At 53.5% G+C, this 55,236-nt stretch carries 40 protein-coding genes, 1 rRNA gene and 1 riboswitch; of the genes, 32 read left to right on the forward strand and 9 right to left on the reverse strand.

Annotated features, from left to right (window positions below; genetic code table 11):
• Positions 1-209: 209 nt before the first annotated feature.
• From ACTHPM_RS18395 to ACTHPM_RS18405, 3 genes are all read right to left on the reverse strand, one after another.
• A complete protein-coding gene (locus ACTHPM_RS18395) occupies positions 210-575 on the reverse strand; it encodes a DUF488 domain-containing protein (RefSeq protein ID WP_440396309.1) in 366 nt (121 codons plus the stop codon).
• A gap of 90 nt (positions 576-665) precedes the next feature.
• A complete protein-coding gene (locus ACTHPM_RS18400; protein ID WP_440396307.1) occupies positions 666-1,667 on the reverse strand; it encodes a ketoacyl-ACP synthase III in 1,002 nt (333 codons plus the stop codon).
• Between the two features lie 336 nt (positions 1,668-2,003).
• On the reverse strand, positions 2,004-3,092 hold the full coding sequence (locus tag ACTHPM_RS18405) for a low temperature requirement protein A (protein WP_440396306.1): 1,089 nt from the start codon (positions 3,090-3,092) through the stop codon (positions 2,004-2,006).
• Between the two features lie 256 nt (positions 3,093-3,348).
• On the opposite strand from ACTHPM_RS18405, the gene ACTHPM_RS18410 reads away from it, so the two are divergent.
• The 8 genes from ACTHPM_RS18410 to ACTHPM_RS18445 all read left to right on the forward strand — a co-directional run bounded on the left by ACTHPM_RS18410 (position 3,349) and on the right by ACTHPM_RS18445 (position 15,540).
• The gene (locus tag ACTHPM_RS18410; RefSeq protein ID WP_440396304.1) at positions 3,349-3,987 is read left to right on the forward strand and encodes a YhbD family protein; all 639 of its coding nucleotides are present in this window, start codon (positions 3,349-3,351) and stop codon (positions 3,985-3,987) included.
• A gap of 5 nt (positions 3,988-3,992) precedes the next feature.
• The gene (locus ACTHPM_RS18415) at positions 3,993-4,712 is read left to right on the forward strand and encodes a polymer-forming cytoskeletal protein (protein ID WP_440396303.1); all 720 of its coding nucleotides are present in this window, start codon (positions 3,993-3,995) and stop codon (positions 4,710-4,712) included.
• A gap of 34 nt (positions 4,713-4,746) precedes the next feature.
• Positions 4,747-5,490 carry a hypothetical protein gene (locus ACTHPM_RS18420; protein WP_440396302.1) on the forward strand — a complete coding sequence of 248 codons (744 nt, stop codon included), beginning with the start codon at positions 4,747-4,749 and terminating at the stop codon, positions 5,488-5,490.
• A gap of 86 nt (positions 5,491-5,576) precedes the next feature.
• Positions 5,577-5,732 carry a hypothetical protein gene (locus ACTHPM_RS18425; RefSeq protein ID WP_440396301.1) on the forward strand — a complete coding sequence of 52 codons (156 nt, stop codon included), beginning with the start codon at positions 5,577-5,579 and terminating at the stop codon, positions 5,730-5,732.
• Between the two features lie 41 nt (positions 5,733-5,773).
• Positions 5,774-6,487, forward strand: a complete 714-nt coding sequence (locus ACTHPM_RS18430) for a 4'-phosphopantetheinyl transferase family protein (protein WP_440396300.1) — start codon at positions 5,774-5,776, stop codon at positions 6,485-6,487.
• 185 nt (positions 6,488-6,672) lie between these two features.
• Positions 6,673-6,768, forward strand: a riboswitch (cyclic di-GMP riboswitch).
• Between the two features lie 103 nt (positions 6,769-6,871).
• Positions 6,872-13,723, forward strand: coding sequence for an amino acid adenylation domain-containing protein (locus tag ACTHPM_RS18435; RefSeq protein WP_440396299.1), 6,852 nt, complete (start codon positions 6,872-6,874; stop codon positions 13,721-13,723).
• A gap of 106 nt (positions 13,724-13,829) precedes the next feature.
• On the forward strand, positions 13,830-14,174 hold the full coding sequence (locus tag ACTHPM_RS18440) for a hypothetical protein (RefSeq protein WP_440396297.1): 345 nt from the start codon (positions 13,830-13,832) through the stop codon (positions 14,172-14,174).
• A gap of 91 nt (positions 14,175-14,265) precedes the next feature.
• Positions 14,266-15,540 carry a methyl-accepting chemotaxis protein gene (locus ACTHPM_RS18445; RefSeq protein ID WP_440421624.1) on the forward strand — a complete coding sequence of 425 codons (1,275 nt, stop codon included), beginning with the start codon at positions 14,266-14,268 and terminating at the stop codon, positions 15,538-15,540.
• Positions 15,541-15,715: 175 nt separating this feature from the next.
• On the opposite strand, the gene ACTHPM_RS18450 is transcribed toward ACTHPM_RS18445, so the two are convergent.
• Positions 15,716-17,149: a VanW family protein gene (locus ACTHPM_RS18450; protein WP_440396295.1), complete on the reverse strand. Its 1,434-nt coding sequence runs from the start codon at positions 17,147-17,149 to the stop codon at positions 15,716-15,718.
• Between the two features lie 210 nt (positions 17,150-17,359).
• On the opposite strand from ACTHPM_RS18450, the gene ftsE reads away from it, so the two are divergent.
• The 5 genes from ftsE (at position 17,360) to ACTHPM_RS18475 (ending at position 23,278) form a co-directional block, all read left to right on the forward strand.
• On the forward strand, positions 17,360-18,046 hold the full coding sequence (gene ftsE / locus ACTHPM_RS18455; RefSeq protein ID WP_440396294.1) for a cell division ATP-binding protein FtsE: 687 nt from the start codon (positions 17,360-17,362) through the stop codon (positions 18,044-18,046).
• A complete protein-coding gene (gene ftsX, locus ACTHPM_RS18460; RefSeq protein WP_440396293.1) occupies positions 18,036-18,950 on the forward strand; it encodes a permease-like cell division protein FtsX in 915 nt (304 codons plus the stop codon). Before ftsE ends, ftsX begins: the two co-directional genes overlap by 11 nt.
• A gap of 78 nt (positions 18,951-19,028) precedes the next feature.
• A complete protein-coding gene (locus tag ACTHPM_RS18465; RefSeq protein ID WP_440396292.1) occupies positions 19,029-20,306 on the forward strand; it encodes a murein hydrolase activator EnvC family protein in 1,278 nt (425 codons plus the stop codon).
• Positions 20,307-20,441: 135 nt separating this feature from the next.
• On the forward strand, positions 20,442-21,863 hold the full coding sequence (locus tag ACTHPM_RS18470; RefSeq protein WP_440396802.1) for a S41 family peptidase: 1,422 nt from the start codon (positions 20,442-20,444) through the stop codon (positions 21,861-21,863).
• A 98-nt stretch (positions 21,864-21,961) separates the two neighbouring features.
• A complete protein-coding gene (locus tag ACTHPM_RS18475; protein WP_440396291.1) occupies positions 21,962-23,278 on the forward strand; it encodes a PDZ domain-containing protein in 1,317 nt (438 codons plus the stop codon).
• A 221-nt stretch (positions 23,279-23,499) separates the two neighbouring features.
• On the opposite strand, the gene ACTHPM_RS18480 is transcribed toward ACTHPM_RS18475, so the two are convergent.
• Both ACTHPM_RS18480 and ACTHPM_RS18485 read right to left on the reverse strand, forming a co-directional pair.
• The gene (locus ACTHPM_RS18480) at positions 23,500-24,312 is read right to left on the reverse strand and encodes a flagellar motor protein MotB (RefSeq protein ID WP_440396290.1); all 813 of its coding nucleotides are present in this window, start codon (positions 24,310-24,312) and stop codon (positions 23,500-23,502) included.
• Positions 24,296-25,090: a flagellar motor protein gene (locus ACTHPM_RS18485; protein WP_440396289.1), complete on the reverse strand. Its 795-nt coding sequence runs from the start codon at positions 25,088-25,090 to the stop codon at positions 24,296-24,298. Before ACTHPM_RS18485 ends, ACTHPM_RS18480 begins: the two co-directional genes overlap by 17 nt.
• Before the next feature lie 174 nt (positions 25,091-25,264).
• On the opposite strand from ACTHPM_RS18485, the gene uvrB reads away from it, so the two are divergent.
• The 5 genes from uvrB (at position 25,265) to ACTHPM_RS18510 (ending at position 34,232) form a co-directional block, all read left to right on the forward strand.
• Entirely contained in the window at positions 25,265-27,256 is a 1,992-nt protein-coding gene (uvrB, locus tag ACTHPM_RS18490; protein ID WP_440396288.1) for an excinuclease ABC subunit UvrB, read from the forward strand.
• A 203-nt stretch (positions 27,257-27,459) separates the two neighbouring features.
• Positions 27,460-30,321, forward strand: a complete 2,862-nt coding sequence (gene uvrA, locus ACTHPM_RS18495) for an excinuclease ABC subunit UvrA (protein WP_440396287.1) — start codon at positions 27,460-27,462, stop codon at positions 30,319-30,321.
• Between the two features lie 295 nt (positions 30,322-30,616).
• Positions 30,617-30,826, forward strand: coding sequence for a hypothetical protein (locus ACTHPM_RS18500; protein WP_440396286.1), 210 nt, complete (start codon positions 30,617-30,619; stop codon positions 30,824-30,826).
• Between the two features lie 320 nt (positions 30,827-31,146).
• On the forward strand, positions 31,147-32,292 hold the full coding sequence (locus ACTHPM_RS18505; protein WP_440396285.1) for a S1C family serine protease: 1,146 nt from the start codon (positions 31,147-31,149) through the stop codon (positions 32,290-32,292).
• A gap of 23 nt (positions 32,293-32,315) precedes the next feature.
• Positions 32,316-34,232 (forward strand): copper amine oxidase N-terminal domain-containing protein, encoded by a 1,917-nt coding sequence (locus tag ACTHPM_RS18510; protein ID WP_440396284.1) that lies wholly within the window; start codon positions 32,316-32,318, stop codon positions 34,230-34,232.
• A gap of 93 nt (positions 34,233-34,325) precedes the next feature.
• Here ACTHPM_RS18510 and ACTHPM_RS18515 read toward each other — a convergent pair whose 3' ends face one another.
• Positions 34,326-35,510, reverse strand: a complete 1,185-nt coding sequence (locus tag ACTHPM_RS18515) for an MFS transporter (protein ID WP_440396283.1) — start codon at positions 35,508-35,510, stop codon at positions 34,326-34,328.
• Between the two features lie 70 nt (positions 35,511-35,580).
• Positions 35,581-35,859, reverse strand: a complete 279-nt coding sequence (locus ACTHPM_RS18520) for an ArsR/SmtB family transcription factor (RefSeq protein WP_440396281.1) — start codon at positions 35,857-35,859, stop codon at positions 35,581-35,583.
• 262 nt (positions 35,860-36,121) lie between these two features.
• Here ACTHPM_RS18520 and ACTHPM_RS18525 point away from each other — a divergent pair, with 262 nt between their 5' ends.
• The 13 genes from ACTHPM_RS18525 to ACTHPM_RS18585 all read left to right on the forward strand — a co-directional run bounded on the left by ACTHPM_RS18525 (position 36,122) and on the right by ACTHPM_RS18585 (position 53,330).
• On the forward strand, positions 36,122-38,635 hold the full coding sequence (locus tag ACTHPM_RS18525) for a DUF3656 domain-containing U32 family peptidase (RefSeq protein WP_440396280.1): 2,514 nt from the start codon (positions 36,122-36,124) through the stop codon (positions 38,633-38,635).
• 316 nt (positions 38,636-38,951) lie between these two features.
• Positions 38,952-39,695 carry a sugar phosphate nucleotidyltransferase gene (locus ACTHPM_RS18530; RefSeq protein WP_440396279.1) on the forward strand — a complete coding sequence of 248 codons (744 nt, stop codon included), beginning with the start codon at positions 38,952-38,954 and terminating at the stop codon, positions 39,693-39,695.
• Positions 39,696-39,716: 21 nt separating this feature from the next.
• Positions 39,717-40,265: a dTDP-4-dehydrorhamnose 3,5-epimerase gene (gene rfbC / locus ACTHPM_RS18535; protein WP_440396278.1), complete on the forward strand. Its 549-nt coding sequence runs from the start codon at positions 39,717-39,719 to the stop codon at positions 40,263-40,265.
• 15 nt (positions 40,266-40,280) lie between these two features.
• The gene (rfbB, locus tag ACTHPM_RS18540) at positions 40,281-41,300 is read left to right on the forward strand and encodes a dTDP-glucose 4,6-dehydratase (protein ID WP_440396277.1); all 1,020 of its coding nucleotides are present in this window, start codon (positions 40,281-40,283) and stop codon (positions 41,298-41,300) included.
• Positions 41,301-42,158 carry a dTDP-4-dehydrorhamnose reductase gene (gene rfbD, locus ACTHPM_RS18545; RefSeq protein ID WP_440396276.1) on the forward strand — a complete coding sequence of 286 codons (858 nt, stop codon included), beginning with the start codon at positions 41,301-41,303 and terminating at the stop codon, positions 42,156-42,158.
• 230 nt (positions 42,159-42,388) lie between these two features.
• A complete protein-coding gene (locus tag ACTHPM_RS18550) occupies positions 42,389-43,279 on the forward strand; it encodes a phosphatidylinositol-specific phospholipase C/glycerophosphodiester phosphodiesterase family protein (protein ID WP_440396275.1) in 891 nt (296 codons plus the stop codon).
• A 167-nt stretch (positions 43,280-43,446) separates the two neighbouring features.
• A complete protein-coding gene (locus ACTHPM_RS18555; protein ID WP_440396801.1) occupies positions 43,447-44,124 on the forward strand; it encodes a heptaprenylglyceryl phosphate synthase in 678 nt (225 codons plus the stop codon).
• A gap of 43 nt (positions 44,125-44,167) precedes the next feature.
• The gene (pcrA, locus tag ACTHPM_RS18560) at positions 44,168-46,498 is read left to right on the forward strand and encodes a DNA helicase PcrA (protein ID WP_440396274.1); all 2,331 of its coding nucleotides are present in this window, start codon (positions 44,168-44,170) and stop codon (positions 46,496-46,498) included.
• 139 nt (positions 46,499-46,637) lie between these two features.
• Complete coding sequence (gene ligA, locus ACTHPM_RS18565) at positions 46,638-48,656, forward strand: NAD-dependent DNA ligase LigA (RefSeq protein WP_440396273.1); 2,019 nt, start codon at positions 46,638-46,640, stop codon at positions 48,654-48,656.
• A gap of 182 nt (positions 48,657-48,838) precedes the next feature.
• Positions 48,839-49,546 carry a response regulator transcription factor gene (locus ACTHPM_RS18570; RefSeq protein ID WP_440396272.1) on the forward strand — a complete coding sequence of 236 codons (708 nt, stop codon included), beginning with the start codon at positions 48,839-48,841 and terminating at the stop codon, positions 49,544-49,546.
• A gap of 23 nt (positions 49,547-49,569) precedes the next feature.
• Positions 49,570-50,682 carry a sensor histidine kinase gene (locus tag ACTHPM_RS18575; RefSeq protein WP_440396271.1) on the forward strand — a complete coding sequence of 371 codons (1,113 nt, stop codon included), beginning with the start codon at positions 49,570-49,572 and terminating at the stop codon, positions 50,680-50,682.
• 174 nt (positions 50,683-50,856) lie between these two features.
• Positions 50,857-51,465, forward strand: a complete 609-nt coding sequence (locus ACTHPM_RS18580) for a hypothetical protein (RefSeq protein WP_440396270.1) — start codon at positions 50,857-50,859, stop codon at positions 51,463-51,465.
• Positions 51,462-53,330 carry a transglycosylase domain-containing protein gene (locus ACTHPM_RS18585; RefSeq protein WP_440396269.1) on the forward strand — a complete coding sequence of 623 codons (1,869 nt, stop codon included), beginning with the start codon at positions 51,462-51,464 and terminating at the stop codon, positions 53,328-53,330. The genes ACTHPM_RS18580 and ACTHPM_RS18585 overlap by 4 nt, the downstream gene beginning before the upstream one ends.
• A gap of 19 nt (positions 53,331-53,349) precedes the next feature.
• On the opposite strand, the gene ACTHPM_RS18590 is transcribed toward ACTHPM_RS18585, so the two are convergent.
• Positions 53,350-54,597 carry a molybdopterin-dependent oxidoreductase gene (locus ACTHPM_RS18590; RefSeq protein WP_440396268.1) on the reverse strand — a complete coding sequence of 416 codons (1,248 nt, stop codon included), beginning with the start codon at positions 54,595-54,597 and terminating at the stop codon, positions 53,350-53,352.
• 564 nt (positions 54,598-55,161) lie between these two features.
• On the opposite strand from ACTHPM_RS18590, the gene ACTHPM_RS18595 reads away from it, so the two are divergent.
• Positions 55,162-55,236, forward strand: a 16S ribosomal RNA gene (locus tag ACTHPM_RS18595); the annotation flags it as partial.

The following is a 55,236-nucleotide window of genomic DNA, read 5'->3' on the forward strand; positions in this document are numbered from 1 at the left end:
CTCGAGCCAAATGTATGCGAAAAACCGAGTATATAACGCCTTGCGGGCGGCACCCGAGGCAAATGTATGCGAAAAACCGAATACATGAGGCTGCACGGGCAGACCTCGAGCCAAATGTATGCGAAATTTCGCATACATCGCGCGACCCGGACGCCCCTGGGTGTCCGAAAAATCGCGTACACCATACGACGCGGGCGACTCAAGGATGCTTAGGGTTTCTCCTCCTGTTCCTCCAAATAGGCTTTAAGGACAATCGCATGGTTATGCTGCCGATCTTTGGCGGCGTACAGCAGCGTCACCTTTCCTGAAGCGGAGCTGCTTCGGATCTTCTCCAGCAAAGGTTGAACTTCAGCGCCGGATAACTCGCTCTCGTAACGGGCTTTGAAGGCTTCAAAGCGTTCCGGCCGGTGGCCGAACCAGATGCGCAGCTCGGGGCTGGGAGCGACCTCTTTCATCCATGAAGTCAGCCGGGCTTTCTCCTTGGTCAGTCCGCGGGGCCAGATCCGGTCGATCAATATACGTTCGCCGTCCTCATCAGCTGCAGGGTCATATACCCTCTTTAACTGAATGGTCATCCCGTAACCCTTCCTTTCAGGCGCCTGACTGCGGCGGTCTTTTCTCTAGTATAACCCCGAAAGGCTCCCCTAGAAAAAGCAGGACTCCGCTTAAGATAAATCCGGAACTCCCCATTTCACGATTAGGCCCGCATGAGTCAGGCCACCACCAAATCCGTACAGCAGCAGGGTGTCTCCATGCTTTAATCGGCCCTCCCGAACCCCGAGCCCAAGCGACAGGGGAATGGAGGCGGATGAAGTATTCCCCATATACTCGACGCTGTACAGCGTATCATCCAGCGCAAAGCCCGTCTTTTCGCAGATGGATTCAATCATCCGCAGGTTGACGCTATGAGGGACGAACCAGTCGATATTCTCCGTCGTCATGCCGGCGCGGGATAACAGCTCTTCGATACCTGAAGTGACGGTGCGAACCGCCCATTTATACACTTCCCGTCCGTTTTGAACCATTTTTCCATGGCCTTGAAGCGGCTGCCCTTTGAGCGTCTTCGACAACCCGGAGCGATACAGGTGCGCGCCGCTGCTGCCATCGGTACCTTGGATCGATGCAATAAAGCCCGGATCGTTCTCCTCGTATTCCACCAGCACCGCTCCCGCTCCGTCCCCGAACAGAATGCAGGTCGTCCGGTCCGTGTAGTCGGTTACTTTGGACAGCGTTTCGCCGCCGACCACGAGAATTTTGCGGTGCACTCCCGAGCTGATCAGGCCATTGGCGATATGCAGACCGTAGGCGAACCCGGCGCATGTGGCGTTCAAATCAAACGCTCCCGTGCTGCGGATAGCGAAATGCTCTTGAATGAGGCAGGCAACGCTCGGAAAAGCATAATCCGAGGTAGTAGTGGCTACGATGATCAGATCGACATCCTCCAGATTGGCGTGATACGTATCCACGAGGTTCTCGATTGCCCGGATGCACAGATCTGAAGTGAATTCGCCATCGCCGCTGATCCGGCGTTCTCTCATCCCGGTCCGCTGCACGATCCATTCATCGCTGGTTTCGACGAGCTTTTCCAAATCGGTATTCGTTAATCTTTGCTCGGGCACGTACGTCCCGATCGCCGTGATTTTCGCACGGGAAGCTGGAATGTTCATTTCTAAATCGCTCCTTATCATGGATTCTGCATTCATGGTCATTCGATTCAAAGTATAATTAATATCAAGTATTAGTACTTGGTACTAATTATATGCAAATGAAACAGACTTGCAACCCCCAAAAAAGGGACTCCCCAACTTTTGTTGGAAAGTCCCCTGTCTTGCGAGAGTATCTGATAGAACCAACACTCACCGTCGACGACACGCACCCCAGATGTACGCCATGCCTTTGCGAATGATGGGAAACAAAACGCTGTGGAACAAGGCAAAAAAGGCGTGAGTGAGCATAAAATTGCCGGATGAATGTTTGACGTTTCGATACGATGTGGGCAAACCTCAGGTCGTCAGCTTCGCATAGCTGATAAAGAACACCATCATTTCTCCCACGATCACGTAATTTGGTACCTGATAGAGCAGGTCAAATGCTGCACAGCATGCCAGGATTCCTAGCAGTATCGCCAAATGATAGGGTCTTAACCGCAGATGCGGATGTCTATAAAAGTGAAAGACCAGCGTGGTGGAAAAGAAGTAAAGAAGCACGGATCCGAACACGAACATCAGCATAAAGAAATACTGGAGCTGCTGCTGATAGAGCAGTTGAATAGAAGCGGCGATCATGCTCATCGATAAATAAATGAATAGGTGGCCGTAAATAATGGTTTGTCCGGCGGTATGCCTGTCCTTATTCACTTTGGATTCGATATTATCGAAGTACTGCCACCAAATGGCGATGATCAGCAGGCTTGTGAACGCCACGAACAGAACCGATGACAGATTCCAGTGATTAAACTGCAGCACGGCGAGTATGCTGACGACGGATTCACCTAAAAGGATGAGCGTAAATAGGGCAAAGCGCTCGAATAAGTGAAAGGTGTTGATCGGCGTTCTTACAAGATGGCGGCGTCCGATCAGGGGGAGGATAATATCGACGGCAATCCCCAAATACAAAATGGCATACCGAATCCACGAGTCGAAAAATAGTGATCCGGATGATACCAATATGCCGAATACAAAGTGTTTTCCCAAATAGGCTGCAGTCGTTTGTTGATGACCGGATTTCGTTCGATGCATCAGCAAATACTGTACGGCCGTCAATGCTCTTGAACCGATATATCCCACAAAGAAGGGGACGTAGTACCGGTCAAAGTCCGTGGATAAGCTCGCCGTCATGATTATGACGAATAAAAGCTGAAGAATGATCAGCACCCGATGCAGAAAAACGTCTTGGCCGAACCGGTTCACGAAGAGCGTTTGTCCGACCCATGCCCACCAGACGGGAATAAAAATCAGAATGAATTTCAACAAATAGGCGAGCGGAATAATCCCATCCTCGACATGTGTTAATACATGCGTTGCTTTTGAGACGGCTGCCACCAATATCAGATCGTAAAATAGCTCCAGCCAGGTGACTTTTTTCTCGACCATACGCTTTGAAATCTCCTCCTTTAATTGGACGCATACAGAGATAGGCACAACATACGGCTCTGCCTCATCTTGCGTGATCATTTAATTATATCTAATTTGACCTCATGGTCTATAAGTTCGAAGAACTATGGTGAGGCTGCAAGGGAAACGGAAGCGTGTTCCGTATGGCCTCATCATACTTGAGGGGCAAAATGGTTTTACACTTATTTACAACGTAACAATGTTATGTTACATTGGTTTGCGAGGAGGCGATGTCATGAACGAAGACGATCTGATTTCGAAAAAGGAACTGCTGGAGCTGACAGGCATCTCCTATGGGCAGCTGTACCGCTGGAAACGCAAAAATCTGATTCCCGAAGAATGGTTTGTCCGCAGGTCTTCCTATACAGGCCAGGAAACCTTTTTTCCCAAGGATAAAATATTGCAGCGCATCGAACGCATCAAGAATATGAAGGATGATTTGTCGCTGGATGAGCTGGCGGACGTATTCTCACCAAGCTCCCTGATCGAGTCCCTTTCCCCATCCGACCTCATCAAACGTAACATTGTTACGGAACTTGCGATGAAACTGTTCGAGGAAAAAATGGGAGCCCAAGAGGCATTGTCCTTTAATGGCATCCTGGCGGTGTATGTACTGCAAAAACTCCTGCAGAGCGGAGAAATCACGCAGGAGGAAGGAAAAATGCTGATCGCCGTTATGCGCGAGCACTACGGGAAGATGGAAGGCAAAGCCGGCGAGCTGGTGCTGGTCCGCAAAATGGGCATTCCTTTGCTATTTTTGGCTGAATCGGCAGAACAGATGTATTTTGACAAGGATGTAAAATGGATCTTCCGGCTGTCCCTGGCCGCATCCATGGAGGAACTGAAACTGAAGCTGAACGAAACGGAGGCCTGAGCAGAATGGAAAACAGATCGGATCTGACCCTTTCCGGCATTGGCAAGGCGCAAGGCGGGGCTTATTCCAATATCAGACTGGACGGCATGACCAAAATTAACGGCAATACAGAGTGCATCTCGCTGGGCAGCAACGGAACCCTCACCATTGAAGGCGGGCTGCAAAGCGAGGAGGTTTCCGTGAACGGAACGGCAACGGTGGGAGGAGAACTGTCCGTTAACCGGATGGTTCTCGACGGCATGGTCACGGTTAAGGCACATGCGGCCTGCCATGAGCTGCTGACCGTGAATGGACGCTTGTCGATCGGCGGGCGACTGGAAGGGGAGAAGGTCGAGATCAGCGGCAGCCTGAAAACGAGGGACGACGTTCAGTGCGAGGTATTGTCGGTCCATGGTGGCGTTAACATCGACGGTCTGCTGAATGCGGGATTGATCGACATCAAGATGAACATGGCGTGCAAGGCGCAGGAAATCGGAGGGGAGCGTATAACGGTCAGAAGACTCAAGAAGCACAGCGTTCTGGAGCAGTTCGTTCCCGTGCTGTCCGCCAAGCTGCAGGCTCACACCATCGAAGGCGACGAGCTGGATTTGGAACATACCGAAGCGGAGATCGTGCGCGGCAATGACGTCAGAATCGGTGCGGGCTGCAAAATCGGGCGCGTGGAATACAAAAACAGCCTGAAACGGGACGGCGACGCGGTCATCGGATCGGCTCATCAACGATAAAATTGATCATGTCTTCAAAGGAGGAATCAAGCATATGATGAGGAACGGGAATTCCAGCGGCAGCCGCGGCGACATCAGAATCACGGGTAGCGGCAGCTCGAACGGCGGAGCCTTTCATCAAGTCAAAATCATGGGCGATGCCGTGATCAACGGAAGCACGGATTGTGAAACGTTCAAATGCCTGGGGAATGCCGAGGTGAAGGGCTCGCTTCATGCGGACAGTACTTCCTGCAATGGTACGCTTAAGGTAGCAGGCACCATGAGCGGCGGCAGTATGAAGGTGCAAGGAGAGGTCCGGGTGGCTGGCGAGCTTACCGCAGGAACGCTTTCCGTCAATGGCGAGCTTGCCGTGGGCAGCCGCATGTCGGCGGATAAGGTCAAAGTCACGGGCCAGCTGGACGTGAACGCAGATTGCCAGATGGAAGAAATGCTGGTCAGAGGGACGGTCGAGGTCAACGGTATGCTAAACGCCGGGCAGGCGGATCTCAAGCTGTATGGACCCAGCCGTCTGCGGGAACTCGTAGGGAGCCGGATCGAGGTCAGGAAGGGGATCGGGCTTCCCTTGATCGGCAAGTTCATGCCCCTCACGGAGGGGACGCTTACAGCGGAAATCATCGAAGGGGATACGATCGTCCTGGAACATACCACTGCGGCCGTCGTCCGAGGCAGAAGCGTCATCATAGGACCTGGCTGCAATATCGGGCTTGTGGAGTATAAGGATGAATTCAAGCAGGACAGCGAAGCTTCGGTGTCACAATTGGTGCAGACAGGTTTGTAGATAGCCGTCCATAAAATGCAGAGCCGTATCAACCGATATACTTTGGGGTAATGCTGAATAAATAGCGCGCAAGGAGGCTGATATTCATGAAAGTCATCATTACGCAGGAAGAAGCGGTGGAAAAGGGAATCTGGCCGGACGTGATGAAGATGTTCGGCGTGGATCAAGAGGATGAGGTATGGCCTAGCGAAGAATATATTTTGACCGAGGCACAGGCCCGGCAGCTGAATTTGCTCCCTTGAGCCAAGTCTTGCTGATTCAATAGAACAAGAGGGTGAAGGACATGGCGGTAATCTATGCTGTACATCTTGAACAAATGCTTCATCCGGAATGGCTTGATAAGGCTGCTGCGCATTTACCGCAGGAGGTCCGCTTGAAGGCGGCAAGGTACAGGGCGGAGCAGGATGCAAGACGCGAGATCGTCTCGGCCGTGCTGAAACGGGTTGTTGCCTGCGAGAGAACCGGTATTGCTGTTGATCAGGTTCAATTTACGAAGAATGACTATGGCAAGCCATCCCTGAAAGGTTATCCGGATTTTCACTTTAACATATCGCATTCAGCGGATTGGGTCGTCTGTGCAGTCAGCACGGAGGGCCCTATTGGCGTCGACATCGAGCAGATCGGCGAAGCGGAGGACGAGGTAGCCCGGCTGTGCTTTACGCACACTGAGCTTGAACGATGGCGGCATTGTCCTGCCGACCTTCGGGACGGTTTTTTTTATGAATTGTGGACGCTCAAGGAAAGTTACGTGAAGGCGATCGGTATGGGACTGTCCGTTCCGTTGTCATCGATTGGAACGGAAAAATATGGAGATGGTTATTACATATCCTGTAATAAAAAGGTCGACACCTGTCGATATATGAAAAGTATGTCGATTGATGACGAATACGCATGTTCAGTCTGTGTACCTGCAGAAGATGGAGAAATCTTATTCCAGAATGCCACCATGAATGAGATTTTTATCTCTTTTATGGAATTAGTAGGAAAACATCTGTGAAAATTCACACAATGTTCATAGTTCTATTTCCCTTTTAGGTATTTTATTTTTAGGGATATAGTCACTTTTATTTCCTATTCATGGGATAAATTTACCTGTACTTGGACGCAAACATGGTATATATTAGTAATAAAATTGGATATGGTTTACAGGGGGTCTGCCCAGACCCATACACCATAACCAACCGAGAAAAGTGGTAAACCTCCTCGAAAGAGAGGGACACAAAGCTAAAGGGGCTTACAGTGATCGGTACCGATCGCGAATGCCAGCCAGCTGCCGAATGACGTATTCGTTATTAAACGAACTCTACTGACGGCTAGTAGAGTTTTTTTGTTGTGTTAGCCTTTAGTTCAGCAACTATGAAAAAGCAAAGGAAAGATGAAGATGTCGCTTTTAACAACGGGGAAATCCAGTATAGCGGAATGGAAACCGGTGATTGAACAATTGGAAGAACGCACGATCCTTCGCATTCAATCCGCCGTATCGCCTCGCACGCTGCAAAAACACGTTTATACATGGCCGCAGGATGTTAAACAGATGATTCAGAAGGCGCAAGCATCGGGACGATTTAATCCGGAGGCCTTGCTTGGTACGGCCTGGAGCATGCTGCTGATGAAATATTTAAGAAGAGAAGAAATTGCTTTTGCCGTGCTCGCTTCTGCGGAGAAGGCTTACCCGCTTGTCATGGCGGCGGAGGGAGAAACACCGCTTCAGCAGCTGATGCAGCAGGCGGGGTCTGCGATGGAGACGAATAGCCTGAAATCTGTAAGCTTGCGTGAGCTTACGGATATATGCGGACTGGAAGGCGCGCTGCCTCTGTTCAATACGGCCATCCTGACAAGCTGCGGCTTGACTCCTGCTGAACTCCAGGGCAAGTTCGACGTTGTTGTCTCGTATCAAGGCGATGGTGACAGCGGACTTGAGATTTGGTATGCGGAACATATGTTTACGACAGACTCCATCCGCCGGATGGGAATGCATCTGCAGAATATGATAAGCGAATGTGTGTCTGTACCGGGTGCGATGCTGGGCGAGATCAGCATGCTGTCAGAGGAGGAAGTGCAGCAGCTGTCGGCCTGGAACCGCACGGAGCAGCCGGTCGACCTGAACTGCACGATTCATGAAATGTTCGAGGCGCAGACGCGGAAGACACCGGATCAGACCGCTATCGTTTATCAAGACGAGGCTTTGACTTACCGGGAACTCAATGAGAAGGCGGACAAGCTGGCCCGGATTCTGGTACAGAAGGGTGCCGCTCCCCAAACTATTGTTGGCATCATTGCGACGCCTTCCCTCGAGATGATCGTGGGCACGCTGGCCATTTTGAAAACAGGGGCCGCTTATTTGCCGATTGACCCGGCTTATCCGGCTGATCGGATTCTTTATATGCTGGAGGACAGCGGCACACGGATCCTGGTAACGGAGCCGAAAGTGCAGCTGGGCGGGAAGATACATTTCCAAGGCGAGATGATTTGCGCCGCTGAAGCGCTGAATGGTAAGGAGACCGTAGGCGACACGGATGCCACCGGGACACATGCGCCTGAAGCGGCAACGTCCAATGATCTTGCCTATATCATCTATACCTCCGGATCGACCGGACGGCCGAAAGGCGTTATGGTCGAGCATCGCTCGCTCGTGAATCTGTGCGCGTGGCATAACAGGGAATTTGGCGTGACCGGCAAGGACCGGGCCACCAAATATGCGGGCTTCGGCTTCGATGCCTCGGTGTGGGAAATCTTCCCTTACCTCGTAGCTGGCGCTTCCATCTACGTCATCCCCGAAGACATCCGTCTGGACTCCGGGCAGCTTCATGCGTACTTCAAAGATAACGCCATCACGATAAGCTTTCTGCCGACGCAGTTTTGCGAGCATTTCATGACGCTCGACCAGCCTTCGCTGCGGGTACTGCTTGCGGGAGGGGACAAGCTGAAATCGTTCAGCAAGCAGGATTACGACTTGTATAACTGTTACGGTCCGACGGAGAATACCGTGGTAACGACCGCCTACCGTGTCACGGCGCTGGAGGAGAATATCCCGATCGGACATCCCGTCGATAACACGCAAGTTTATATAACGGATGCTTATGGCCATTCGCAGCCGATCGGCATTCCCGGAGAATTATGCGTCGCAGGCCAGAGCCTCGCGCGCGGCTACTTGAATCAGCCCGAGCTGACGAATGAAAAGTTCATTGTCAGCGAGCTGGCTGGCGGCGGACGTATGTACCGTACGGGCGATTTGGCCCGGTGGACGGAGGACGGAACCATCGAGTTCCTCGGACGGATCGACCATCAGGTGAAAATCCGGGGATTCCGGATCGAGATCGGCGAGATTGAACATCGCCTTCTGCAGCATCCGCAAGTATCCGAGACGATCGTCATCGACCTGGACGACGCCTCGGGTCAGAAATATCTGTGTGCTTATGTCGTAGCGGACGGTGCATTCACTTATGCGGACATGAGTGCGCTTTTGTCCGAACATTTGCCGGAGTACATGGTGCCGGCCAAGCTGGTGCAGCTGACGGAGCTGCCGCTGACGGCCAACGGCAAAGTGGACCGGAAGGCGCTGCCCGCCCCTGTAACGACGGTGGATGAGGAGCAGTTCGAGGCTCCGGCCGGGGAGTGGGAAGAGGGGATTGCTTCGCTGTGGGGCGAGGTGCTTGGACTCGGCCGCATCAGTGCATGCGAATCCTTCTTTATGGCAGGCGGAGACTCGCTGAAGGTCGTGATTTTGCAAACGAAGCTGGAACGGCGCTTCGGCGTATCCGTGCCGGTGAGCCTTTTGTTCGGGCGTCCGACGGTGCGCGAGCAGGCCGAGTGGCTTGAAGCAGCCGTTCATAACCGGATCGCAGAAGGCGAAGGAGCGGTGACCCTTCAAGCCTCCTCTGCCAAGCCGATCGTAAAAGGCCCCGTTCAGGAACGTTACCCGGTAGCTTCCGCCCAGCGGAGACTGTATTTCATCGAGCAGATGGACCAGGTGGGTACGGCATACAACGCGCCGTTTGCCTTCCGGATCGAAGGTCCGGTCGACCGGCTTCCTCTGGAGCAGGCGTTCCGTTCCATGATCTCAAGACATGACGCATTCCGCACCTCCTTCCATTGGGAGGACGACGAGATCGTGCAGCGGATTCAGGAAGAGGTCCAATTCAACCTGAATGCGTTGGAATCCGCCGAGAACAGCCTGCAAGAGCTGCTGCACTCCTTGATTACGCCGTTCGACCTCGCCCAGGCGCCGCTGGTTAGAGCCTGGCTTATCCGCTGCGGATCGGACGAGAGCTCCGTGCTGCTGGTGGACTTCCACCATATTGCCGTCGACGGCGTATCGGCTAACGTATTCTTCGATGAAGTGGCACGCCTGTATCGCGGAGAGAGCCTGGAAGAGCTGCCGATCTCATTTGCCGATTTTGCCTTGTGGCAGTCTGAAACGACAGGAGCAGACGGCGGCGAGGAGCAGCGGGCGTATTGGGAGACAACCTTATCGGGCGAGCTGCCGATTTTGCAGCTGCCGACGGATTTCGAGCGCCCGGCCAAGCAAAGCTTCCGCGGGGAAACGGTAACGATTCGCCTGGACGCTGACGCGGCGGGTAAACTCAAGGCATTCGCGCTTTCTACGGGAACGACGCCATTTATGGTGCTGTTCGCCGGTTATCATGCGCTGCTGGCGCGCTACACGAACCAGGAAGATATGATCACGGGGGTTCCGCTAGCCGGAAGAATGCATGAAGAGATCCAGTCTCTCATCGGCATGTTCGTGAACACGATGCCCGTACGATGCTACCCGGAGAAGCGCAAGCCGTTTGCCCAGCTGCTGCAGGAGGTCAAGAGCGCGCTGCTGGATACGTTCGAGCACCAGGATTATGAGCTGGAGGAGCTTGTCCGCTCGCTGAATATTCCGCGGGATCCGAGCCGCAACCTGCTGTTCGATACCCTGTTCGTCATGCAAAATACAGGCAAGCTCGAGCTTCGGCTCAAAGAGGCGAACGCTTCCCTTCACGACTATATCCATCCGATTTCCAAATACGATTTGATGGTGGATGTGACCGAGGAAGAGGAGAGTTTCCGTATCGACTTGCAGTATTGCACGGACTTGTTTGAACGGCAAACGATCGAAGCGTTCGGCAGCCGTCTGATGCGGATGCTCACGGATGCGATCGAACATCCGGACAAGACGCTGTGCGAGCTGGATATGCTGAGTGCCGAAGAAGAAGAGTTCGTCGTGCGCCTTCTCAATGACACGGAGTCTCCATACCGGGACCACATGACAATTCATGGACTGTTCGAGGAGCAGGTTCAGCGTACGCCGGACAAGGCAGCTCTTGTCTTTGACGACCGGGCAATGTCCTACCGCGAGCTGAATGAACGCGCCAACCGGCTTGCCTATACGCTGCGGACCAAAGGCGTGAAGCCGGATCAGGTGGTCGGGCTGATGGTGGACCGCTCGTTTGAGATGATTATCGGACTGTTGGCGATTCTGAAGGCGGGGGGCGCGTATGTGCCGATCGATCCCGAATACCCTGAGGACCGCATCATTTACATGATGGCCAACAGCAACACCGAGCTGCTGTTAACGCAGGCCCACTTGGCAGGCAAGGTCGATTTTGCAGGGGAAACGCTGCTGGTCGACGGCGAAGAAGCCTACAGCAACCATACGGAGAATCTGCCGGCCGTCAACGGACCTTCGGACCTGCTCTACGTCATTTATACGTCGGGCACGACAGGCAAACCGAAGGGCGTCATGATCGAGCACCGGAACATCGTGAACCTGCTTCATTATGAATGCGAGGCTACGAACGTGGATTACAGCAAAAACGTGCTTCAATTCACCACAATCAGCTTCGACGTCTGCTCACAGGAGATCTGGTCGACGCTGGCGGCAGGCGGCACGCTGCATCTGATTACAGCCGATCTGCGCATGAGCGTGGGTGACCTGCTGACGCATATCGAGAAGAACGATATTCAAATCCTGTTCATGCCGGTGTCTTTTCTGAAGTTCATCTTGAACGAAAAAGAATATGCGGACCGCTTCCCGTCCACCGTTAAGCATGTCATCACGGCGGGTGAGCAGCTGATCGTGCCGGAGAAATTCCGCGCGCATCTTACACGGCACGGCGTGCATTTGCATAACCATTACGGTCCTTCGGAGACGCATGTCGTCACGACGCATACGATCGACCCGTCCGGGTATATTCCGGAGCTGCCGCCAATCGGCAAGCCGATTGCGAACACGCAAATTTATATCGTGAACGATCATTTGCAGCCGCAGCCGGTCGGGATTGCGGGCGAACTGTATATTGCCGGCGACAACGTGGGCCGGGGATATTACAACAACGAAGAGATGACAAGGGAGCGTTACGTGCCGAATCCGTTCAACAAGGGTGAGCGCATGTACAAGACCGGCGACTTGGCGAGATGGGCCAAAGACGGAACGATCGAGTTTCTGGGCCGACTGGACCACCAGGTCAAGATCCGCGGATTCCGCATCGAGCTGGGCGAGGTGGAGAACAGCCTGCTGAACCATGCGTCGGTGTCGGAGGCGATCGTCGTGGCCAAAGAGGACGGCAAAGGCGGTCACTATCTGTGCGCTTATTTCACGGCTGCTTCGGATCTTGCGAACAGCGAGCTCAGGGAGCATATCGGCAAGCAGCTGCCGGACTATATGATTCCGTCCTATTTCATGCAGCTGCCTGAAATGCCGCTGACGCCAAACGGCAAAATCGACCGCAAAGCGCTGCCGGAGCCGGATGCATCGCAAGGCCGGAGCAAGGATTACGTGGGTCCCCGAACAGAGCTGGAGCAGATCGTCGCGGATGTATGGCAGTCCGTGCTGCTGGTGGAACGGATCGGCATTCACGACAACTTCTTCGAGCTTGGCGGACATTCGCTCAAAGCCACCGTTGTGGTGGCAAGGCTTCAGAAGCAGTTTGAAATCGGCATGAACGATATTTTTGAATATCAGACGGTTGCGGCGCTGGCAGGCAAAATCAAGCCGAAAACCAATCATCTTCATACCCGGCTGGAGCAGGTCAAGCAGCTGTATGCCGGATTGAAGGACCTCGATTTCTCGGAGGAAGAGGCAGGCTATGAAGACCGCAACCGGAGGTATGACTCCTTGGATACCGAACGGGTCAATGGCTATTCCGATATCCTGCTGACGGGTGCAACAGGCTATCTGGGTGCGCATCTGCTCTATGAAGCGGTGAACGGCAAAGGATGGAACGTCCATGCGATCGTCCGCGGCGGATCGGATCAGGAGGCTCAAGAGCGCCTGAAGGCTAAATGCGCCTATTACTTCGGCCCGGATTGGTTTGATCGGGTCGGCCAAAGCATACATGTTCATGCGGGCGACATAACCAAGGAGCGTCTGGGATTAACGGAAGAACGGTACGATGAACTGGGTAAGCTTACGGATGCGGTGTTCCACGCTGCGGCTAACGTGAAGCATTACGGCAGCTACGCGGACTTTGAATTGCAGAACGTCAAGGCGACGGCGAATCTTCTTGATTTTGCGGCCCAGGGAAAACCGAAGCATATGCATCATATTTCGACGCTCGGCGTCGCTACCGGAGTTATTGACGGAGGACCGCATACGTTCTTTACGGAATACGATCTGGACTTGGGACAGCAGTTTGAGAATTATTACGCCAAGACCAAGTTCGAAGCTGAACGGCTCGTGCTGGAGGCGCGGGAACGGGGAATCGTCACGAACATTTACCGCCTCGGCAATATCGTTTTCCATTCCGCAACGGGAAGATTCCAGGAGAACATCGCCGATAATGCGTTCTATACGACGCTGAAGTCGTTCATGGAGCTTGGCACGGTATCCGGAGAGAACAATGAGATCGACTTTACTTATGTGGACCAGTCCAGCCAAGCGATCCTGATGCTTGCCGACTGCCAGGCGCTACAGAACGAGGTGTTCCATATCGCCAACCCGCATGAGGAAAATGTCGGTGCCGTGCTGCAGCAAAACCCGCTGGGCCGGTCAGTGGAGCTGCTTCCTTTCGACGGATTCATCGATTACCTTCATGCCCATTACGACGACGAGCAGTCCAAGCATGTCATCGAGCAGATCATGCTGCATTACGGCTGGATGGAAGAAACGATCTTTACCACCTTCTTCAAAATCAGCTCCGACAAAACGGTGCGAATTTTGTCGAAATTTGGTTTTGAGTGGTCTTCACTGAACTTATCAATGATCAAAAACATGTTTGAACACTGTAAAAAAGAAGGATTTATGTAGTTCGACATAATTCTACAAAATTCGGTAAATTCTTCTTTACAAATCTAGCATTTTTGCTTATCCTTTCATTAAACCAATATTTTCATAACAGATGGGGGAAGATCAAATGTACACAATTAATTACGACCCTGCTCAAAACCGTGTCAATGTTAAAGTATTCGAAATTACCAAGGACGACGTAGACAACTACATCGCAGACTTCAACAAAGCTCTTGAGAGTGTAAAACCAGGCTTTATCGGCATGACCGATTTGAGCGAAGGCAAATTGTTCACGATGGACGTTGCCGAAAGACTGAGCCACCTCGGCCAGCTGTCTGTGGATCATGGATTGTCCAAATGGGCCTACTACACGGGTTCCGCCGTATCCAAACTGCAAATGAAGCGCATGTTCGGCGACGTGGTTGATTCCTTTGAGAAGCTGGAAGACGCAGAAGCGTTCCTGAAAAACTAATAAAAAAATTTAATGCACCCGGTGTCTTATGGCACCGGGTGCAATTAGATAGGTGGAGTGGAGAAGCACCATGAAAGACAAACATCCCAGCATGCAAAATTCATTTCAGAAGATGGGCCTGCAAGGGGCGGGGTTGTTTTCAGGAGCCGTACTGGTCATTAACGTTATCTGTTTTTTGCTTGGGCTTCCCGGCTTCGTTGGACTCATCATCAGCCTGGTATTGACGGTCCCGGTCAGTTATGGCATAGCAGCCTGGCTGCTGCGCTCGGCCGGTGTACGCTCTGATTCCGCAGCAGCGGCATCCTACACCGAAGCGGAGCTGCAAGGTCTGAAGGTGTACAGCGATGGAAACGGCAAGAACAGCCTTCCGCAGGGGATGGCTCAATATCAGGACTTATCGGATCAGGTGAGCGGCAAAATTTCGCAAATCGCGGACACGATCGAGCAGGTAAAAGGCAGCGCCGAAATGGGCTTCTATGTATCGGATATGATCAAGGAAGCAACGCTTGGCGTAACCGCCGATTCCAATGAGCAAACCGAGATGATCCGGATCAGCTCGAATACGGTAGGCGATGTCGTCGGGGCGATCCGGCATATCTCCGGAAGCGCAGACGAGGCGGCCGTGGCTGCAAACGAATCTTCCCTCAAGGCTATGAAAGGCCAGGAATCGATTCTGCAGGCCATTGGACAGATGGATGAGGCTAATACGACGGTTCATTCCCTGGTGGACATCATGAACCGCCTGGACGAAAGCTCGCGCAAGGTCGTCTCGTTCGTCTCCATTATCCGGGAGATATCCGAACAGACCCATCTGCTTGCCTTGAATGCGGCGATCGAAGCCGCCAGGTTCGGCGATGAAGGCCGTGGATTCTCGGTCATTGCCAGCGAAGTGCGCAGTCTGGCGGAGCAATCCTCACAATCGGCCAAGCAGGTTACACAGGTCGTCACCGAAATTTTGAAAGAAACGGTACAAGCGGTGAACTCAACGAAGATCGTTGCGGGACAAGTGAACGAGGGACTGCGAGTCGTGAATGAAGCGGGTGAATCCTTCGAGTTCATCAAGCTTTCGATCGGTGAGGTCGCGGGCCAAATGCAGGAGGTATCCTCATCGGTTGAAGAGATCGCTGCTGGTGCCGAGCAGCTGGCCGCTGCCATGCAAAAAACGGAGCAGATTGCCGTGAAGACCACGTCTGAGATGAATAGCGTCACGCAGGCTGTGGAAGAACATCATGCAATCATGCAGCAGATATCCAGCGCGACCGAATCGTTAAACGGGCTTTCGGAGGAGCTGGACCTTATTCTTCAAGAGTATCGAGGCATCGTGGGTCATGAAGAAGAGGCAGTGCCGGCTCCTCTAACCAACTAACGGACACCGGGGGCAGTATGCTAAAGATTCACCGTGCTGTGCTGTCCTCTTCTTTCCATTTTAGGTCGATGCCGAAAAGGCGACTTTGTTCCGCTGAGCGCGGAAAGCAAGGTCGCCATTTTTGATATATGGATCATGCGGAGCAGCTTCAGGCCCGTATATGCAGCCCGTTGAATTAAAAATTCGGACCGCTGACCCCGTCCTCGACGATCTGATCCTTGGTGCCTGAAGAATCGCCGCTGCCCGGTTCAACCGAATGGACGGCGATGAGACGGTTTTGGGGACGGTAGGTGTCGCGGGAAATCCGCTTGCGTTCCACCACGTTTCCGTTGACCTTTTTCACCTGATAGGTTTCGACGATATAACCCGGCTTGCCCTCCTGGAGCACTTCCTGCGCACCCACCGGAACGTCCTTGTTATTGACGAATTTGTCCGTCACAGGCAGCGTCTCGACGGTGCGCGATTCGACGGAATACTCGGTATTCTTCGGAAGCGTGCCGAAAAACTTGACCGTCAGCGTATTGTCGTCGACGTAAGAACGAATAACCAGGGACTTGCCGGTCGTGTTTTTGAAACGGAAATTGATAGAGCCCTCGGCAAAGGTCGCGTCCTGTCCCTTTGGCAGATAGCTGACAGGCAGGGAATGATTGCGCCGTTCGACAATCTGCAGACCGGTACGCAGGGCAGCGTTATATACGGTGCTGGAAACTTGGCAGATGCCCCCGCCGATTCCCGGAACGAGCTTGCCGTTCAGAATGACGGGAGCTTCGCGGAAGCCGTACTTCGCTTCGGCCGTGGCGATGACCTTTCCGTAATCGAAAATATCTCCCGGCTTCAGCACCATGCCGTCGACCGCTTTGGCAGCCGAGCTCACATTGTATGCGCGTCCCGCGGCGCTGGTGCCGAGACTGGTGCTGAACTCGATGATTTTACGGTCGACCCCTTCCTCCCTCAGTGATCCTACGGTGACTTTGGGATTCAGCGTATATAAAGGAAGCTTAATTTTGAATGCTGCACCTGCGGCCTCCGAATCCGGGAAGCTTTTTGGAATGGCGGCGGTCAGGGTGCGTGTAAATGTCTCCCAGTCGATGCGAAGCGCGGAGCTCTCCGGCGTATAGACGACTTCATCTGTCTTCGTAATCCGGCGCGAAGCATTCACAGGTTGGCCAAACTGCTTCTCCTCCCAACGAGGGCTGAATCGCTGCTTGATCAGGGAACTGTTCCAGTGCGGCTGAATCGGCCAATCACGGACAAACTGCCGGCGCGCCTCGAATCGATCGTTCCAGCTGCCTTCGTAAAGGGAGGCTACCGCAGTGCGGAAGGCATCGGCTTCAAACGTTATCCCGGCGCTGCGAAGCGGCATCGTGACATCCGGCACATTATCGGCTTCCATGGTCAGGATGAGCGGCTTCTTGTGAAGCTGATCCAGCTTGGCATCCAGCTCTTTCAGCACGTCATCCTTCTTTTTCCCGCCCACATCCCAGCCGCCCACTTGCACATGCTCAGGGATCGTATTCGAACTGATATACAGATGGATCCATCCGGCGGTGACGGAACCGATCAGCACGAAACTGGCAATGATGATCAGCATTAAATGAACTTTTTTCATGGCTCCCACCTTTTTTCGCTTCGTATAGAACGTGATTGAGTCTATTTTTCATATATATGTAAAACTTTTGGGAAAATTTCGGGTACTCAAAAGGTAACAAATTTGTTACAATGATAAACATCGTGATGATTTCTAAAGTTTTTTAAAGGAATTAGCTGGAACGTGTCGAAATTATAATGGCTAATTATGTAATTAGGAAGTGATAATGAAGTGATTGAAATGCAGGATGTATGGAAGACCTACCCGAATGGAACCCATGCGCTTCAAGGGGTATCCGTCAAAATTGACCGCAACGAATTCGTATATGTCGTCGGCCCGTCCGGCGCAGGTAAATCGACATTCATGAAGCTCATTTATCGGGAAGAAGTGCCTACGAAAGGCCAGATTTCGGTAAACGGGTTTAATATAGGCAAGCTGAAGCAGCGCAAAATTCCTTACGTCAGACGCAACATCGGCGTTATTTTTCAGGATTTTCGACTATTGCCGAGGCTTACTGCTTATGAAAACGTGGCATTCGCCATGGAAGTCATCGAAGCGCCGAAACGCCAGATGAAAAAACGCGTCATGGAAGTGCTGGACCTGGTCGGGCTGAAGTCCAAAGCGGGCCGCCAGCCGGCACAGCTCTCAGGCGGTGAGCAGCAGCGCATCGCCATTGCCCGCGCCATTGTGAACAACCCCTCGGTTATTATAGCGGACGAGCCTACCGGCAACCTCGACCCCGAAACCTCCTGGGGCATCATGCAGCTGCTCGATGAAATCAATTTCCGCGGCACCACCATTGTGATGGCTACTCATAACAAGGATATCGTGAACACGATGCGCAAGCGCGTCATCGCGATCGAACAAGGCAATATCGTGCGCGACCAGCTGAGAGGAGAGTACGGATATGACTTTTAACACCTTCTTGCGGCATTTGCGGGAAGGGGCGAAGAACGTATTCCGCAACGGCTGGATGTCAGTCGCGTCGATTGTATCCATTATCGTATCTCTATTCATTTTGGGCGTATTTATTCTGCTTGTACTGAACGTAAACGCCGTCGCCGACAAAGCGGACAAGCAGGTGCAGATCCGGACGTACCTGAACCTGAACGTGGATCAGAAGCTCCGCGAGACGGTGCAGAAGGAAATTGCCGCCATGCCCGAGGTCAGCAAGATCGATTTCATATCGAAGGAAAAGGGACTTGACGATTTCCGCGAAAGCATGGGTGATGAGGGCAAGGACCTGCTCGAAGGCTTCGACAAGGACAACAATCCGCTGCCGGATGCGTTCAAGATCGAGGTATATGAGCCGACCACCGTTCCTTTCGTGGCCAAGAAGATCGAGGCACTGAATACGAGCCACACCGATCAGCAGCCGATCATGAAGGTGAAATACGGCAAAGGCACGATTGAGACACTGTTTAAAGTGACGCGCGCGGTGCGCAACATCGGCTTTATTTTCGTGGCGGGACTTGGTCTGATGTCGATGTTCCTGATCTCGAATACCATTCGGGTCACGATTCTGGCCCGCCGCAGGGAAATCGGCATCATGAAGCTGGTCGGCGCGACGAACGCCTTTATCCGCTGGCCGTTTTTCGTGGAGGGCACGCTAATCGGGCTGATCGGGTCGGTGGTTACCGTGCTGGTTCTGTTCTTCGGCTACGACCGTCTTGTATCATCGGTGGGCTCGGATATATCGCTGCAAATGTCGCTGCTGCCTGTAAGCGAAATGTGGCAGTGGGGCGTGCTTTTGTTAATACTCGGCGTACTCATCGGGATGTGGGGAACGACCCTTTCCATCCGCAAATTTTTGAAGGTATAGACCAATCACGCAAGTTGCTGCAATGTCGGGATGACTCCATACGGGAAATTATTTGAAAAGAAGGATGGGGAGCGCAAGTTGAAAAAGATAGCCACTGTCATGGCCGTCATTTTGTTGGCGGCAGCCGTATTCCAGCCCTCGGAGGGCTATGCGAAGAAAAGAACCGTCGATCAAATCGAACACGAGATGAGAGTTCTGCAGCAGCAGGCGCAGGCCGCCAAGGCTCAGAAGGAAAAGGCGGAATCGCAGAAGCAGGAAGCGGAGCATTATAAAAACAAAACGACGCAAAATTTACAATATGTGCTGGGTCAAATCGAGCAGGTCAGCAACAAAATGACCCGCATCTCGGTTCAAATCGATGACACGCAGGATAAGCTCCATGAGACAGCTACTGAGCTGGATGCGGCCGAAGACCGGATTCAGTCCAGGGAAAAAATGCTGGAATCCCGCGTCAGATTGATGTATACGGACGGCAGCGTTTCTTACCTGGAAGTGCTCATGTCCTCGACCAGCTTCTCGGATTTCCTGGAGCGGGCCGATTCGCTGAAGAATTTCGTCGACCAGGACAAGGATCTTCTGGAGCAGCACAAGAAGGATAAGGCACTCGTGCTGGACAAGAAGAAAGAGCTTGAAGGGCAGTATGCCAAAGCCAAGGACCTGTATGCCGAAATGGAGAACCAGAAGGCGATCCTGAACGAAAACGAGAAGCAAAAGCAAATCCTCATTGCCAAGTATGATGAGCAAATCGAGGAATCGGACGATATCAGCGAAGAGCAGAACGAAATGCTCGTAAGCCTGGTCAGCAAGCGATCCGCCCTCCAGCAGGAGAAGAACAAGCTGAAGGCGGAGGCCGCAGCCAAGCGCGCGGCGGCTGCCAAAGCGGCAGCGGCGAAACGCGCGGCTGCAGCAGCGAAACGCGCAAGCACTTCCGTGGCCAGCTCCGGCGGGTTCACTGGAAGTGGCGGCCCTCTGTTAATGCCGGTCAGCGGGGCCCGCATTTCATCGGGATTCGGCCGAAGAGTTCACCCGGTTACGGGCGAAGTCGGCAAAATGCATAAGGGCGTCGACCTGGCCGTTCCGGAAGGAACGCCGATCCACGCCGCAGATGAAGGAACGGTAACCCTGGCCGAATGGTGGAGCGGCTACGGCAACTGTGTTATTATCGATCATGGAGGCGGCATGTGGACGCTTTACGGCCACATCCGCAACGGTGGAATCAAGGTCAAGGTTGGCGATCATGTCAGCCGCGGCCAGCTGATCGCGGAATCCGGAGCGACAGGACAGGTTACAGGTCCCCATCTGCATTTCGAAGTACGTGAGAACGGTACCGCCGTCAATCCGATGCCTTATTTGTAGGCATATAAATATTCCGTACAAGCTGGACATATACTAGAGTGGTTGGAACGGGTCTTATGGAGAGCTTGACCGGAGAATAAAAGGCGGTGATCACACTTGAAGAAACGTACGGTCGTATTTTTGGTCCTTCTGGCCATGCTGGGCGGAAGCGTACTGACACTGGCTTTGACAGGATCGAGCTTCGCCACTCAGGCTACTTCAGGGCAAGGCGTGCTTGCAAGCATAACTGGTGGACTGAAGCAGGACGAAGCTAAAAAAATAGGCGCAGCCCTGGATCTCATCCAGTCGAATTATTATCAGGATGTGGACCGCGGCAAATTGGTGGATGGTGCGATCAACGGGATGATGCAGTCCCTCGACGATCCGTATTCCTCCTACATGGGCAAGAAAACGGCGGAAGAGTTCGAGGAAACCATTGAGGGCTCCTTCAGCGGCATCGGCGCCGAGGTGTCATCCGAGGATGGCAACGTCGTCGTCGTATCCCCGATCAAAGGCTCGCCTGCGGAAAAGGCAGGGATCCGGGCCAAGGACGTCATCCTGACTGTGAACGGTGAATCACTGCATGGACTGGAGCTGAATGATGCGGTAGCGAAAATTCGCGGTCCCAAAGGCAGCGAAGCCAAGCTGACCATCAAACGCAGCGGCTCGGCCGCTCCGATCGAATATACCATCGTCCGGGCGGATGTCGATGTTGAGACGGTGAAGGCTCACATGGAACCGGGCAAAATCGGTGTTATCGAGATTACCCAGTTCTCTCTGAATACGGGCGAACGCTTCAAACAGGAGCTGTCCAAGCTCGAAGGCGAAGGCATGCAGGGTCTGGTCATCGACGTTCGAAACAATCCTGGCGGCGTATTGTCCGTCGTGATTGATATCGCCGAGCAATTTGTGCCGAAAGGCAAGACGATTGTTCAGGTCGAAGACAAGGACAAGAAGCGCGATCAAAGCCTGTCCAAGGGCAGCGGCAAGTCCTATCCGGTCACCCTGCTGATGAACAAAGGCAGCGCCAGTGCCTCGGAAATTTTGGCTGGAGCGCTTCAGCAATCTGCGGGCGCGAAGCTGATGGGCGAAAACTCCTTTGGCAAAGGCACCGTGCAAACGAGCTTTACCAAACAGCTCGGTGACGGCAGCCTGCTGAAGATTACGATCGCCAAATGGCTGACGCCAAACGGAAGCTGGATCCACAAGAAAGGCATCAAGCCGGATATCGCGGTCGCTCAGCCGGACTATTTCTCGGTAGCGCCGATCAATAAAGAGGCAACGCTGAAATACAACATGAACAACGCGGATATCAAGAGCGCGCAAGTCATGCTGGATGCGCTCGGATACAAGCCGGGACGTAAAGACGGCTTCTTCGACCAGAAGACGGTAACGGCAGTGAAATCGTTCCAGAAAGAGAAGAAGCTGAGCGAAAGCGGCTCGGTGGACGCGAAAACGGCAGAAGCGCTGGAATCAGCCCTGATCGAGCATATCCGCGATCCGAAAAACGATAACCAGCTCAAAGCGGGGATCAAAGAAGTTCAGAAGGAAATCGCGGCAACTGCGGCGAATCATTAAAGAAGGCTCTTCAGCCTTCTTTTTTCTTTGGGTCGCAAACAGCCGCGATTAGGGTTGTTAAACATAGGTTTCATCAAGGAAGGAGAGTGGCATAGACTTTGGAAGTGGTTTGGGAACTGCTGTGGAATTGGACGGATGCTCTCGTGCAGCTGCTGCTGCAGCCGTTTTACTATATTTCGATTCTATTCATGATGCTTGTATATCGCAGGCAGGTGCTGCTCGAAAGGAAGCTGTTCCATGTCCGGCTTCACAGCTGGGGAATGCAGACCTGGCGCACGTTCATCGGCGGCCTGCTTGCAGGGATCAGCGTGTCTGTCGTCATCGCTTTTCTTGGCATTTCGCTCTCGCAGCAGGCTGTCTGGTGCATCTGGATCGTCGCTATCATCCTTTTGCTATTTCGCGTGCGGTATTTATGCTTCGCCTATTCAATCGGCATTCTGGGTGTCATTCAGTTCGTTCTTGGCTTCTTCCCGGATTGGAATCCGGGGGGCTGGACCGGAACGGCAGCCGATACCATTCGGGGACTGGATATTCCTGCACTGCTGGCGCTTGTCGCCGTCCTGCATTTGGCGGAGGCGCTGCTGGTTAAGCTGCAGGGCGCGGGATTTGCCAATCCGGTCTTCATGGAGAGCAAACGCGGCAAGCTGGTCGGCGGCTATCAGATGCAGGCATTCTGGCCGATACCGCTTTTCCTGTTGATTCCGGCCTACACCACGGGAGCTCAGCTACCGTGGACGCCTTTGCTTGGAGGGGATGGCTGGAGTGGCGGGTTCAGTATGGCGGCCCTGCCGGTCGTCATTGGGTTCAGCGAAATGACCCAGAGCATGCTGCCGCAGCTCAAGGCGAACAAAACCTTTAAACGTCTGCTCGTTTACAGCATCGTCCTGCTCGCACTCAGTCTGCTGGCGTCGTGGTGGAAGCCGCTCATGATCGTCGCGGCGCTGGTCAGCTTCCTGGTGCATGAGGGCTTGCTGTGGTACAGCCGCCTGGAGGAGCAGCAGAATAGCCCGATGTTCGTGCATCCGCCGCAGGGACTTAAGGTGCTGGCCGTTATTCCGGGCAGCCCGGCCGAAAGCCTGGGTATCCAGGCGGGTGAATCGATCGTGAAAATCAATGGCATTTCGATCCGTACAAAGGAACAAATGCATGCCGCCTTGCGTAAAAACTCCGCGTTCTGTAAGCTGGAGGTTCGCAATCTGCAGGGGGAGAGCAAGTTTCTGCAGCGTGCCATTTACGCCGGAGATCATCATCAGCTCGGAGCGATTCTTTCGCCGGACCCCGATGCGGGAGTGGCGCTCGTCATGAAGCCCGTCAGCGTGTTTCAGCTGATCGCGATGAAGGTGCAGTCCCGAACGAAAACGGGCGAAGCGAGTGTTGAGAAAGCGCATGACCGTAATGATGCGGCTGAAATGTAAAACGAAGCCTGGATCCCCATTCGTGGATCCAGGCTTTTTCGAGGCCCAGGATTACAAAATCAGGTGGGGATATCGGTTGGGTGAAGATGGGTTTCACATCGGATCTGATTTCCCTACGATGATTGGAAGCAAATAAAAAAGGCAGGAAGCTTATCGGCTTCCTGCCTTTATAGGATGAGCGGATCTATGAGAGCATGAATACATCGTCTGTTGTTCCGCCACTATTCTTTCAGCTGGCGCAGCACGATAATTTCCACGCGCCGGTTTTTCTGCCGGCCTGCATCCGTGGTATTGTCTGAGGCAGGACGGGTGTCCGCATAGCCTGCGTACTGGAAATCCTCCGAGTTCAGATGCTTGCGGTCCAGAAAATACCGGAGGACCGAGAGGGCGCGGGCACCTGACAGCTCCCAGTTATCCTTATACTTGGAGGCATACACGATCGGGAGATTATCTGTGTGGCCTTCGATGCTGATCGTGGTGTGAAGCTCTTTGAACAGGCTGGCGAGCTTGTCCATGACAGGCACGGAACCGGATTTCAGATCAGCCTTGCCGGCATCGAACAGGAATTTGTCGCTGAGCGTAATGGAGATGCCCTTCGGCTGATCGGCCACGAAAATTTGGTCCTCCAGCTTGTTGTCCTTAACGTAGCTCGAGATAACCTTCATCAGGTTCTGCAGCTCCTGTTCCTGCTTGCGGAAGGCAAGCTCGCGGTCAGAGAGCTTGCCTTCGCCTTGCTGAGGCTGCTGCTGAGGCTTGGCCGATGTATCCGGGTTCCTATGATTGTACTTGTCCGCCGTGCCCGTTAAGCCGGAACCCTGAGTCAAAATGGAGTCGCCGCTTTTAAAGGTCAGCTGGAGCGACTGGGTTATCTCTTTATACTTTTGCGTATCCAGACGGCTCATGGCGAACATCATGACGAAGAAGATCAAGAGCAGCGTGATGAGGTCGGCATAGGTGATGAGCCACCGGTCTCTGCCGTTATCGCCGCCGTCTCCCCGGTTCCGTCTCCTTGGCCGGTTAGTCCGCTGTCTCATCGAATCCCTCCTTCATCGCAGGGACATGATAACGTTCCACGGGCGTGAAGGATATGAGCTTTTTGCGGACCAGATTCGGATGCTCGCCGTTTTGCACGGCCAGGATGCCCTCGAGCAGAAGCTCCATATTCTGAATTTCATCGGCGCTGCGCGACTTAATCTTGGACGCAATGGGTAAAAAGATAATATTGGCGCTGGCAACGCCGTACAGCGTGGCCGTAAATGCAACCGCAATCGAGGGTCCAAGCTCGGTGGGTTCGGACAGGCTGCCAAGCACGTGGATCAGTCCCATGACGGTACCGATAATCCCCATGGTAGGGGCATATCCGCCGGCGGATTCGAATATTTTGGCGTAGCTTTCGTGCTTCTGCTCCACCGCATCGATCTCGAGCTCCATGATCTGCTTTAGCAGCGTGTCATCCGTTCCGTCCACGACCATTTGTATGCCTTCGCGCAAAAATGAGTTCGGGTGGTCCTGAACGAGACGCTCCAGAGACAACACGCCGTTACGGCGGGCGGAAGTCGCCATGTTGACCAGATCCTCGATCAGCTGGTCGGTATTGTCGCTCTGCTTGGTAAAGGCGAAGCGCAGCGCCTTGGGAATCGTTTTGAGCCTTGCCAGCGGGAAGCTGACGACGACGGCAGCGATGGTGCCTCCGAACACGATGAGCGCCGCCGCTCCTTGCATAAGTCCGTTAATTCGACCTCCTTCCCATAAAAAGCCTCCTATCAGCGCGGCTAGGCCGGCCAGTATGCCTATAATGGTTGTCATTTCCATGTTGTCGGTACCACTCCTATCCATGAGTTTGTGTTTGCATAGAGCAAACGATCAGAGTATAATAGACGGGAACAAGCATTCCTATTTCAACAAGGATTTCCTATTGATATTATCGGGAAATCTCGACATATAGTTTAGAATATCTATTTTAGATGATAAGGGTGATGTTGGGCAATGAGTGATATTGTCGTCAGTACCAATCCGTTCGAGCTTTTATCGGAATATACGCCACAGGGCGACCAGCCCAAAGCGATCACGGAGCTGGTAGAAGGACTCGAGCAAGGCAAGAAACACCAGACTTTGCTTGGGGCAACGGGTACGGGAAAGACGTTTACCATTGCGCAGACGATTGCCAAGGTAAACCGTCCGACGCTGGTAATTGCCCACAACAAGACGCTGGCAGCCCAGCTGGCGAGCGAATTCAAGGAGTTTTTTCCTAACAATTCGGTGGACTATTTTGTCAGTTACTATGATTATTATCAGCCGGAAGCCTATATCCCTTCGTCTGATACTTATATTGAGAAGGATTCCAGCATTAACGAGGAAATCGACAAGCTGCGGCACTCCGCGACCAGCTCGCTGTTTGAACGCCGTGACGTGATCATCGTGGCCAGCGTGTCCTGCATCTACGGCCTCGGTTCGCCGATGGAGTATTCAAGCTTGCTGCTGTCGCTGCGGGTTGGCATGGAGAAGCCGCGCAACCAGATTCTGTCGCGGCTTGTGGACATTCAATATCAGCGCAATGACATTAACTTCGTGCGGGGGACGTTCCGCGTTCGCGGCGACGTGATTGAGATCTTTCCCGCCTCGAAGGGCGAGTCGGCCGTACGTGTGGAGCTTTTCGGGGATGAGATCGAGCGGATTACCGAAATCGATGTGCTGACAGGCGAGCTGATCGGCGAACGCGACCATATTGCGATTTTCCCGGCTTCTCACTTCGTGACCAAGGAAGAAACGATGCGGGTAGCTCTTGTGAATATTGAGAGGGAACTGGAAGAGCGGCTTGAATATTTGCGTTCCGAAGGCAAACTCCTCGAGGCGCAGCGCCTGGAACAACGCACGCGCTATGATATCGAAATGATGAAGGAAGTCGGCTTCTGCTCCGGCATCGAGAACTATTCCGGACCGCTGACGTTCCGGGAACCGGGATCCACGCCGTATACGCTCATGGATTATTTCCCTGACGATATGCTGATTGTGGTGGACGAATCCCACGTGACGCTGCCGCAGATCCGTGCGATGTACAACGGTGACCGCGCGCGCAAGACGGTGCTCGTCGACCACGGCTTCCGCTTGCCGTCCGCTTTGGATAACCGGCCTCTCAAGTTTGAGGAATTCGAAGACAAGGTCAACCAGATCGTATATGTATCGGCTACGCCGGGGCCTTACGAAATGGAGCACTGCGACACGATGGTCGAGCAGATCATCCGTCCGACGGGACTGCTTGATCCGGTAATCGAGGTACGGCCGACCGAAGGGCAGATCGATGACCTGATTGGCGAAATTCGTGATCGGATCGATCGGGATGAGCGGGTGCTGGTCACCACCTTGACCAAGAAGATGGCCGAGGACCTAACGGATTATCTGAAGGAGATCGGCATCAAGGTCCGGTATCTGCATTCGGACATTAAGACGCTGGAGCGCATGGCTATTCTGCGCGATCTGCGTCTGGGTGTATTCCATGTGCTCATCGGGATTAACCTGCTCCGGGAAGGCTTGGACCTGCCGGAGGTATCCCTTGTAGCCATACTGGACGCCGACAAGGAAGGCTTCTTGCGTTCCGAGCGCTCGCTGATCCAGACCATTGGACGGGCGGCGCGGAACTCCGAGGGCTTCGTACTCATGTACGGCGACAAGATTACCGACTCGATGGACAGCGCCATCAAAGAAACGGCCCGCCGCCGTACCCTGCAGATCGCCTATAACGAGAAGCACGGCATTACGCCGCAGACGATCCGCAAGAAGGTGCGCGATGTCATTGAGGCGACCAAAGTGGCGGAGACGAAGGCGGATTACCTGACAGGAGCCGCCGGCAAGCTGTCGAAGAAGGAGCGCCAGTCTGTAATTCAGCGCCTGGAGGCAGAAATGAAGGAAGCGGCGAAGAATCTCCAGTTCGAACGCGCCGCCGAGCTTCGGGATGCGCTGCTGGAACTGAAGGCCGAATAAGGATGAAGACATATCGAAGGGAACGGCCAGTTATCGGGTCGTTCTCTTTGTGGATATAAAGTGGCTTTAGAATTTTTGTATTTTCGGATAAGCTTAGCCTCAGTGAATGAGGAGCTTACCGAACCCCAATTAGATTTCATAAAGCTCGCGAACAAAATCAATTTTTGAAATGCGCTTTATGAACTGAAGGAGATGAACGAGCTTTGGCGAGTGAAAACATCGTAATCAAAGGTGCAAGGGCTCATAACCTGAAAAATATCGATATTACCATCCCGCGGGACAAGTTTGTCGTGCTAACCGGGCTCAGCGGATCGGGCAAATCCTCGTTGGCGTTTGATACGATTTACGCCGAAGGCCAGCGCCGCTACGTCGAGTCGCTGTCCGCGTATGCGCGTCAATTTTTGGGTCAGATGGAGAAGCCGGATGTCGACTCAATCGACGGATTGTCACCGGCGATTTCGATCGACCAGAAAACAACCAGCCGCAACCCGCGTTCGACGGTGGGAACCGTGACGGAGATCTACGATTACTTGAGACTGCTGTTCGCACGGATCGGGCATCCGCATTGTCCGGAGCACGGCATTGAGATTACGTCCCAGACGGTAGAACAAATGGTGGACCGGATCATGTCCTATCCGGAGAAGACGAGACTGCAGCTGCTCGCGCCCCTGATCTCGGGACGCAAAGGGGAGCATAAATCCCTTTTTGCCGACGTGGCCAAACAGGGTTTCGTACGCGTTCGCGTCAATGGCGAGCTGCGCGATCTGTCCGAGAGCATTGAGCTGGAGAAGAATAAGAAGCATACGATCGAGGTTGTCGTTGACCGGATCGTCATCAAGGAAGGCGTGGAAGCGCGCCTTGCCGATTCGATCGAAACGGCGCTCAAGCTATCTGGCGGCCAGCTGCTGGTAGACCTGATGGGCGAGGAGGAGCTGCGTTTCAGTTCCAACTTTGCCTGCCCGATCTGCGGCTTCAGCATGGAAGAGCTGTCTCCGCGGATGTTCTCGTTCAACAGCCCGTTCGGCGCTTGTACGCGGTGCGACGGGCTCGGCGTAAAGATGATCGTCGATCCGGATCTGCTTATACCGGATACCGAGAAGTCTATCGAAGAAGGGGCATTTCTCGCATGGACGGGCAGCACGTCCAACTATTATCCGCAATTCTTAAGCTCGGTATGCGAGCATTACCATATACCCCAGGACGTTCCGGTCAGCCAGCTGAAGAAGGAAGATATGGACAAGCTGCTGTATGGAACGGGCAATCAGAAGGTGCGCTTCCGCTACGAGAATGATTTTGGTCAGCGGAAAGAGGCATTCGTGGTATTCGAGGGCGTCATTCCGAATTTGGAGCGCCGCTACCGCGAGACCGCTTCGGAGGGAATCCGCGAGTTTATTGAAAACTTCATGAGCGCCAAGCCGTGCGAAGTCTGCAAAGGCCACCGTTTGAAGAAGGAAGTGCTCGCCGTCACGGTGAATGACAGCAACATTGCCGATGTAACGAGCTTGTCTATTGGCGAAGCGATGAAGAAGTTCGATACCCTTGAACTGAGCGAGAAAGAGCGCTCCATTGCGAATCTGATCCTGAAGGAAATCAACAGCCGGCTGGGCTTCCTCGTCAATGTCGGTTTGGAGTATCTGACGCTGAGCCGTGCCGCCGGTACGCTTTCGGGGGGCGAAGCACAGCGGATTCGGTTGGCTACACAGATCGGTTCGAGCCTGATGGGCGTCTTATATATCCTCGACGAACCGAGCATCGGGCTGCATCAGCGTGATAACGACCGTCTGATCGCCACGCTGGAGCATATGCGGAATCTGGGCAATACGCTCATTGTCGTTGAACATGACGAGGACACGATGATGGCAGCCGACTATATCATCGATATCGGACCGGGTGCAGGGATTCACGGGGGCCGGGTCATTGCCCAGGGAACGCCAAAACAGATTATGGAGGATCCGAACTCCTTGACCGGTCAGTATTTGAGCGGACGCAAGTTCATTCCGGTCAATACGAAACGGAGAAAGCCGGATGACCGCTGGCTCGAAATCCGCGGGGCGAAGGAGAATAACCTGAAGAACCTGAACGTCAAAATCCCGATCGGTGTTTTCTCGGCAGTGACCGGTGTATCGGGATCAGGCAAATCTACGCTGGTTAATGAAATTTTGTATAAAACGCTGGCGAAAGAGCTTAATAAAGCGGTAAAGGTCAGACCGGGAGCGCACAAGGAAATCCGCGGACTCGAACATCTGGACAAGGTCATCGATATTGACCAATCACCGATCGGGCGTACGCCGCGTTCGAACCCTGCGACCTATACAGGCGTGTTCGACGATATCCGCGACATTTACGCACAAACGAACGAAGCGAAGATTCGGGGCTACAAGAAGGGACGTTTTAGCTTCAACGTGAAGGGCGGACGCTGCGAGGCTTGCCGCGGAGACGGCATCATCAAAATCGAAATGCACTTCCTGCCGGATGTGTACGTGCCTTGCGAAGTTTGCAAGGGCAAACGGTATAATCGTGAGACGCTTGAGGTCAAATATAAGGGCCAAAGCATCTCGGATGTGCTGGAGATGACCGTGGAAGACGCCACGGAATTTTTCAAGAACATACCGAAGATTCATCGGAAGCTGCAGACGCTGCTGGATGTGGGTCTCGGATATGTTACGATGGGGCAGCCGGCCACGACGCTTTCCGGTGGCGAGGCACAGCGCGTGAAGCTGGCTTCCGAGCTGTACCGCCGCAGTACGGGCAAAACGCTGTATATTCTCGATGAGCCGACGACAGGACTTCACGTAGATGATATTGATCGTCTGCTTACCGTCCTGCACCGGCTGGTAGATTCAGGTGAATCCGTGCTTGTAATCGAGCACAACCTGGACGTGATCAAGACGGCCGATTATTTGATCGACCTCGGTCCGGAAGGCGGCAGCGGCGGCGGTACGATCATTGCGACCGGCACCCCGGAGCAGATCGTGAAAGTGGAAGAATCCTATACCGGCAAGTACCTCAAACCGGTGCTGGAGCGGGATACGGCCCGCACCGAAGCGCTGAAGGTCGGCAGCTGAACCATGCCGGATTGAAGTGAAGCCCCTCTCAGGAGGGGCTTTTTCAATAGATAAGAAAGTATACACATCCGTGGGTATGCATTCGTCTTGTCGCGCAGCAAATGCAGGAATACAGAACATATTTCCGGCAAGACAGGGTAATACTATATAAAAAGATACAAAACAACTATCCAAATATAGGCAATTTTATGACAATTTCAATTTTTTCCGGGGGAAGTCTTGCATCTAACCCTGTGGAAGGATAACATGTAGAGAGATATGTAAAATTGAGCGAAGACATAGAGGAGGTCCAATCATGTTGCTTGCAGAAGCTGCTGCATCGGCTGCATCTAAATTCAATACGTTTGATATTTTCATGATCCTGTTCACGCTGCTTATTCTCATCGGAACGATCCGTCTCATGACGCAGCCCGTTAAGAACAAGTTTGCAATCGGATTCAGCATTGTTTGCCTTCTTGTATTCCTTGCATCCGATTTTGCCATGGTTCAGAACTGGATGAGCTAGGAAGAGCGAAAGAATCGAATTCTACAAGCTAATGAAGACACCTTACGCCTCGGCGCTGCAAGGGGTCTTTTTTATTTGCGCCGGAACGGCTTAAAGACGGTTTGGATCCGTTGTACCCCGCCTTCATAGATAGGCAGAAGTTAGCTTGTAGTATAGCATCAGACTTACCTGAAGTTCGTCGAATGATGGGGCGGCATACTCTCAAAAGATAGGGCTTACGAGCAATTGTACAGTTGCTGAATGTGTGATAAAGTGGGCTAAGATTCAGGAGATGGACTCCAATAATGTCTATAAATAGAAAAATAAGGCTAGGTGAGCAAATGAAGCCTATCGGGAAAAAGAGGGTTGCTTTACTGTTCTGCAGTCTGATGCTGCTGAGCGGGGCGGCGGAGGCCGGAGCGCAAAGCGCGGTGAAACCATCAACAGGTGCCAAGACGAAATTAACGGCTGCTGCAGCCGCCAAAAGCCAGAAAAACGCGGTCAGCACGAAGGTACAGGTTCCCGTAGATCCGGTGCCGCAAATTGTGAAGAATGTATCTCCGTCGGTTGTCGGCATTATCGGCCGTTCCACGGACCCGGCGGATAAGACGGCGGCGAACCGCAACAATCTGGCGCACGGCACGGGCGTCATTATCAAGCCGAACGGCTGGATCGTGACCAATGCCCATGTGGTGAACGGGCTGCAAAGCACGGTCGTGGTTACTTCCGACGGCAAAACCTATAAAATTACGGATACATATGTGGATGAAACCAGTGATCTGGCTTTGATCAAAATCAACGCTTCCAACCTGCAGCCTGCGGTACTCGCAAAATCCGCGCAAAGCGCGCAGGTTGGCGAGAAAGTGGTGGCGATCGGCACGCCGGTTTCCTTTTCCTTTCGCAATTCGGCAACGGTGGGCGTGGTCAGCGGTTTGAACCGGGCCATCAATGCCTCATACCGGTTGATCCAAAGTGATACGGCTATTAATCCAGGCAACAGCGGCGGACCGCTCGTCAACATGAAGGGCGAGGTGCTTGGGATCAACAGCATGAAGTTCGCGGCGGTAGGCGTGGAGAACATGGGCTTTTCTATTCCCGCTGAAACGGTGCAGTACGTTATCCAGCAGCTGCTGAAATATGGGGAAGTGAAACGGGCAAGCCTTGGCTTCAGCATGGAAGAGAGCTGGTCTGCCATCGTGGGACTGCCTACGGATGACCCTCTGACCATTACGAAAGTCATCTCCGATGAAGCCAAAAAGGCGGGCATTCAAGAAAATGATGTCCTCTACAGTATTAATGGCAAACGGGTAACCTCGGTCGTGGACATTAATGAAATGTTCAAATCGTATATGCCGGGGCAGACCGTCAATCTTCTGATGCAAAGCGACGGAGATATCGTGACACGCAAGCTTGTGCTTTCGCAGGACAGCGGGACAGATGAGAATATGGCTGCCGATGCCGCAGAAGCTGACGGGGATGAATTTTAATGGGGAAGAAGGGACATGCTCGGATGAAGAGGAACGCGCTACTCAAAGTGGGCTCTGCGCTTTTGGCGTGCAGCGTCATGTTCGGAGTTGCTGTGCCAGCCTGGGCGGATGATGCGGCAGTGGACAAGCTGTTATTTAAAGTGAAGGCAGGCAGCACGTCTGCCATGATGAACTGGGCATCGGAAAAGATCGTCAAGCCATATAGCGATCACGGAACCATCATGGTGCCTCTTGGCCTTTTTAAACGGACCTTTGGCAGTGAAGTGCGGCTCGAGAGTACGAATGTCGTGAAAGTCATGTATGGCGCGCATACCGTCTCTATGACGATTGGCAGCCACACGGCATGGGTGGATGGACGCAAAGTGAAGCTTGAGGCTGCTCCGGCGATGGTCTCCGGTACATTGATGGTGCCGCTGCGATTGGTCGCAGAGGGCATTGGAGCGAGCGTGGCTATAGAAAGCACCGGCTCGATCGCTGTAAGCCTAACCCCTTCTGCATCAGATGAGACTTGGGATAACGAAGATGTGGGCATCGATACGGATTTGGGCAAGACGAAGATCGGCAACAGCTATTATGAATGGTCGATGAACTATCCGAGCGGCCTGATTCTTGGCAGCGGGGAACTGGATGAGAGCATCGTGTCGTTCGGCGATGCCGAAGACACCTATTATTTTGAAGTTCATGCGGCGGATCAGGATGTGAAGCTGGGTGCCGATGAGCTTCTGGCCATGCTGGTGGAAGACGCTAAGGATGCAGGGGAAATCGTGGTTGACCGGGAAAGTTTTCCGCAGGCGAAGGTGCCTTATGCGCGCATCATTGTCAAAGACGGTGATGGTACCTTCTGGGAAAGCCGCATGTACTATAACCATGACCGCATCTACGAAGTGTACTTTGCCGATCTGAAGGCAACGAATTATAAGGATCTTAAGAAGTACGCCGGATTATTGAACTCCTTCAGCACAGGCTATAACGGAGGGGATAAGAGGGTCAAGGATTTGTCTACCGTGAAGAACGGCATGCGCAGCGAATATAGCGATGATTACGGCATTTCCCTTCAAGTGCCTGCAGGATGGAGCGTAGACAATACGAACATGTATTACGAGAGCAAGGGCGGCAGCTATTTGAGCCTGAACGTGTCCTCTTCGCCAAAAGGCACCAGCCTTGCGCAGTGGGGCGAAGAGCTGCAGACCTGGCTGAAGGAATCGTTCGTGCCGGATGCGTATCAGATCGTCAGCACCTCTCCCATGGAGGTCTCCGGCGAACAGGGACTCATGAATGAAGTCAGATATAACTACGGCGACGGCTGGATCACGGAATACGAGGTCATGCTGCTCCATAACGGATACCGCTATTATGCCGAGTACGCCGTGCCGGATACACATAAAGAGGATTTGAACAAATTTAAGGATCTGATGAGCTCGATCGATATCGACTTTGACGTCGTGTCGGATACTTTCGGCAACATGGAGGAGGATGCATTCCTCATCAACAGGTCGAAGACGACGACGAAAGTATCCAAAGCCTTTGGGTACCAGATCAGCATTCCGCAATATTGGACAGCCAATCAGGATAAATTCGAAAAGTCTCCGGTCGAATACCAATTCGTAGGCGGACGGTTTCGGATTACGGCCGACAAGTCCACCTCGATGGACGCCACGGTCAATCAATTAAAAACGTATTATGCGGACACTGCGAAATACCAGAAGGACCTTAAGCTCGAGAAAACCGAAAACATCACCTTTGCAGGTGAGCCGGCCGTATCGCTGACGCTGCATCAGGTAAAGGATGGCATTCCGTACAGCTCGCGCCAGATCGTGCTTCAAAAGAATGACATTGTCTACACGCTCAGTACGTCATTGAACGACGCGAATGCAACGGCTTCGCAGCGGGATGCGCTGGAGCAGACGCTGAAATCTTTTGCCTGGACGCCGTCCAAATAAACGTAATTGGATTGGATTCACCGGCTATAATACTTTCTTAATATGGTTTTACAAAATAAGATCAGGCCGGTTAACCGGCCTGATCTTATTTACTTAGGAGCTTGCTTGGTCTGCCGCATGCATCGGAGACCGCCTTGAGCTCCATCCGGACAGGACGAAGACGGCGATGATAGCGATGATCACGCCGATCGCACCGAACCAGGTGATCGAAGCCAGTGAAGCATGGGTCACGATCAAACCGCCCATTGCGGCGCCGACAGCCATGGACAGCTGCATGGTGGACTGATTCAGGCTCAGCATGACGCCAGCGGATTCCGGAGCCAGCGAGACCAGGTTGAACTGCTGGGTTGGACCGGAGGACCACGCTGCAAAAGACCAGAGAAGCAAAAAGGCAAAGATCGCAGCGACAGAGTGCCCGGCGAAGGAAAGCAGGATCAGCGATATGATATGGAGCAGCATCCCCGATATAAGCGTAAACGTCACGCCCCGCTTATCTGTGCTGTAACCTCCAACCTTGGAACCGATCAGGCTGGCAATGCCGAACGCAAGCAGAGCCGTACTAAGCAAGGATTCATGTAAATGGCTTACTTCAAGCAAATACGGGGAGATGTAAGTATAAGCGAGCGAGTATCCTCCCAACCAGAAAAAGGTAATGGCCAGCGCGATTGCGACTTGAGGTCTTTTGAGTAATGCGAACTGCTTCAGCAGCGGAACGGGCTTGTCGCCTTTCATGCGCGGGATGGCCGCGGCAATCACAAACATCGCGAGCACACCGACCAGTGCAATCGCCAGGAATACGGCTTTCCAGCCGAATGCGTCAGACACCATTCTGCCGAGCGGAACGCCGATAATGAGCGATGCGGTGAAGCCCATCGTGACGGTAGCGATGGAACTGGCTTGCTTGCCGGGAGGAGCCACGGCCGCGGCCATACTGAGCGCAGTCACGATGACCATGCCTGCACCTAACGCCATGAGGATGCGAGCTGCGATAAAGAGTTTGAATCCAGGCAGAGCGAATGACAGCAGATTGGCCGCGATGAAGAGCCCAAGCGAGTATAGCAAAAGCTTCTTACGGTCCCATTTGGCGGTGGCCGCCATCAGAACCGGGGTTCCGATCGCGTAAGCAAGAGAATATACCGTAATAAGCTGGCCTGCTGCTGCGACGCTGGTGCCCAGAGAGACGGCAATCCGGTCCAGAATACCGGAAATGATATATTGGGATGTCCCTACCAGAAAGCTGATGAGGGCAAGAACATAAACCTTCCATGTGTTTCCCATGTTTTCACACTCCTTCACTATTCTTGAAACAACTATATTTTTAAGAATATCGAAATATAAACTAAAAAAACTACTCCAGCAGATAAGGAGCGTATTTAGAGGCCACTTCCTTGTCCAAGCTGTAATAGATGAAGGTTCCCTCCTTGCGGGAAGTCAGCAGTCCGGACTCTGCCATTTGCTTCAGGTGATGAGACAAGGTCGAGATGGCTACGCTCTGGAGTTTGTCTCCAAGTTTGGAGCAGCATTGGTCGCCTTCGTTTTTGAGAAGCAGAGCAATTTTGAGACGGGTGGGTTCTCCCAGCGCTTTATATATTTTAACGGCCTGCAATTGATCCTGCTGTGTTTTCATGCTGTTCCAACCTCCCTGGCAATGGTTATATTTCGATATTTGTAGAAATAATGTAACATAGGAATGCGGATACGTATAGCAACTGCAAAAGATCATACGATTTTCTGAAACTCTTGAAAAATGAGGTTGCAGGAATGAATATACGGTAGAAGGATCGTCTGATGTCTGGTACACTAGATAGGTTAAAGCGGAGGTCAGGAATAAGCACCGCTTGGCGGAAAAGAACCAATGACAGCCGGCTCGCCGGTTTGGGAGGATATAGATGGATACAAAAGCATTACGTAGGGAAGATGTGGAGCTGCTGGCACCGGCCGGAGATTGGGACTGCATGCGTGCAGCGGTTGCCAATGGGGCGGACGCTATCTTTTTCGGGGTGGAAAAGTTCAATGCCCGCGCACGTGCCAACAATTTTTTGATGGCCGAGCTCCCGGAAATTATGGCCTTCTTGCACAGTTATGGCGTGAAGGGATTTTTGACGTTTAACATTCTGGTGTTTGAGAACGAATTGGAGGATGCCAAGGAACTGATCGATGCCTGCATCGACGCAGGTGTGGACGCGGTTATCGTGCAGGATTTGGGACTTGTGAAGCTGATCCGCGAAATCTCGCCGGACTTCCCGATCCACGGCTCCACACAGATGACGATTACGTCGCCGGAGGCGGTGGAGTTCACGAAGCCTTGGGGCATGGAACGCGTCGTTCTGGGCCGGGAAAACAATCTCAAGCAGATTCAAAAGATCGGCGAGCAGGCCAAACTGCCGATGGAAGTGTTCGTGCATGGCGCGCTGTGCGTTTCTTATTCGGGCCAGTGCCTGACCTCAGAAATGTGGGGCGGACGCTCGGCGAACCGCGGCGAGTGCGCGCAGGCCTGCCGCCTGCCGTACGACCTGATGGTGGACGGCGAGCAGAAGCCGATGGGAGACGTCGCGTATTTGCTCTCTCCGAAGGACCTGGCAGCCATCGACCTGATGCCTGAGCTGATTGAGGCAGGAGTGACTTCGTTCAAAATCGAAGGCCGCCTCAAGAGCCCGGAATACGTGGCCAACGTGGTCAGCAAGTACCGGAAGGCAATCGACCGCTATTTCGAAGGCGACCAGACGAAACCGAGCGAGGAGGAAATGCGCGAGCTGCAGCAGAGCTTCTCACGCGGCTTCACGCACGGCTTCCTGGAGGGGACCAACAATAAGAAGCTGGTGGACGGCACCTTTCCGAAAAGCCGCGGCGTGTACGTGGGACGCGTCGAGCAGATCCTGCGCGACGGCGTGGTGTGCAAGATTGAGGCGCCGCTGAAGCGCGGCGACGGCATCGTATTCGACGCCGGCGATCCGACGAAGAAGGAAGAGGGCGGACGCATTTACGATCTTCGCCGCAAGGGCGTGAAGCTTGAAGGGGAAGCGGGCGAAGGCTGGATCGTGGATATCGTTCCGGGCCGCAGCGACGTCGACCTGCAGAAGGTCCACGTGGGCGACCGCATCTGGAAGACGAACGACCCGGCGCTCGACAAGCGCCTGCGTCAGACTTATGAGACCGAGAAGCCGTACCGGGTCTTCCCGGTTCATGTGAAGGCATTCGGCCATGCCGGCGGCCTGCTGACCACGGTCTGGACCGATGTGCAGAAGGGCACGACGGTCCAGGTGGATTCGGAGCTGGAACTGGAAGTCGCCAAGAAACGGCCGATGGATTACGCGCTCCTCGAGGAGCAGTTCGGCCGTTTAGGGGGCACCGTGTTCCAGCTGGAGCAGCTGGACGTCGACCTGCAAGGCGACGTCATCGTGCCGATGCGCGAGCTGAACAGCATCCGCCGCCGAGCGGTGGAGCTGCTCGAAGGCGAGCGGCCGAAGCCGCCCGTCTACGTGAAACGGGCGGCCACGGTGTACGGCGATGCGGCGCACAGCGCAGCGCCGGTTGCCCGCGGTGAGGCGAAGCTCACCGCGCTGTGCCGCAGCCTCCCGCAGGTGGAGGCTGCACTGGAAGCCGGCGTAGAATTCATATACGCCGACTTCGAGTTCATCAAGCAGTTCAAGGAAGCGGTGGAGACCGTTCGTGCCGCCGGCAAGCGGATCGCGCTCGTGACTCCGCGCATCCATATGCCGATCGAGAACGGCATCCACAAGAACATCCTGCGCCTCCAGCCGGACGCCGTGCTGGTGCGCAATACCGGCGCGCTGTACTTCTACCTGCGCGAACGGATGCTGAACCCGGATGCCAAGCATCCGCAGCTGATTGGCGATTTCTCGCTGAACATCGCGAACCATAAGGCGGTGGACCTGTTCCTCGAAGCCGGCTGCGACGTCGTCACGCCGTCTTACGACCTGAACATCCAGCAGATGGTCGATCTGCTCGGACGCTCGGATACGTCGCGGATGGAAGTCGTCATTCATCAGCATCTGCCGATGTTCCATACCGAGCACTGCGTGTACTGTACCTTCCTCAGCGAAGGCACGGACTACACCAACTGCGGCCGTCCTTGCGAAGAGCACCGCGTCTCGCTGCAGGACCGCATCGGCATGTCCCACCCGGTACGGGTGGACGAAGGCTGCCGCAACACGGTGTACAACGCCATCGAGCAGTCCGGCGCCGAGTACCTGACCAACTTCATGGAGCTGGGCGTGGCCAACTACCGCGTCGAGTTCCTCGAGGAAACGCCGGAGCAGGTGCATGAAGTCATCGATCTCTACAAGCGCGCCCTGCGCGGCGAGATCAGCGGCACGCAGGTGTGGAAGACATTGAAAGCAACCAACCAGCTTGGGGTAACCCGGGGGCAGTTGGTGAAATAGATGGTGAGATAACCATTAATAGACCCTTGATGGGCTCGCGGTTGCGAGCTGTCAGGGGTCTTATTACGTTCTGAATGCGTTTATCCGATCTTCAAAAATGGTATTTACTATTATCTACAGCGATGATACAATTTGTATCGTAATGATACGAAGGTTAGATTTAAAATAGTCACATATCATCCAATACACGCTTTTAATACATAGTCTGTTACGGAACCATCCGATATACCCAATCGAGTTTTTGTCCTGTTTTCTTTACCCCATCCAAGCGTAGGCTGCGGTCCATGTCACTTTATCATTGAATTAGGGGGCATTTATGAAAGCGATCATTTTAGCCGGCGGCACGGGATCACGCTTGTATCCGTTAACCAAGGTAACCAACAAGCATCTCCTGCCCGTAGGCAAATATCCGATGATTTTTCATTCGGTCTCGAAGCTGAAGCAGGCGGGGCTTACCGATATTCTCGTCGTCACCGGCAAGGAGCATATGGGAGATGTCGTAAGCCTGCTGGGAAGCGGCAAGGAAATGGGGGTTCAGTTTACCTATAAGGTTCAGGATGAAGCGGGAGGAATCGCCCAGGCGCTTGGCTTGTCCGAGCAGTTCGTCGGCGGGGAGCAAATGGTGGTGATATTGGGGGATAACGTCTTTGAGGAAGATATCACGCCATTCGTGGAAAAGTTCCGCATGCAAAAAAACGGTGCCAAAATCCTCATCCAGGAGGTGCAGGACCCGTGCCGCTTCGGGGTACCGGAGCTGCAGGGGGAACATATCCTTTCCATTGAGGAAAAGCCGCAGCAGCCCAAGAGCCAATATGCGGTGACGGGAATATATATGTTTGACAGCCAGGTGTTTGACATTATTCGGACGCTGCAGCCTTCGGCAAGGGGCGAACTGGAAATCACCGACGTCAACAATTCATATATTAAACGTAACGAGCTGACTTTCGACGTGCTGAAAGGCTGGTGGACGGACGCCGGCACGCATGCCTCCTGGTCCAAGGCCAATGAACTGGCGCAAGGCATCGAGTTCAGCGAGGAGTTTGGCAAGTTCAAACTGTAGAAGGAGACGGGAGGAGCATAAATGAAGGTTACTCATTTAGCTTTGGAAGGCGCGTGCCTGCTTGAGCCTGTTGTTCATGGGGACAGCCGGGGCTTTTTTTTGGAAAGCTACAAGGAAGCGGCTTTGGAGGAGCAGGGCATTTCCTTGAGCTTTGTTCAGGACAATCAGTCCTTATCTGCAGATCCTGGGGTCCTTCGCGGACTTCACTACCAGCTGAACCCCAAAGCGCAGACCAAGGTCGTCCGCGTCACAAGGGGAGCCATTTACGATGTGATCGTGGATGTCCGCCGCAGTTCGCCCACCTTCGGTCAATGGGTAGGGGTTATTTTAAGCGAGTACAATCATCGTCAGCTTCTGGTGCCGAGGGGATTTGCGCATGGCCTGTGCACGCTCGTGCCGAATACCCAAGTATTGTATAAAGTGGACGAATACTATTCCCCTGAGCATGATCGCGGCATATTATGGAACGACCCGGCGCTCGGAATTGATTGGCCCGTGCCCAATCCGATTCTTTCGGACAAAGACCAGCGTCACCCGCTTCTGAAGGATGCGGAGCTGAATTTCGGTTAGGAGGCCGCTTCTCTCATGAAACTTCTTGTTACCGGCGGTGCCGGATTTATCGGCAGTAATTTTATTTTATACATGCTTCGGAAGTATCCCGAAGCGGAAGTCATCAATGCCGATTCACTAACATATGCAGGCAATTTGGAGAATTTGAAGGAGATCGAGAGCGATCCCAGATACACGTTTTCCAAAACGGATATTACGGATGCGGGGGCAATCAACTCGTTATTTTCCCAAGGGATCGACGTCGCGGTGAATTTCGCGGCTGAATCCCACGTGGATCGGAGCATCCTGCAGCCGGACGTTTTCGTCCGAACGAACGTGCTCGGCACGCAGGTGCTGCTGGACGCGGCGAAGAAATATGGCATCGCCAAGTATGTCCAGGTATCCACCGATGAGGTGTACGGCACCCTTGGGGATACCGGACTGTTCACGGAGCTCACGCCGCTTGCGCCTAACAGCCCTTACTCGGCGAGCAAAGCCGGCGGAGACCTGTTGGTTCGTGCGTATTATGAAACATACGGCTTGCCGGTCAACATTACGCGATGCTCGAATAACTACGGTCCCTACCAGTTTCCCGAAAAATTGATTCCGCTGATTATTTCGCGTGCGCTCGCCGATCAGCCGCTGCCCATATACGGCGATGGCATGAACGTCCGGGACTGGCTCTACGTGGAAGACCATTGCAGTGCGATCGATTTGGTCATCCGCCAGGGACGAAACGGTGAGGTATACAATATTGGCGGCCACAACGAGCGAACCAATCTACAGATCGTCAGGACAATTTTGCAGGAGCTGGGCAAACCGGAGTCGCTGATTACGTATGTCCAGGACCGTCCCGGACATGACCGCCGTTATGGAATCGATCCGACCAAATTAACGCAGGAGCTGGGCTGGAGGCCGAAGCATCATTTTGAGACGGGAATCAAGGAGACCATCCGGTGGTACCTGGATCATGAGGATTGGTGGACGCGGATTCAATCAGGAGCGTATCAGGATTATTATGCCCAGCAGTACGGCCAGCGGTTGGGAGATGTCTGAATGAAGGTGCTGGTGACCGGAGCTAACGGACAATTGGGTAGAGATATGGCAGCCGTTCTGCTAAAAGCAGGGTATGAGGTTCGCGGCAGCGGACGCGCGGAGCTGGATATCACGAGTGAGGAGCAGTGCATGCAGGCCATTACGGACTTTCATCCGGATGCGGTCATCCACTGCGCCGCCTACACCGCGGTGGATCAAGCGGAGGGCGATGCGGACGAAGCCTACCGCGTTAACGCTGACGGAACGAGAAATATCACGGTGGCTGCCGAATCGGTCGGGGCTAAAATGATATTTATCAGCACGGATTATGTTTTTAGCGGACGTTCCGCTTTACCCTACAGGGAATATGACGATACCGATCCCCAAGGCGTATATGGCAAATCGAAGCGAGCAGGCGAATGGCTGGTGCAGACGCTGTCATCGCGCTATTTTATCGTTAGGACCTCGTGGGTGTACGGCAAGTACGGAAACAACTTCGTCAAAACGATGCTCCGCCTGGGCCAAGAAAAGCCCCTCGTTCAGGTTGTTCATGATCAGAAAGGCTCCCCGACGTATACAATGGATTTGGCCGAATTTCTTCTGCAGCTGGTTCCGACGTGTAAATATGGGATATACCATGCGTCAAATGCGGGAGACTGCACGTGGTTCGAGTTTGCGCAGGCAATTTTTGAGGAAGCGAGAGAAGCGGGCTTAACGGTAACCGCCAAACTCGAACCGTGTACAACAGCCCAGTTTCCAAGGCCTGCCCCCCGGCCGGCCAACTCAGTGATGGATCATCAATCGATCCGGACCCATGGTTTTCAGGATTTGAGGCATTGGCGCGATGGGCTCAGAGAATTTATTAATGAGATAAAATAAATCATTCATAGCATGAATCGAATGTCTCCTGCAGGTTTGGGAGATTTTTTTTCGCCGATTTCGCGGTGCGGCATAGCGACTGCCTTCCGGCAAAGCACCGAATTTCCTGGCTATGGTTTCGACCCCAATTCCCCCCTCGTTTGACCTACCAACCTACCGGGTAAATCCTTAGTAAAAGGTGCATCTTGTATCTTATATAAAACCAAGACGCCGCAAAGGATGTGAACCTCATGCGAAAATGGATCGCACTTCTGCTGCTGGTAGGGGCAGCCGGGCTGTTGTTCTGGGCACCGCGGAGCAGCTCGGAGGAGTCAACCGGCGGTTTTACGGATTATAAAGTGATTTCCCATGCCATGGGCGGAATAAACGATCATGCGTACACCAATTCCTACGAGGCCTTTATCGCTAACTACGAGAAAGGGAACCGCGTGTTTGAGGTGGATCTGCTGCTGACGGAAGACGGCAAGCTCGTCGCCAGGCATGAGTGGACCCAGCATATGACAGAGCTGCTGCAGCAGGAGGACAAGCTCCCGAAAGAGCGCCAGGCGGTGCGGCTGAGCTACGAGGAGTTCAAGCAGAGCAAAATTCTCGGCGCATACGATCCGCTCAGCTGGTCGGACATTATGGATTTGATGGAGCGTTACCCGGATATCTACATCGTGACGGACACGAAAGAGCAGGAGCCGGAGGACATGAAGCTGGAGCTTTCCTTGCTGGTGGATTCGGCCAAAGCGCGGGATCCGCAGCTTTTGGAGCGTGTGGTACCGCAGATTTACAATCAACCGATGCTGGGCACGGTCGAAGGGATCTATGAATTTCCTTCCATAATCTATACGCTGTACGCGACCGAGGATACGGATGAAGAAGTCATTGATTTTGTGTCCAAGCATTCCATTGAAGCGGTGACGATCCCGGAGCAGAGGGTGACCCGCGCATTTCTGTCCAAGCTTAAAAAGGCAGGCGTCGCCTCTTACGTGAACACGATTAATGAGAACGCCGATGCCGGCAAACTGAAGCGGATGGGGGCAAGCGGAGTGTATTCGGATTTTCTGACGGAAAAAGAGATCGGATCCACGAGCTGGCTGTATGCGCTGGGCATGCAGTCGAATAGTGAACAGTAGTGGCGGAGATAGATATGCTTCCATTTCGGGGCATATCTTTTTTTTGCGAAGCTGGAAATTCCATAAAATTGTTCGTATCCCATGCGAACAACAAATTGACACTCTACCCTCGCTGTCATAGACTAGATTTATGAAGAAAAGTCGTGGAGGAATGACGTTTGAAGCAGATGATTAAACCATGGAGACATGTCTTTAAGCTGGACCCGGACCGGGAGATTGACGATCAGGCGCTGGAAGCGGTATGCATGTCCGGAACCGATGCCATTATGGTCGGCGGATCAAGCGGCGTCACGTATGACAATACGGTGGATTTGCTGTCGCGGGTGCGCCGGTATGAGCTTCCATGCGTGCTGGAGGTATCCAATCTGGAGATGATCGTGCCAGGCTTTGACCTGTACATGATTCCGATGGTGATGAACACCGCCGATCCCATGTGGATCACAGGTCAGCACCAACGGGCCGTGGAGGAATACGGCTATATGATTCCGTGGGATCTGCTCGTTCCCGAAGGCTATGTTATTCTGAACGCCGAGTCCACGGTAGCGCGGATGACCAGCGCCCAAACGGAGCTTGATGCCGCAGGGGCTGCAGCCTATGCGCAGGTAGCGGACAGGCTGATGTCGCTGCCGGTGGTATATGCCGAATATAGCGGCCGATTCGGAGACATGGACACGGTGAAGAAGATGCATCAGTCCGTGAACACGGCCAAGCTGTTTTACGGCGGCGGCATCGTGGACGCGGAAACCGCGGCGCAAGCGGCGGCGGTCTGCGATACGATCGTGGTCGGAAACGTGGTATACGATAACTTGAAACAGGCGCTGCTCACCGTCAAAGCCGTGAAATAATCGGCGGAGCAAACCAAACACATTCAGGAAGGAGCATGCGCGCATGCAACCGATTGATATACAACAGGCTATTAAAAAATTGAATCCGCCACAGCAGCAGGCCGTCGAAGCGACGGAAGGACCGCTGCTGATCCTGGCCGGAGCGGGAAGCGGCAAGACGCGGGTGCTGACGCACCGCATTGCCTATCTGATCGCCACCCGCAAAGCCCCTCCTTGGGGCATTTTGGCGATTACCTTTACCAATAAGGCGGCGCGCGAGATGCAGGAGCGGGTGACCAAGCTGGTCGGCGGCGAAGGCCGCGACATCTGGGTATCCACGTTCCACTCCATGTGCGTGCGCATTCTCCGCAAGGACATCGACCGGATCGGCTTTAACTCCAACTTTACGATATTGGATTCGACCGACCAGCTGTCCCTTGTCCGGAACTGCATGAAGGATCTGAACCTGGACACGAAAAAGTTCGAGCCGAAAGCCGTGCTTTCCCTGATCAGCACCGCGAAGAACGAACTGATCACGCCTGCCCAGTATGAGCAGAAAGCCGGCGATTATATCGAGAGCATTGCCGCCCGGGTGTACACGCTGTACCAGCGCCGCATGAAAAGCAACAACTCGCTCGACTTCGACGATTTGATCATGGCGACCATTCAGCTGTTTAAGGAAGTGCCGGAGGTTCTGGACTTCTACCAGAAGAAGTTCCAATACATCCACGTCGACGAATATCAGGATACCAACCGTGCGCAGTACATGCTCTGCCGGATGCTGGCTGACGGCCATCACCGGATCTGCGTGGTCGGGGACAGCGACCAGTCCATCTACCGCTGGCGGGGGGCAGACATCAGCAACATCCTCAACTTTGAGGAGGATTATCCGGAAGCACGGACGATCATGCTCGAACAGAACTACCGTTCAACCTCCACCATTCTGAATGCGGCGAACGAAGTCATTAAGCAGAATGGCGGACGCAAGCCGAAGAAGCTGTGGACGGACAAAGATGGCGGTGACAAGATCAAGGTGTACCGCGCCGATTCGGAGCATGATGAGGGCTACTTTGTCACCTCAGAGATCAACAAGAACGTGGAATCGGGCAAGTCCTATCAGGATCATGCCATTTTGTATCGTACCAATGCCCAGTCGCGGGTCATCGAGGAAATTTTGATCAAGTCGGATATTCCGTACCAGATCGTTGGGGGCATCAAGTTCTATGATCGCAAAGAGATCAAGGACATCCTCGGCTATCTGCGCCTGATCTCCAACCCGGACGATGATCTCAGCTTGACTCGTGTCATCAATGTGCCGAAAAGAGGCATCGGCGATACGAGCGTGGCTAAACTAAGCGCGGCGGCTGCCGAGCGGGGTGTGTCGATTTTTCAGGTGCTTGCGGTTGTCGACGATCTTGGCTTTGCCGGCAAGACGCGCAATGCGCTCGTCGAGTTCTATGACATGATCGCTGCCCTGAACCAGATGGTAGAGTATCTATCCGTCACCGAGCTCACGGAGAAAATACTGGAGATGAGCCAATACCGCATCGATATGCAGCGGGAAAACACGATCGAATCGCGGTCTCGTCTGGAGAACATCGACGAGTTCCTGTCCGTAACGATGGAATTCGAGAAGAATAACGACGACAAGTCGCTCGTCTCCTTCCTGACGGATCTCGCCCTGATCGCTGATATCGATTCGGTGAACGACGAGGATGAGGACAAGTCGGATGCGGTCATCCTCATGACCATGCACAGCGCCAAAGGCTTGGAGTTCCCGGTTGTGTTCATCGTGGGAATGGAGGAGGGCGTGTTCCCTCACAGCCGCGCATTCCAGGACAACGAAGAGCTTGAGGAGGAGCGGCGCCTGGCTTATGTGGGCATCACGCGGGCCGAGAAGCAGCTGTTCCTTACATGCGCGCAGATGCGTACTTTGTTCGGACGCACGACGGCGAATCCTCCATCACGCTTCCTGGATGAGATCCCCGAAGAGCTCAAAGAGGAAACGGGTGTAGCGCGCGACCGTTACCGCCGCGGCGGCAGCATCGGCGGCTCGTATGGCGGACGCGGATTCGGCAGCGGAAGCGGAAGCAACTTCGGGCGCAGCGCAGGGAACTCGTCTTTGAGCGGCTCGACCGCAACGGCATCCGGCTCGCAGGCCAAGGTGACCGTGACGACCTCCATGCCGCATAAGGCGGCAGCCGTTGGCAGCAATGCGGACCCGGACGCGCTTAAGGCGGGCGATAAAGTATCGCATGGCAAATGGGGAACGGGCACGATCGTATCCGTCAAAGGCACGGGCAACGATACCGAGCTGCAAATTGCTTTCCCGGCACCTGTCGGCGTGAAGCGACTGCTTGCCGGGTTTGCGCCGATCACGAAAGTGGAAGGCTAGAATGATAGGAACGCTGGCAGGTTTATAGGGAAGACGATGAGTCATCCACCTGCTAAGTGATAGTCATCTGAGCCTGTTTCGTTCATATGTATTTTAAAATATTCAAAAAATTAAATCGCGACGGAGGGATGATCCCCGCATGGATCCGATGTTTACCATGGAGCAGCTCGTCGCCGAGCTGAATAAGTACAGCTATCATTATTACACGCTGGATAAGCCGCTGGTCAGCGACAAGGAGTACGACGCTTTGTATGATCAGCTGGTCGCTTTGGAGCAGGAGAGCGGCATTACACTGCCGGATTCCCCTACCCAGCGCGTCGGCGGCGAACTGCTGAAGGGATTTGCACAGCACCGTCACCTGGCTCCGCTCTGGAGTCTGGATAAAGCGCAAAATATCGAGCAGCTGGGAAGCTGGAACGCACGGGCGACGCGGCTCGTGGCGGACTACAACGCCAAGAATCCCGATCAGCCGCTGCCTGAGCTGAGCTATGCGGTGGAGTTGAAGTTCGACGGATTGACGCTGAACCTGACCTATACGGACGGCAGATTGGTGCAGGCCGCGACAAGAGGCAACGGCGTCGTGGGCGAAGGCATCCTCGCTCAAGTGAAAACGATCAAGTCCGTACCGCTCAGCATTCCGTATACGGATGGCACGATAGAAGTACAGGGCGAAGGCATCATGAACCTGTCGGTGCTGGAGAGCTACAACAAGACGGCGGCCGAGCCGCTGAAGAATGCCCGGAACGCTGCTGCCGGCGCGCTGCGCAACCTGAATCCAAAGACGACGGCGGAACGCCGCCTGAGCGCATTCTTCTATAATGTGGGTTACTCGGATAACATCCGCTTCGACAGCCACAAGGAAATGATGGATTTCCTGCGCGACAACCATTTCAAAGTGAACCCTTATATTACGTACTTCCATAGCTTTGACGACGTGATGGAGCAGCTTCAGGAGATTCAGGAGCGCCGTTCCAGCCTGGACTATCTCATCGACGGAGCCGTTATCAAAATCGTCGATATGCGTACGCGCCAAGCCCTGGGCTATACGGACAAATTTCCGCGCTGGGCGGTCGCCTACAAATTTGAGGCGGAAGAAACGACGACGGTGCTCGAATCCGTCTCGTGGGAAGTGGGACGCACGGGCAAGATTACGCCGGTCGCCAGAGTCGAGGCGGTGGAGCTTGCCGGCGTGACCGTACAGAACTGCACGCTCAACAACATCGGCGATATTGAACGCAAAAATCTGAAACATGCGCTCGGCACCCGCGTTTTCATCCGCCGCTCCAACGATGTCATTCCGGAAATTCTGGGCAAGGTGACGGAGGAAAGCGACGGCGAGGAGATCGTATATCCGGAGAACTGCCCGGCCTGCGGATTTCCGCTGGAGCAGCGCGGAGCCCATTTGTTCTGTAACAACCGGCTGGACTGCAAGCCGCAGATTATCGGACGGATTACTCACTTTGCCTCCAGGGATGCGATGGATATCGAGACGTTCAGCGTCATGACGGCCGAGCAGCTGTACAACGAGCTGAATGTCCGCGAGCCTGCGGACCTGTATACGCTGACGTTCGAGGATTTGGTCAAGCTAGACCGTTTCGGCGAGAAGAAGGCCAACAATCTGCTGGACTCACTCGAAAAGAGCAAAAGCCGCGACCTGGCTTCGTTCCTGTTTGCCCTGGGCATTCCGAATACCGGCAAATCGACGACCAAGATGCTCGCCGAGCATTTCCGGGATTTGCATGCTGTGATGAATGCAACGGTGGAGGAGCTCGTGGCTCTTCCGGACGTCGGCGGCATCGTGGCAGACAGCATCGCCGGTTTTTTCGCGGATCCGTTCATGATGACCGGCATCGAGAAGATGCTGTCCCTTGGCGTCGAGGCCAAAGCGCCGGAAGCGCCGAGAGTGATTAGCACCGATTCCTTCTTCAGCGGCAAAACGGTCGTTCTGACCGGCACCCTGCATCAGCTGACACGGGATGAGGCAGCGGAGAGGCTGGAAGCGCTCGGGGCCAAGGTCACCGGTAGCGTGTCGAAGAAGACCGATCTGGTCATCGCGGGCGAGAAGGCTGGCAGCAAGCTGGCCAAGGCGCAGCAGCTCGGCATCCAGGTCATCGAAGACGAAGATGAGTTTATCCGCTTATTGAACGCGGAAGCATAATATGTTCATCGTCAATACACGAAAAGTCCTGGCTCATGGAAACATGGGCGCAGGGCTTTTTTTTACATGGGCACCTATCCATGTTCACCCGCGCCACATCGTGCAATGTTTGTTAAAATATAGTTGATTCATCGAAAAGGAAAATACTAGAATCCACTACCGAACTGAAAGGACCTGTTCCCGTGAGACAAGAAACCATATTGATCGTGGATGACGAAAAAGAAATCGTGAAGCTGCTCGACATTTATTTTGCCAATGAAGGATACCGGCTGCTGAAAGCCTATGACGGCGTAGAAGCACTTCGCTGGCTAGAGCAGGAAGAGGTGGACCTTATTATATTGGATGTCATGATGCCGAACCTGGACGGCATTGCCGCCTGCATGAAAATCCGCGAAGAGCGGAACGTACCGATCATCATGCTGTCAGCCAAAAATACCGACATGGACAAAATTCACGGTCTCAGCATCGGTGCCGATGACTATGTCGGAAAGCCCTTTAATCCGCTGGAGCTCGTAGCCCGTGCCAAGTCCCAGCTGCGCCGTTACCACAAATTCAACCGGGAAGCCCCCTTACAGGCCGAGAAGCATCAGCTGGTGTTTGAAGACCTCGTGATCGACACAGGCAAGCATGAGGTCCACGTGGACGGCCGCAAGGTAAAGCTGACCCCTCGGGAATTCGGAGTACTGGAGCTGCTGGCCAGGCATCCGGGGCAGGTGCTCAGCATGGAGCAGATTTATAACAGCGTCTGGAACGAGCCTTTTCTCGATGGCGGCAACACGGTCATGGTCCATGTACGCAAAATTCGCGAAAAAATCGAGCGTGATGCGAAACGCCCGCAATACGTTCAGACGGTTTGGGGCGTCGGATACAAGCTCGACGGACCGTCCTAAAAGCCGAAGGGGGACGAATATTCATGAATGCCAAGTACATAACCACGATCCGCTGGAAATTCATATGGGCTTTTGTATTAAGCGTCTTATCGGGTGCGGGACTGCTGACAGCCATCTATCAGCTCGTTCATTCATCCCTGTATGTCAGCCCGGAATCGAAGCCTTCTCCTTACACGCTGATGATGAAATGGATCATTAATCATATCGGCTCGGCGCCGCTGTTGTTCGCCGCAGGTATTATCAGCTTTCTGATTTTCTTTTTTCTGTTCACCCGCAAAATCATTTCCTATCTTGAGGAGATCACCGCAGGCATTCAGCAGATTACGAAGCTCGGAGAATCGCACCGGATCGAGGTGAGAACGACGGATGAGCTGGGCGTGCTGGCGGAGAACATCAACATCATGTCCGAGCGCCTTCAGCAATCCCTGCATGAGGAAAGAACGGCGGTTCAGGCAAAAAACGAGCTCATTACCGGTGTTTCCCATGATTTGCGTACGCCGCTAACCTCGGTTCTCGGCTTCCTGGAATTTATCGAACAGGACCGCTGTCGTGATGAGATGGAAATGCGGTATTACGTGGATATTGCTTATCAAAAAACGCTCGTGCTGCGCAAGCTCATCGATGACTTGTTCGAGTATACGCGCGTGAACAGCGGCGGACCGCCGCTGGTCCTGGAGCGGCTCGATCTGAAGGCTTTCGTCAGGCAGTTGGCGGAGGAGGCCGTTCCCGATCTTGAGATGGCCGGAATGTCATATACGCTCGATGATCATACGGAAGAACCGCTGTGGATCAAGGCTGCGCCTTATGAATTGGTAAGGGCTTACGAGAATTTGATCGCCAATGCGATCCGGTACGGCAAGGAAGGAAAGAGGCTGGAAATCGGCTTCGAGCTGGAGGGGGATGAGGCGGTCGTGCGGATCAGCAACTTTGGCGAAATGATCGCGGAAGGCGATCTTCCGCATATTTTTGAACGGTTTTACCGGGCGGAGCGCTCGCGTTCGCAGCATACCGGCGGGTCGGGGCTCGGGCTAGCCATTGCCAAGGGTATCATCGATCGGCATCATGGTCACATCACAGCACAAAGCGATTCGTATCGCACCGACTTTATTACACGTTTTCCAATCACGAAGGAGTAGTGCTGGGCAATGACGGGGCGAGCGGGACGGGCTTCCTGAACGGGGCCTGGCGTCTAGTGAACCATGTTAAGAGAATGTTAAGAATTTTCAGCGGGTTTGTTAAGAATTGAGCGGTATCCTTTTTTGCATAGGTAATGGATGATATTTTCACCATGCGGGAAGGAGACTGTATTTATGAAAAAATTACAGACGGTACGCGCCGCCTATCTGTATATATGCATGGGCAGCGCGCTGCTGAGCGGCGTTGCCCTTTTTGCGGTTTATCAAACGTTCGTTTTCTTGTATGCCCATACTTCACCGGATTCTTTTTTTGCAAGACTCACCCATGGGCTTGTGAACCATATCGGCAGAACGCCAATCGCTATATTCGTGTTCGGATTCGTTTTTGCGGGTTTGTTTATGCTGCGCTCGCGAAAGATCGCGGAAGATATGAAGTCGCTTCTTAAAGGCGCGGCTGAGCTGGCCGAGACGGGTACATTGCAACCGATGGAAATTGCTTCGGGTGGAGAGCTGAAGGCGTTGGCAGGATATCTGCGCAGCATACCTCAAGCAGGAGCTGGCCAGACTTCATTTGGGAAGGTGGATGATAAGGAGCCCGCCGCTCCAATGGAAGACGAAGAATTGATGGCCCTCCTCCTAAGAACCAAAACCCTGCTGCGCATGCTGGAGGCTGCGGAGCCCGGTCATCATCCAATCACGCCGGGGCATGCTTCATTGGAAGCAGTCAAGCGGGAGGCTTTGGGATTGGAAAGGTTCCTGGAGAGCCTGATGGCAGCGTCATGAGCGGGCTGCAGAGAGTAGTGAAGCGCAAGCTCTGGAGGGGAGCTTACTTGGCGTTTGATGTGGCGGTGATCGGAACCATCCTGATGATATCCGGGCTATTTTATGTACAAGCATATGGGGATATCAAGGTGGCACGCCATCCCGGCCCAATGGCCCTTCGCGAATCGAGCGCCATCATCGCTGCGGATGGGACGTTGCTGCGGAAGATCCCGCTGCCTGAATCGGGCTATCGGACGCGGGCGGAGCTGGAAGATATGCCGAAGCTGCTTGTGGACACCTTTTTGGCGGTAGAGGATCGCCGCTTTTACCTTCATGAAGGCCTCGATTATAAGGGCATCGCCCGAGCGCTTCTGAACAACGCCGCGCACTTGAGGATTTCGGAAGGGGGCAGCACTATAACCCAGCAGCTAGCGCGGAATCTGTATTTGAACAGGGATCAAACCCTGCTGCGCAAGCTGAACGAGGCCTCCATCGCTCTTGCACTGGAGAAGCGTCTGTCCAAGCATGATATCTTGGAGTTGTACCTGAACCAGATCTATATGGGGGAGGGACAATACGGCGTGAAGACGGCAGCGGAGCACTATTTCGGGATTACCGATCTGGATAAGCTCAGTATCATGCAAATTGCCTCTTTGGCTGCCATTCCCAAGGGGCCTTCCATTTATAATCCGCTTAGCGACAGCGGGCTGCCTGTGCAGAGGAGGGAACTTGTGCTGGAGATCATGCACAAGCGGGGATTGATTACCGCTGAAGAAATGCAGGAAGCGGTTCAAGAGAAATACCAGCCTCCGGCGGAGGTAAGCCGCAAAACGATCGGAGCTTCTTACATCGATGCTGCCTTAAAAGAAGCCGCGCAGCTTACCGGCAAAACAAGGGAGGAGCTGCAAACAGGCGGCTACAGAATCATTACGGGGATGCAGACGGAAGCCCAAAGCTCACTGGAGGAGTCCTTTCGAAATCCCGATTTATTCCCGCCGGACGGAAAAACCGGGCAGGTAGAGGCGGCGATGGTCATCATGGATCACCGGACCGGGGAAGTTGTAGCCATGACCGGAGGAAGGAATCCCGCAATGGGAAGTCTCAACAGGGCAATCATCGATGCCAGGCAGCCGGGTTCCGCTTTTAAGCCGATTATCGACTACGGGCCAGCGCTTGAGAGTGGGAAGTTCACGCCGGATAGCATGCTTCCGGACCGTCAAACGGCATACGGAAGTTACAGGCCGAAGAATCTTAGCGGTGTGTATCAAGGCCAAATGAGCATGAAGAAAGCCCTTCAGCAGTCCGTCAACGCTCCAGCGGTGTGGCTGCTGCAGCAAGTCGGGATATCCAAGGCAAGGCAGTTTGCCGGGAAGCTGGGCATCGAGCTGCCGCAAGAGGACCGTAATCTTTCCATTGCCCTTGGGGGGCTGCACACGGGGGTCTCCCCTTTAAGAATGGCACAGGCCTACAGCGTATTTGCCAGCGGGGGAGTATTTCGGGAGGCGCATCTTGTTCGGCAGGTCATAGACTCTAAGGGACGGATCGTTTATATGTATAAAAGCAAACCGGAGCGCGTTATTTCTCCGGCAACAGCCGAGGGCATGACAGGAATGCTTCAAAGCGTGGTCAGTGAGGGGACAGGTATGAAAGCGCGGATAGGCCGTCCGGTCGCCGGCAAGACAGGCACGACCCAATTGGATCTGCCCGGCGTAAGCAGCAAGGGGAACCGTGATCTATGGTTCGTCGGCTATACCCCCGAGTGGACCGGAGCTGTATGGATGGGATTTGACCGGACCGACAAGGATCACTACATGACCGCAGGCAGCGGGCAAGCCGCCGCCTTGTTTGCTGCTGTCATGGGTAAAGCATTGGAAGGAAGGCCATAAAATAGGCGCGTGAAGTGCCTCAGCTCCGCTTCGTATCAGGCAGCCACGCATCCTTATCATAACCCCGGGCTTCCCAATAGCCGACATGATCCTCGGCGATCAGCTCGATCCGGTTCAGCCATTTCACGGACTTATAGGTGTACATTTGCGGCACGATCAAGCGCACCGGACCTCCGAGATCGCTCGGAATCGGTTTGCCGTCCAGCATGACGGCGATCATAATATCATCCATTCTGGCTTGCTCCATCGTTAAGGAATCTGTGTATTCCCCATCGCCCGAGTAAAACTTAACGGTTTGCGCCGAAGCCTTGATCCCGGCTTGATCCAAAAGCTGTTTCAGCGGGATGCCTTCCCATGTGTTGTTATAAACGGACCAGCCGGTCACACAGTGAAAATTGCTGACCTGAACCGAGCGCGGCAATGTTACGAACTCTTCCCAGTTCCATTTCAGCGGCTTGTTCACAAGGCCGTCCACTGTAAAAGACCAGTTCGAATTATCAAAAACGGGTATGGGCGTCACCGTATAGATCCGGAACCTTCCTTTGGAACCACCGCCGATGGGAGGAAGAGAGTCTGCAGCAGGCTTTGGAGCGGGAACCAAACGGTTGCCGTCCTGCTGAACGAGATCTTCAATATTCGCGTCCGAGCTAAGGCTGGAGGAGATCCATTTTACAAAAGAGGGACCCAGGGCAACGGTAAATCCCAAACCGATTGCGGAACGAATGAAGGCTCTGCGGGTATACAAAGGCTCCGTCGTTGAGGAAGGAACTACCGGTTTCTTGCGGTCATCCGTTCGGACTGTCCGGCGATGGGTTTCTTTTAACCAACGGGTACGTGTCAGGGAGTGATAGATAATATAAGGAAGCCCGACCCAGGTGAATAGATCATGAATCGTCAGCGCAGCGTTCGACCACGAGGGCCCGAAGGCGCGGAACTGCCAGAGGACAACGCCAGAAAGAAACCAGCCCGCCATGATCGATAGAACGATACCTACATTCCATTTTTGCGCAGGCCGTCCCTTGAGTAATGACCAATGCTTTCCGGCGAGGAAAAGATAATAAAGCACGGGAACCAGCAGGGCAAGTCCGACGCCGACATGGAGCCATTTCAGCCATACTCTCCCGGCACCTAATATTTCTCTCCAAGCGCCCCATGGGAGAATTAAACCGCTGAACGAAAGAAAAACAATCATCCAGGCATTCCAGCGGTGAATGGCTGCAAGCTTCTTGCCAATTCCTTTGCGAATCCATTTCAGCAAATGCATCATCAACCCAGCCCCCCTGAAAATAATGAAATGGTTATATGGAGATTATCCTAAGTGAATTGCTCAATTTAGAAAGGCATCCTTGTAATATAAACAATACAGTCGTTAGTGGAATCAAGACCAGCTTCGTTTCTCATAAGGACAGAGGAGAGTCCGAAGGATCGTTTGTTTCTATCTTATGAAGTTGATGTCTCTATCTTATGAAGAAAATTTTAACATATTTTAAATTTCAAAAAACAGTTGCATTCTACAACTTATCCATGATATATTATTTCTTGCCGCTAAACACGGCAGACTTTCAAAACAAGAAATGCTAACTAAATAAGTGTTGACTTGTTAGAAAGAAAATGATATAATTAAATCCTGCTTCGATACGAAACTTGTCGAATGAAGCAGAATACAAGTTCTTTGAAAACTGAACAAATAGATGATGTTTTAAATGAGATTTTAAGTAATCTCGTCAGTTTCAAAATGAGCGAATCGCTCTTTCAAAGATAAAGATTGAAAATGATCGACTCAGCCGAGTTTGACCCATTTTCAATCGGTCGACCAAACTTCGTTTGGTCTTTCTTGGAGAGTTTGATCCTGGCTCAGGACGAACGCTGGCGGCGTGCCTAATACATGCAAGTCGAGCGGACTTGA

This window comes from Paenibacillus sp. SAFN-054, assembly GCF_051966755.1.
In the GTDB taxonomy this organism is placed as follows: domain Bacteria; phylum Bacillota; class Bacilli; order Paenibacillales; family Paenibacillaceae; genus Paenibacillus_AQ.

Excerpts from the sequence above, each read along its gene's own strand:
- ACTHPM_RS18395 (WP_440396309.1), bottom strand. The coding sequence starts at position 575 with ATGACCATTCAGTTAAAGAGGGTATATGACCCTGCAGCTGATGAGGAC.
- ACTHPM_RS18400 (WP_440396307.1), bottom strand. The coding sequence starts at position 1,667 with ATGAACATTCCAGCTTCCCGTGCGAAAATCACGGCGATCGGGACGTAC.
- ACTHPM_RS18405 (WP_440396306.1), bottom strand. The coding sequence starts at position 3,092 with ATGGTCGAGAAAAAAGTCACCTGGCTGGAGCTATTTTACGATCTGATA.
- ACTHPM_RS18410 (WP_440396304.1), top strand. The coding sequence starts at position 3,349 with ATGAACGAAGACGATCTGATTTCGAAAAAGGAACTGCTGGAGCTGACA.
- ACTHPM_RS18415 (WP_440396303.1), top strand. The coding sequence starts at position 3,993 with ATGGAAAACAGATCGGATCTGACCCTTTCCGGCATTGGCAAGGCGCAA.
- ACTHPM_RS18420 (WP_440396302.1), top strand. The coding sequence starts at position 4,747 with ATGATGAGGAACGGGAATTCCAGCGGCAGCCGCGGCGACATCAGAATC.
- ACTHPM_RS18425 (WP_440396301.1), top strand. The coding sequence starts at position 5,577 with ATGAAAGTCATCATTACGCAGGAAGAAGCGGTGGAAAAGGGAATCTGG.
- ACTHPM_RS18430 (WP_440396300.1), top strand. The coding sequence starts at position 5,774 with ATGGCGGTAATCTATGCTGTACATCTTGAACAAATGCTTCATCCGGAA.
- ACTHPM_RS18435 (WP_440396299.1), top strand. The coding sequence starts at position 6,872 with ATGTCGCTTTTAACAACGGGGAAATCCAGTATAGCGGAATGGAAACCG.
- ACTHPM_RS18440 (WP_440396297.1), top strand. The coding sequence starts at position 13,830 with ATGTACACAATTAATTACGACCCTGCTCAAAACCGTGTCAATGTTAAA.
- ACTHPM_RS18445 (WP_440421624.1), top strand. The coding sequence starts at position 14,266 with ATGCAAAATTCATTTCAGAAGATGGGCCTGCAAGGGGCGGGGTTGTTT.
- ACTHPM_RS18450 (WP_440396295.1), bottom strand. The coding sequence starts at position 17,149 with ATGAAAAAAGTTCATTTAATGCTGATCATCATTGCCAGTTTCGTGCTG.
- ftsX (WP_440396293.1), top strand. The coding sequence starts at position 18,036 with ATGACTTTTAACACCTTCTTGCGGCATTTGCGGGAAGGGGCGAAGAAC.
- ACTHPM_RS18470 (WP_440396802.1), top strand. The coding sequence starts at position 20,442 with ATGCTGGGCGGAAGCGTACTGACACTGGCTTTGACAGGATCGAGCTTC.
- ACTHPM_RS18480 (WP_440396290.1), bottom strand. The coding sequence starts at position 24,312 with ATGAGACAGCGGACTAACCGGCCAAGGAGACGGAACCGGGGAGACGGC.
- ACTHPM_RS18485 (WP_440396289.1), bottom strand. The coding sequence starts at position 25,090 with ATGGAAATGACAACCATTATAGGCATACTGGCCGGCCTAGCCGCGCTG.
- uvrB (WP_440396288.1), top strand. The coding sequence starts at position 25,265 with ATGAGTGATATTGTCGTCAGTACCAATCCGTTCGAGCTTTTATCGGAA.
- ACTHPM_RS18500 (WP_440396286.1), top strand. The coding sequence starts at position 30,617 with ATGTTGCTTGCAGAAGCTGCTGCATCGGCTGCATCTAAATTCAATACG.
- ACTHPM_RS18505 (WP_440396285.1), top strand. The coding sequence starts at position 31,147 with ATGAAGCCTATCGGGAAAAAGAGGGTTGCTTTACTGTTCTGCAGTCTG.
- ACTHPM_RS18510 (WP_440396284.1), top strand. The coding sequence starts at position 32,316 with ATGAAGAGGAACGCGCTACTCAAAGTGGGCTCTGCGCTTTTGGCGTGC.
- ACTHPM_RS18515 (WP_440396283.1), bottom strand. The coding sequence starts at position 35,510 with ATGGGAAACACATGGAAGGTTTATGTTCTTGCCCTCATCAGCTTTCTG.
- ACTHPM_RS18520 (WP_440396281.1), bottom strand. The coding sequence starts at position 35,859 with ATGAAAACACAGCAGGATCAATTGCAGGCCGTTAAAATATATAAAGCG.
- ACTHPM_RS18525 (WP_440396280.1), top strand. The coding sequence starts at position 36,122 with ATGGATACAAAAGCATTACGTAGGGAAGATGTGGAGCTGCTGGCACCG.
- ACTHPM_RS18530 (WP_440396279.1), top strand. The coding sequence starts at position 38,952 with ATGAAAGCGATCATTTTAGCCGGCGGCACGGGATCACGCTTGTATCCG.
- rfbC (WP_440396278.1), top strand. The coding sequence starts at position 39,717 with ATGAAGGTTACTCATTTAGCTTTGGAAGGCGCGTGCCTGCTTGAGCCT.
- rfbB (WP_440396277.1), top strand. The coding sequence starts at position 40,281 with ATGAAACTTCTTGTTACCGGCGGTGCCGGATTTATCGGCAGTAATTTT.
- rfbD (WP_440396276.1), top strand. The coding sequence starts at position 41,301 with ATGAAGGTGCTGGTGACCGGAGCTAACGGACAATTGGGTAGAGATATG.
- ACTHPM_RS18550 (WP_440396275.1), top strand. The coding sequence starts at position 42,389 with ATGCGAAAATGGATCGCACTTCTGCTGCTGGTAGGGGCAGCCGGGCTG.
- ACTHPM_RS18555 (WP_440396801.1), top strand. The coding sequence starts at position 43,447 with ATGATTAAACCATGGAGACATGTCTTTAAGCTGGACCCGGACCGGGAG.
- pcrA (WP_440396274.1), top strand. The coding sequence starts at position 44,168 with ATGCAACCGATTGATATACAACAGGCTATTAAAAAATTGAATCCGCCA.
- ligA (WP_440396273.1), top strand. The coding sequence starts at position 46,638 with ATGGATCCGATGTTTACCATGGAGCAGCTCGTCGCCGAGCTGAATAAG.
- ACTHPM_RS18575 (WP_440396271.1), top strand. The coding sequence starts at position 49,570 with ATGAATGCCAAGTACATAACCACGATCCGCTGGAAATTCATATGGGCT.
- ACTHPM_RS18580 (WP_440396270.1), top strand. The coding sequence starts at position 50,857 with ATGAAAAAATTACAGACGGTACGCGCCGCCTATCTGTATATATGCATG.
- ACTHPM_RS18585 (WP_440396269.1), top strand. The coding sequence starts at position 51,462 with ATGAGCGGGCTGCAGAGAGTAGTGAAGCGCAAGCTCTGGAGGGGAGCT.
- ACTHPM_RS18590 (WP_440396268.1), bottom strand. The coding sequence starts at position 54,597 with ATGATGCATTTGCTGAAATGGATTCGCAAAGGAATTGGCAAGAAGCTT.